Below are 56508 nucleotides of genomic sequence, written 5' to 3'. Positions count from 1 at the left end.
GGCTTGACGCACGCTTCCTTCACTGTTCGTTTGCATTCCGTATAGATCGAGATTCAACGCGAGACGCGCGCGGGCGGCCGATATCCCGGAATCTGACGCAACGCGCGGTCGCACGCCGCCGAAAGCGCGGCAAGCCGCTCGACGTTCGCGCGCATGTCGAGCTGCGTGCGCGCGATAGTCTCGCGAATCTCTTCAAGCCGGGGCAAGATGCGCTCCGCGATCACGCCGCCCTCGTCCTTTTGTTCGAGACACGCTTGTGCATCCTCGCGTGCTTCGTGCAGTTCCATCACCGAAACCTTGTTCTGCGCGAGAAGACGCGCATAGGTTTGCGCCAGTTCGCCGAGACCCATCGATTGCATTCGCGCGACGAAATCCCGCGTCGATCGATAAGCGAGCTCGCCCGCGTCATAGGCCATGAATTGAGCGTCGAGGATGGAAAGCGAGAGGCGCCCTTCGGGTGTTGCGAATTCGAGCTTGGTCGGCATGATGCGGCGGCAGGTTTTGATGTACCCGAATTCTATAAAGCCGACCGGCATGCGCTTTTCGGACGACGCCGAAAGTCACTGCGAAAGCGCGCAATGCATCGTTGCGGACCAAACGCCGAATATTCAACATCCCGAAACGATGACTTTCCATTGAGCCATATTTCGATATGCACCGCCCGATCGGATTTAATCTAACCGTTACACGAGCCGCATCTCGACCACCACCATTTCCGGCTTGAAAAGATGTATTTCCTGTATCAATAATGGATGCGTCTTTCGCGCTGGCCTTTCCACGATGCCAACCGAGATCCGTCGTGCCCATGGATGAGAACAACGAAATACGCAAGTCCGAAGAGTTGCGCAGCTTTCTGTTTCTGACCGTCGTCATGGTTCCCGTGCTCACGGTCATGATCATTGCCGCCTATGGCTTCATGGTCTGGTTCTACCAGATGCTGATCGGCGGCCCTCCGCATCATTAACGAGCGTCGCGACTATTTCAATCAAATGGATCTCGAGCCCGTCGATAGCAATGATCGTTTCGCCGATAAGACGGATGAGTCTTGCGAATATCACATCGCCGGCGTCGTTGTATACGCACGAATAGAAGCATTGCCGAGCGTCACGCAGGCGCTCACCGCATTACCCGGTGCACAGGTTCACGGATCGAGCACCGACGGCAGGATCGTGCTCACGCTCGAAGCGGACCGTTCGTCCTGTGTCGCCGACCAGTTGCACGCGGCGCAATCGATACCCGATGTGGTAAGCATCGCGCTCGTCTACCAGCATCACGAACACGCCGATTCGCTGAACGAGGATATCGCCGATGAAACTGACTCGTCGCGCGTTCATTAAGCAGACGGCCGCCGCCACGGCCGCCGCGTCCGCGGGCATCACGCTGCCCGGCATGGAGGCCGTCGCCGAGAGCGACGACATCGCGTGGTCCAAGGCGCCGTGCCGGTTCTGCGGCACGGGATGCGGCGTGCTCGTCGGCGTGAAGGGCAATCAGGTGGTCGCGACACAGGCGGACCCGCAAGCCGAGGTCAATCGCGGGCTCAACTGCGTGAAGGGCTACTTCCTCTCGAAGATCATGTACGGCCAGGATCGCCTGACGACACCGCTCATGCGCATGAAGGACGGCAAGTTCGACAAGAACGGCGAGTTCCTGCCCGTCTCCTGGGACGTCGCGTTCAATGTGATGGCCGAGCAGTTCAAGCGCGTGCTGAAGGAAAAAGGGCCGACTGCCATCGGCATGTTCGGCTCGGGGCAATGGACCGTGTGGGAAGGCTATGCGGCCGTCAAGCTCATGAAAGCGGGCTTTCGAAGCAACAACATCGACCCCAACGCGCGGCACTGCATGGCCTCGGCCGTGACGGGCTTCATGCGCACCTTCGGCATGGACGAGCCGATGGGCTGCTACGACGATATCGAGGCAACCGATGCCTTCGTGCTCTGGGGCTCCAACATGGCCGAGATGCATCCGGTGCTATGGACGCGCGTGACGGCGCGGCGGCTGTCGAACCAGAACGTGCGCGTCGTCGCCCTCTCGACATTCGAGCATCGTTCGTTCGATCTCGCCGACGAGACCATCGTCTTCACGCCGCAATCCGATCTCGCGATCATGAATTACATCGCGAACTACATCATCAGGAATGGCAAGGTGAACCGGGCGTTCGTCGACAAGCACACGAATTTCAGGAAGGGCAATACGGATATCGGCTATGGCTTGCGGCCGGACGATCCGCTGCAAAAGGCGGCGAAGAACGCCGGCGACCCGAACGGCTCGCAGCCCATCGGCTTCGAAGAATTCGCGCGGTTCGTCTCGCGCTATGACGCAGCCTATGTGACGAAGCTCTCGGGCGTGCCGAAGAACAAGCTCGACCAGTTGGCGCAGCTATACGCCGATCCGAAGACCAAAGTCGTGTCTTTCTGGACGATGGGCTTCAACCAGCACACGCGCGGCACATGGGCCAACAACATGGTCTACAACCTGCACCTGCTGACGGGCAAGATTTCGACGCCGGGCAACAGCCCGTTCTCGCTCACGGGACAGCCTTCGGCGTGCGGCACGGCGCGTGAAGTCGGCACGTTCTCGCATCGGCTGCCCGCCGACATGGTCGTGACCAACCCGAAGCATCGCGAGGAAGCCGAGCACATCTGGAAGCTGCCGAGCGGAACCATTCCCGACAAGCCGGGCTTTCACGCCGTCCAGCAGAACCGCATGCTGCACGACGGCAAGATCAACGCCTATTGGGTGATGGTCAACAACAACATGCAGGCCGCCGCGAACATCAACAACGAGGCGCTGCCGGGGTATCGCAAGGATTCGAATTTTGTCGTCGTGTCGGAGGTTTATCCGACGGTCACGGCCGTCGCCGCCGATCTGATCCTGCCGTCGGCGATGTGGGTCGAGAAAGAAGGCGCATATGGCAACGCGGAGCGGCGCACGCAGTTCTGGCATCAGCTGGTGCAGGCGCCCGGGGGCGCGCATTCGGATCTCTGGCAACTCGTCGAATTCTCCAAGCGCTTCAAGGTCGAGGAAGTCTGGCCCGCCGAACTGATCGCGAAGAAGCCGGAGTACAAGGGCAAGACGCTCTACGACATCCTTTATCGAAACGGCCAGGTCGACAAGTTTCCCGCATCGCAAGTGGACGCGAAGTATCGCAACAACGAAGCCGCGGCGTTCGGCTTCTACATCCAGAAGGGGCTCTTCGAGGAGTACGCGAGTTTCGGGCGCGGACATGGTCATGATCTCGCGCCGTTCGACATGTATCACCAGGCGCGCGGCATCCGCTGGCCGGTCGTCGACGGCAAGGAAACGCGCTGGCGCTACAAGGAAGGATCCGATCCCTATGTGAAGGCCGGCGCCGACTGGCAGTTCTACGGCAATCCGGACGGCCGCGCGGTGATCTACGCGCTGCCCTACGAGCCGCCCGCCGAATCGCCGGACAAGGAATATCCGTTCTGGCTCGCGACCGGCCGTGTGCTCGAACACTGGCATTCCGGTTCGATGACGCGCCGCGTGCCCGAGCTCTATCGCGCGTTTCCGAACGCCGTGTGCTTCATGCATCCCGATGACGCGAAGGCACTCGGCATCCGGCGCGGCGTGGAAGTGCGCGTGATATCCCGGCGCGGCGAGATGCGCACGCGCGTGGAGACGCGCGGCCGCGACAAGCCGCCGCGCGGGCTCGTGTTCGTGCCGTGGTTCGATGCGAGCCAGCTCATCAACAAGGTGACGCTCGACGCGACCGATCCGATCTCCTTCCAGACCGACTACAAGAAGTGCGCGGTCAGGATCGTGCGGGTCTAGGAGCACGACATGCGCACGCTGATCGCTCTCGTCATCGCATCGCTGCTCGCTCTTGCCGTCATCGCGATCGCGCAGCCCACGGTCCCGAATCTGCCGTTCCACGACTCGCTGCGCGGCCTGACGCCGATCGGCGAAGAGACCCGGGCCCCGCTCATGGCGCCCACCGAAAACAAGGACGTGATACGCGGCCTCAACTACGCGCAGCAGCCGCCGACGATCCCGCACAAGATCGACAACTATCAGCTCGACAAGAACGCGAACCGCTGTCTCGCGTGTCATGCGCGCAGCCGTGTCGAAGAGAGCGGCGCCGTGCCCGTCGCGGTTTCGCATTACATGGACCGCGAGGGCGTGGTGTCCGGGCATCTGTCGCCGCGCCGCTATTTCTGCACGCAGTGCCACGTTCCGCAGGCGGACGCGAAGCCGCTCGTCGGGAATACGTTCGTCGCGATCGAAGACATCAGGCGGCAGCCGGCATCCAAGAACCAGAAACGATGAGCGATCGACATGTGGGCACTGATCAAGCGCTACTGGGTCACCATTCGACGGCCGAGCCTGTACTACAGCCTCGGCTTTCTGACATTGGGCGGCTTCGTCGCGGGCGTGATCTTCTGGGGCGCCTTCAATACGGCGATGGAACTGACCAACACCGAAGTGTTCTGCACCGGCTGTCACGAAATGCGCGACAACACCTTTGCCGAACTCAAGAACACGATCCACTTCAGCAACCGCTCGGGCGTGCATGCCAAGTGCTCCGACTGCCACGTGCCGCACAACTGGACGGACAAGATCGCGCGCAAAATGCAGGCGTCGAAGGAAGTGTGGGCCAAGGTATTCGGCACCGTGAACACGCGCGAGAAATTCCTCGACAAGCGGCTCGAACTCGCCGAGCACGAATGGGCGCGCTTCAAGGCCAACGATTCGCTCGAATGCCGCAACTGCCACTCGTTCCAGTACATGGACTTCACGCGCCAGAGCCCGCGCGCGCAGGAGGCGCATCAGCGTTTCCTCGAGACGGGCGAGAAGACGTGCATCGATTGCCACAAGGGCATCGCGCATGAATTGCCGAACATGACGAAGGCGCAGGAGATCGAGAACCGAAAGAAGCAGTGAGCGCGGCTCAAGGGTCTGGTCACAACGAGAGAGGAAACATCGATGCTCAGCGCCCGGCAACTCGACGTGATGCGCGGCGGCCGCACCATCGTGGCCGGCGCGGATTTTCACGTCGATGCCGGCGCGGCGCTGCTCATCCACGGCGCGAACGGCAGCGGCAAGAGCTCGCTGATCGCCACCCTCGCGGGCTTGCTGCCGCCCGCGGCGGGAAGCGTGTCGTGGCGCGGCGTGGACGTGCGCGAGCATCCTGCGCGCTTTCGCCATGACCTTGCCTGGCTCGGCCATGCCGACGGTTTCAACGGAGAACTGACCGTCGACGAGAATCTTCGTTTCGCCGCGCTGCTCGGCGCGAGCATGGCATACCGGAGCGAGTGCGATGTGCTCGAGCGCGCGGGCGTGCGGCCGCTCCTGCACACGCGCCTCAACCGTCTGTCGCAGGGGCAAAGACGGCGCGTCGCGCTCGCGCGCCTCGTGCTTTCGGCCAGGCGGCTCTGGCTGCTCGACGAACCCACCGACGCCATCGACGAAAGCGGCGCGCGCTGGTTTGCCGAATGCGTCGACGCGCATCTGCATGAAGGCGGCACGCTCGTCGCGACGACGCATCGCCCGTTGCCCGTCGATGCCGCGCGCACGCGGCACCTGCATCTGGAGCGAGGCGCGGCATGATCGGGCTGACGCTTCAGGTCATTCGCCGCGAACTGCGCCTGAACTGGCGCTCCCGCACCGTGACGCTTTCCGTGCTGCTGTTCTTCATCCTGGCGTCGAGCCTGTTTCCGCTCGGCATCGGTTCCGATCCGAAGCTATTGCAGGCGATTGCGCCGGGCGTGCTGTGGGTCACGGCATTGTTCGCGGCCTTGCTGTCGGCGGGCCAGCTCTTCAGCAACGATTTCGCGAGCGGTGCACTCGAGCAGATGCTGCTTTCGCCGCAGCCGCTCGCGGGCATCGTGCTCGGCAAAATCGCCGCGCACTGGCTCACGACGGGTCTCGCGCTCGTCGTGCTCGCGCCGGTCGTCGCGCTCGAATACGGGCTGGACGCACGCACGATTCTCATGCTGATGGTTTCGCTTCTGATCGGCACGCCGCTGCTCTCGCTGATCGGCTCGATGGGCGCGGCGCTCACGCTCGGCGTGCGCGGCGGCAGCGTCGTGCTCGCACTTCTGATCCTGCCGCTTTACGTGCCGGTGCTCGTGTTCGGCGTCGGCGTGGCCGATCCGGCCGCGAGCAGCGCGTGGTCGAACGCGAACGTCTCGCTGCTCGCGGCGGCCCTCTGTCTTGCGCTCTGGCTATGTCCGTGGGCGAGCGCCGCGGCCCTGCGCATCTCGATGGAATAGCGCCCATGAACTGCTTTCGCTATGCGTCCCCGCGCAACTTCGAACGCTTCGCCGCACGCGCGACGCCGTGGTTCGGCATCGCGTGCATCGCGTTGATCGCGGCGGGGCTCGTGATCGGCCTCGTTATCGCGCCCGCCGATGCGCTGCAGCGCGACATCTACCGCATCATGTTCGTGCATGTTCCCGCCGCGTGGATGTCGATGTTCATCTATCTCGTGATGGCCGCATACAGCGCGCTGCATCTCGCGATGAACGCGCGCCTCTCAGCGATGATGGCGCGCGCGCTCGCCCCGACCGGCGCCCTCTTCACCGCGATCGCGCTGATTACCGGCGCGCTGTGGGGCAAGCCGACCTGGGGCACGTGGTGGGTCTGGGACGCGCGGCTCACGTCAGAACTGATCCTCTTCTTCCTGTACGTCGGCTTTCTTGCGCTGCATGCCGCGATCGACGGCACGCGCCGCGCGGACCGCGCGTGCTCGGTGCTCGCGCTGATCGGCGTCGTCAACATTCCGATCATCTATTTTTCCGTGCAGTGGTGGTACACGCTGCACCAGGGGCCATCGCTCGGCTTCGGCAGCGGCGTGTCGATGACCGCATCGATGGCATGGGGCATCGTCGTGATGAGCGCCGGATTCTGGTCGTATGCGATCGCGGTATCGCTCGCGCGCGTGCGCGTCATCATGCGCGCGGCAGATCGCATGCCGGCGGGCGACGAAGCTCCCGCGCGAATCCGGGAGCATGCAGCATGAACATGGTCGAGTCCGTCATCGCGATGCTCGCCGCGAACCCGATCCTCTCGGCCGCGTTCGCGATCACCTTTTCGCTGATGGGCGCGCAAGCGTGGCTCGTGCTCCGCGCGCTGCGCGAACCGGAGTCGCGCCGATGAGGGCGCGGCATCGCCGGTTCGCGTTCATCGCGTTCGGCGTTGCGAGCGCCGGGCTCGCGTGCGCGCTCGTGCTCAATGCGTTTCGCGCCAACGTCATGTTCTTCGTGAGCCCGAGCCAGATCGCCTCGCACGACGCGTCGCGCACGCAGCGCTTCCGGCTCGGCGGGCTCGTCGAGCGCGGCTCGCTCGTGCGCGATGACGGTGGCCGCGCCGTCCGCTTCGTCGTCACGGACGAACGCGCATCGGTGACGGTCACGTACGCGGGCGCGCTGCCCGATCTCTTGCGCGAAGGCAGCGGCGTCGTTGCACAAGGCACGCTCGGCGCCGATGGCCGCTTTCACGCCGACGAAGTCCTCGCGAAGCACGACGAGAAGTACATGCCGCCGCAAGTCGAACGCGCGCTGCGCGAAGTGCGCGCTGCGGCGGACGCGAACCCGGCCACGCGCCGATGATTCCCGAGCTCGGCCACTTCGCGCTGATTCTGGCGATGCTGCTCGCGCTCATCGCGGGCATCGTGCCGATGCTCGGCGCGCGCTTCGGGATCCCGCAATGGATGCGCGTCGCCGCGCCCGCCGCGTGCGGGCAATTCGGCTTCATCGCGATCGCGTTCGGCTGTCTCGCGGCGTCCTTTCTCGGCGATGATTTCTCGGTGATCTACGTCGTCGAGAATTCCAATTCGGCGCTTCCGGCGATCTATCGATTCACCGCCGTCTGGGGCGGCCACGAAGGCTCGCTGCTGCTCTGGACGCTTCTGTTGACGCTCTGGATGACGGCCGTCGCCGCGTTCGGCCGCCGGCTTGCCCAGCCGTTCGCCGCGCGCGTGCTCGGCGTGATGAGCTGGCTCGATGCGGGCTTTCTGCTGTTCATGCTGCTGACGTCGAATCCGTTCACGCGCATCATGCCGCCCGCGATGAACGGCCGCGATCTGAATCCGCTCCTGCAAGACCCGGGCATGGTGATCCATCCGCCCTTGCTGTACATGGGCTACGTCGGATTCTCGGTCGCGTTTGCGTTTGCAATCGCGGCCCTGCTCGACGGCAAGCTCGATGCCGCGTGGGCGCGCGCATCGCGTGCCTGGACCCTCGCCGCATGGATGTTCCTGACGCTCGGCATCATGCTTGGCAGCGGCTGGGCGTATTACGAGCTCGGCTGGGGCGGATGGTGGTTCTGGGACCCGGTCGAGAACGCGTCGTTCATGCCGTGGCTCGTCGGCACCGCGCTGGTTCATTCACTCGCCGCCACCGCGAAGCGCGGCGCATTTCGCGCGTGGAGCGCGCTGCTCGCGATCTGCGCGTTCTCGCTTTCGCTGCTCGGCACTTTCCTCGTGCGCTCCGGCGTCGTGACGTCGGTGCACGGATTCGCGTCCGATCCGGCGCGCGGCGTCTTCATCCTCGCGCTGCTCGCCCTCTTTTCGGGCTGCGGCCTCGCGCTCTTCGCCTGGCGGGCGCCGCGCGCGGCATCGTCGGCGGTGGGCTTCGAGCCGGTGTCCCGCGAAGCGCTGTTGCTGTCGAACAATCTGCTGATGCTGGTCGCCGCCGCTTCGGTGATGCTCGGCACGCTCTATCCGATGATCCTCGACGCACTCGGCCTCGACAAGATTTCCGTCGGCGCGCCGTATTTCGACAGCGTATTCGTCCCGCTGATGGCGCCGGCCGTCTTTCTGATGGGCGTCGCGCCGCTCGCACGCTGGAAGGCCGCCCGCCTGCCAGAGATCGCCGTACGCCTGCGCTGGGCGGCGCTCGTGAGCGTCGCGTCGGCGTTCGTGCCCGGCGTGTCGCGCCCGCTCGTGAGCCTGGGCTTTCTCCTCGCGGCGTGGACGTTCGCCACGATCGCGACGAGCGTGTACCAGCGCATCGTCAGCGCGAGACAGCGGGTGCGGCTCGCGACAGTCGGCATGTGGCTCGCGCATGCGGGCGTCGGCGTGTTCGTCGTCGGCGTGACAATGGTGAAGGGCTTTCCCGTCGAACACGATGCGCGGCTCGCGCCCGGCGAACATATCGATGTCGGCGGCTATCGCTTCCGTCTCGACGATGTACGCGAAAACAACGGCCCGAACTATCGTGCGATGCGCGCGACGATCAGCGTGACGCGCGACGGCCGCGCTATCGCCACGCTCGATCCGGAGAAGCGCGAGTTCCTCGTCTCGAACACGCAGACGACCGAAGCGGCCATCGATCATGGGGTGCTGCGCGACCTCTACGTCGCGCTCGATCAGCCGGCCGGCGGCAACGCGTGGACCGTGCGCATCCAGATCAAGCCGTTCGTGCGCTGGATCTGGGGCGGCTGCATTCTGATGGCGCTCGGCGGCCTGCTCGCCGCGGCGGACCGGCGTTACATGAGACAGCGTGCGCCGCAGTCCCGGCGCGCGCCGGCGCCGGCTGCTGAAACACCGCCGCCCCTCGGCGAAACCGGACGATGAAGCGCTTCCTGATCCCGCTCGCGGTGCTGGCGCTGTTGACCGCGGTGCTGGCGGCCGGCCTGAGACACGATCCGCGCCGCCTGCCTTCGGCCCTGATCGGCAAGCCCGCGCCCGCGTTCGATCTGCCGCGCCTCGATGCGTCCGGCGAGCGGGTGTCGTCGGACGCGCTGCGCGGTCAGGTGTGGATACTGAACGTGTGGGCGTCGTGGTGCGAGGCGTGCCGCGACGAGCATCCGGTCCTGATGAACGTCGCGGCCAGCGGGGCCGTGCCGGTGTACGGCCTGAACTACAAGGACGAGCGCGAGCCCGCGCTGCAGTGGCTCGACACGGCCGGCAATCCGTATGTGGCTTCGCTGGTGGATCGCGACGGGCGCACGGGCATCGACTATGGCGTGTATGGCGTGCCCGAAACGTTCGTGATCGATCGGGCGGGCGTCGTGCGATACCGGCAGGCCGGACCGATTACCCGCGCGTCGCTGGAGCGCGTGATTCTGCCGCTCGTCGGCGTCCTGCGGCAGGAGAACGGCCGTGATTAGACGCATCGCGTCGATTCTCCTCATGCTCGTGTCGTGCGCTCACGCGCAGGAATCGCCCGACGACGAGCGCGCGCGCCGACTCGCCGAGCATTTTCGCTGCGTCGTGTGCCAGAACCAGAGCCTTGCCGATTCGAACGCGAGTCTCGCCGCCGATCTTCGCGCGCGTATTCGCGAACAGGTGGAACACGGCGCGAGCGATGACGAGATCCGGTCCTACATGGTGCGCCGCTATGGCGACTTCATCCTGTACCGGCCGCCTGTGAAGCCCGTCACATGGGCGCTGTGGTTCGGACCGTTCGCGGTGCTCGCGGCCGGCGCGGTCGCGATGGCACGGCATATCCGGCGCGCGCGAAACGCCCGGCGCCAGAGGAGCCCGTCTCCATGATGGCGTTCTGGCTGATCGTTGCCGCGATGATGACGGGCGCGCTCGCGTGCGTCGTGCTGCCACTGCTTTACGCGCACACAGCCGGACGCGGCACGGCGCACGCGGCGCTCGCAGGCTTGCTGATCGCGCTCGTGCCGGCGTCGGCGCTCACGCTGTACATGCGCATCGGCGATCCGACGGCGCTCGCGATAGAGACTGCGCCCCGCGCAACGACGCAGGGACATGCGGACACGCCTGCGTCGATGGAAGCGGCGGTCAGTCTGTTGGCCGCGCGTCTGCAGCGCGATCCGAACGACGCGCAGGGCTGGTCGATGCTCGCGCGTTCCTACATGGTGCTCGACCGCCCGGACGACGCGACCGCGGCGTACCTTCGCGCGGTCGCGCTGAACCCGCGCGACGCGGAACTGCGCGCGGATTACGCCGACGCCTTGGCGAGCGCAAACGACGGCAATCTGAACGACGCGGCGTTGAAGGTCGTCGAGTCCGCCCTCGCCATGGACGCGAATCAGCCGAAAGCGCTGGCGCTGGCCGCGTCGGCCGCGTTCGACCGGCGCGATTACGCGAACGCGATTCAGTTCTGGCAGCGATTGAAGAACGTGCCGGACGTGGCGCCGGAGATTGCGCAGCAGGCGCAAAGGAATATCGACGAAACGCGCGCGCTCGCCACGGTGAAAGGGGCGGCCGTGCAAGTGCGCGTGAGTTTGAGCCCGGGGTTCGAGAAGCGCGTTCGTCCGACCGACACGGTGTTCGTCTACGCGCTCGCCGACGATGGCTCGCGCATGCCGCTCGCGGTACAGCGCCTGAAGGCGGGTCAGTTGCCCGCTACCGTGCGTCTCGACGATTCGATGTCGATGACGCCGGGCCGCCGTCTCTCGGATTTCTCGCGCGTCAGCGTCGATGCGCGCGTGTCGGCATCGGGACAGGCGCGGCCGGCGCCGGGCGACATGACGGGGTCGAGCGGAGTTGTGTCTTCGAACGGGGCAGGTGTTATCGAGTTGAGGATCGGTGATGTCGTGCGTTGAGTGCGTTTGTGCTTAGCGGGACAAGCCACCTTTGTTTATTCGCGCCAGGCACTTTTTCGCAAGCTCCATTCCGCCGTCAAAAAGGCGCGTCCTCGAATTCCATGAGCGGATAAACGGTCTGGCTCCCGTCGATGCTCAGCACCAGCCGCACCGCGTGGTGGAAGCTCGCATAGCGCCCCACGAACCGGCCAAGCACATCGCCGAAGAGCATCGCGTCGCCATGCCCGTCGAAGGCGGTCGTGTCGAGCCCCACATGAACACGAATCTCGAACCGCATATGCCCTTTCCCTACCGTCTGATGCTCGGTCAAGCGGACATCGTCGATGGCATCAATGCGTCGCTCGATGCCATCGCCGGGTAACCAATCGTAGAGTTCCAGGGCAGCGCGAAACGCCGACGCGCCAGCCATCCCGATCATGTTCAATTCGTTCGCGGCGCCCGCCGCAAAATGCCCCAGCACGCGCCAGTCGTATTCAGGGTGATGGCGTGGCGGATACAGCGGCAGGGTCGGCGCGGTCAGATTGCGCACCGACGCGATCCCGGTGAAGCCCGACACTGTCTGGGTGATCGTCGCCTCGGCGAGCGCCATGCGCGGCAGGCGGCCGTTGTTCGCGAGCGCGCGCACGGTCAGGTGCCGGTCCGGTGGCGGACGATTCTTATCGTGCCGCGCCTCGCGTCGAAAGCCTTCCCATAGCTGGCCCGCGAGCGTCAGCCAGAGCTCGCGCCCCGTCACGCCGAAGCGCTTCGAGCTATGGAAATACCGTTCCGGCTTCTCATAGCGCAGCGTCCAGCCGCGATGCCGGAAACTCGTGAACGCCTGATAGGCATGGCGCGCGCTGTCTTCCGGGTCGGCTGCAGTCACCGCAAGCACGTCATACGGCTCGATGTGATCGTCCACGCCCGGCTGCACGAGAACGCGATGTTCGCGATCATGCCAGTCTGTGGGACGCAGCGGCAGCGCATCCACTTCGAACAGGTTGATCACAGGCGTGCAGAAAAGACGGAAGCTCTCGCGGCTTACCGAATAATCACCCGGCACACGCCCGTCCAGTTCGATCTCGAAGGTCATGTGCGACTCGCCCGCCGGCAGCACCGAGGCGTCGAAGCCGCACAGATCGACGAAGTGGAATTTTTGAGGGAACACGAAATATTCCAGCAGCGTCTGTTCGCGGTCGAGCATGCGGTCGCGTTCCGGCTCCGTGACCGGCCAAAGCCGCGTGGACGGACCGAAGCCCGCCGCTTCGAAGCGCACGCCATCGAGCGGCTGCAACTCGCCGTTGCGCACCGAAGGCAGGCGCAGACCGATCGAGGCGACCTGGCGCGTCAGCGCCGCATAAAGCGCGGCTGCAGCGGGCCGCGCGCCGTGCAGATACAGACGAATGCGCGACAGATCCGTCGCCTCGCGCTGCTCGCCCAGCCACAGCCGGAACGTGAGGCGAATGGCGGTACGTCCGCCATCGCGCACCGCAACGTCGGCATCCTCGACCGAGAGCGGCAGCAGTTGCACTGCCTGCGTCGTCCGATAAAGACACTGCACCCGATCGGGACCGACAGGCGCCGAGCGCACCACGGCACCTGCCGGAATTTGCGCTGCGCTCGCGGCCCCGCGTCCGAGCGGCGTGCATTCGATGATCGACAGCGACGGGATCGCCCGCGCAGCATGCTCGTACAAGTTGTCGATGAGCGCCTCGGTGAACTCCGGGTTGCCATCATCGAGCTTCATGCGCAGGCGCGCCATGAGCAGCGCAAAGCCTTCAAAGGTCGCGCGCACGCTGTCGCCCTGCTCGCCGTACCGCATTCCCATGCGGCGCGCAGCGTCCGGCTGGGCTTTGGCAAACTCGGCCGACGCCGCACGCAGATAGCGCATTTCGGAGTCGAAATATTTGAGGAACGGGTTCTCGTGTTCCAGCGCGACGTGCTTCCATGGGGCGGTCATGGTTGCATCTCCGGTGGCAACGGCGGCAGGGACGCGACTCCAGCAAGCGCGCCGCCCTTGCCAACCATGAAGATGCGCTGCGGCAACTTGAAGCCGCGCAGCTTCAGCAAATCGAGCGGTCCCGCGCCGACCTGCGTCTTGAGGTCGTAGTGCAGAGGAACGCCGTTGCCCTGATTGAAGGTCAGCGCATAGGTCGTGCTGTCGAGCGGTTTGACCTGAGCCGTGCCGAGCAAACGCAATAGCGCCCAATCGCCATTCGCGGCGAACGCCATGCGCATGCCCGCATCGAGCGATTCCCACGTCAGTTGGACACGGCCGTTCTGGCCGTTGCCAGGCCATACGATCGATGTGTACGCCTCCAGTTGATTGAAGTACTCGATCTTCGTGCCGTCGATGCTCAGAATGCTGCGCGTCACCTCGGGCGTCGGATGCGGCATGATCTGGAATCGGTAGCTGGCATCGCCCTGCGCATACATCTGCGCGCCGAGCGTCGACAACTGGCGCAGCGCCGCGAGAAACGCAGGATCGAATTGCAACGCTTGTGGCGCGAGTTCGTTCGGCGCCCAGGCGTTGCCTTGAGGCTGGAGCATGCCCGCGAGTTGCGTCGTCACGAAACGCGCGATCAGCCCGGAATCGGGTTTGATGTAGCGGCCCAACTCGACGAAAGACGCGTCAGCGGTTGTGTCCGAGAAGGGATAATGGCCATCGAAAGTACTGGTGAAGGGGGCGGCGACCGATAAGCGCCACGCCTCGTTCAAGCTCGCTGCCGCGGGTTGCAGGATGGTCTGCCACGCCACATCGAGCGGGTGGGCGAACAGCGCATTGCCGAAGCCCGACCATTGCGAGCCGAGGCTCGCGGCGGTGAGGGCCGCGTCGTCGCGCGCCTGTGTGAGTTCGGAGAGCTTGCCCTATTTCGGGTTGCAGTAATTCATGACCGACGCGAGATCCCACGGGCCGACCATCGTGTCGCCATTGGTGCCCTGTGCAGGCTCGTTACACGACGATGGCGTATCCGGCCGATTTTGCTCATGCGCGAAGCCCAGCGCATGGCCGAATTCGTGCGCGGCGACCCGACGAATGCAATATTCCTCGCGCCCCTGACAACTCGGGGTCCAGTTCTTGAAAGTGAAATTCAGCGCCATTCCGCCTTGAGCATTGTTCAGCATCGCACCCAACCCCCGCGTGTGCGGGCCGCTGTCCTCGACCGTAATCCGAATACCGTAGTAGTTCGGATTACTGACGCACTGCTGCCAGCCCATAAACTGTACGCCGGAATATTTCTCCCACGTTTCTTCGATCGCGGAGCGAGTCCAGCTACGCTCTGCGGAATATAGCGCGAAATCGGCATTGTTCATGTCCCAGCACACGCCGATAGGAACATGATCCCAAATAACAGTCGACAACGCGTATCCCTTCACCGTCGCCTTCTCCTGCGCCGTCCACTGCGCGGCAGAACTCCTGCTCGCGGAAGTCAGAGCTTCGCTGCCTCCATCGCTTCCGCCGCACCCACTGATTAGCATTCCTGATAATATCGCCAGCGCCAAATCCCTTAGCCCCTTCATCTTTTTATCCGTTATGACAATCCACGCGTCCTCACGCATGGCATAAGAAGTATATTTTTAGCGCGCGATCAAACTGTCTCGTTCATTACAGAATATTTCCAAACGCTTCGCGTTTATGAATAAAATTGAAATCTACTGCTTTCAAGCAATCGAATGGCGGCAAGTCCCGCGCGATGAAAGCCACCTTCCGGCGGGCCAAAAAAACGGCACGCCATGACATATTCGTCGCACTCAACTGCCCATTGTCGTTCCGATCCGGATTGCAAGAATCCGTGATCGATTAGCTGTTCGCGGTGGCCGCAAAGGTGGAGCGCGGCACATCGCCTGAATTTCCACAAGCAGGTCCGGCCCCGCCTGGCTTGTGAAGATGACCATCGTCATGAAGGCGGCAGACGCGGCAAACCGCTGTTCCCTTGTGATAAGCGCGGTGCTCGCGCGTACTCCCGTCGGCCGCAATTATTTTTGGATTATCGGCGTGCTGCCCACAAGGCGTGGGCGAACCGCAAGGGATGCGGAGTAGAAGCGCGCATACGCGGGCGGGGCAAGGCAAGAGTCCGAAGGCCCGAGTGGTGACGTGACCCACCCGCGGCCCTGAACTGTCCCCGGAGTGTCCCTGAAAGCCCTCGTCAGGATGTGCCGTTAGCCGAAAGGCGTCCGCAGAATAAAGCATAAGCTGGCCGTTCATTGGGCTGCGGGCCCACCCGCGGACCATGCGAAAAAGCATAAAGTGGCCGATCGAACAAAAATAAAGCATAAGCTGTCTAAACGAAAATCTGTCTGTGCCGCAGGCAGATTTTCACCCGCACGACGATTGCACAGTGACGCCAACTCCACCGCAGTACGGTCGGCAGGATTCGTCACCAAGCGCGGGCCGATGGCATACAAATCATTCTCTCTCTGACGTCCGACTATCGGCAGCTATCGCATCGATAGTGGCGTTGAGCGTTGTGAGCAAATCTGCGTGGTGTCGCTTTAGGTGCTCGTGAATTGCCTCATTTCGTAGCAGACGAGTCGTGAAACCCTTGGCAACGACCAAAGACAGCATCGTGTCGCCGACGCTCTCCTCAGCCGCCTGGCTGTCTTGATTGAGCCGTTCCATCTCTTTCTCCATCCTCGCGAGGTCCTCTTGCGAGATGGAATCCATAGCTTTGGGACGAGCCGACTCTGCGAGCGCCTCAGGGCGGGTCGTCGCTAGCAACATCCCCGCGTAGCTCGCCGTAAATCGATTGGCGGCGATCATCATCTCAGCCGCTTCGATCTGACGCATCGGCTTCATTCTTTTTAGGATTGTGAAAACTCGTGGAATCACCATTCGGTCCTTCAACAAAGACGCCGCCTCAGGAGCAATTCCGTCGAGCAGATGAATCTTCTCGCGTACGCGTTTGATATCGATTTGAAGCACGGCCGCGATGCGCTCTTCGGAGGCTCCTTTCGCTAGAGCGGCCCGGATCATTCGATGGTCATGCACGGCGGTACTACGGTTAATGTGCCGATTGAACGTATAGGCTTCGTCATCGAGTGAGATCATGCATGGTGCCGTCTCTCGTTTGAGAGCCTTGAGCGCTTCAAGCCTCAGCCTCCCGTCCAAGAGATGATATTCACCCTCCCGCTCCGAACGAAATACCGCTAGTGGCTCTATGACGCCGAGCTCCCGGATTGAGCTCAAAATCGTTCTGAATTTGGGCGTCGACAACACTCGCTGGAGCATCGCGGTACTCGGACGGATTGAGTCAAGTGGCACCTCGACTATTTGATCTTCGAAGCCATGTTTGATACCAGTCATGGCAGCAACTCCTGGGGAATCCGGCTCGCAATCACTTCCGGAATATCTTTGATACCTTCTGCTCTCAGTAAGGTCCTGAAATGATCATCCGAAAGCAACCTCTTGAATGTGGAGATAAGTAAGAGAAGACGCTGCTCTTGAAGCGTTGCATTTTGAACGACCCGTTTTTGACGCCGGACCTCTGTTTGGTAGGTACGAAGGAGCTTTTGGGGAGTCGGTGCATCCTTCGGCATTGGTTTCTTTGAATGGTAGGCCTTCCCAATCGCCTCGCGCTTGCTGATAAGTTTGCGAACCTTGATCAACTGATCCCCTTTCAGCGTCCCTGACTCGTACGCGGCAACCATCGCGGCTTGCACCTCATCGCTCGACGATCGCGATATATCCAGTGCGACCCACATAGGAATTTGCTTCTTCTCGACCGCTCGCAGTAAGCGCTGCTCGCCTTTCTCCAAGAGGTGCAGGATATTATTTATGTAACTTGAATCGAGATTCGTCTTCTTAGAAATCTGGTCACACGAGTATCCCCGTGCTCTGAGAAGCTGGAGTCCGCTGAGCAACTCCTCCGTAGTGTGTCTCCGCCTTGCAATATTTTCCGTCAAGCTAATGAGAAATCGTTCGACACGGTCGGCCTCGACGACACTGCATGGAATCATCGTTTCCCCGAGGGCTCTCAATGCTTCGAGTCGACCCTGTCCACACAGGACCTCGTACCACGCTCCGTCCTCGTCGTTGCCTCCGAACGCGACCGTGATTGGGCGCTTTAGCCCTATTGTCGCTATATTCTCGACGAGCTGAGAGAAAAAAAGACTGTTACGCGTCCGCGGATTCAAAACCCGGAGCCGCTCTGCTGAAACAAGGGTAATCCTGTCGTCACGAGGAAGAACTGCGCCCATGTGTTTGGCATGATCATCCATACATTGGTCCTCGCAAGGGGGCTCTACGACTCATAAACACCAACATCGCTAAGTCATCGAACCGAAAAACATCTAGGCCGCGCCCGTTGTACTCCGCAAGTCGCAGCGAGGGATCGGTCGTCCCAAGGGTCGGAAACAGATAGTAGTCTCGGATTGCTTGGGCGTCGGGTTCCATCCGTACCGCTATCGTGAGGTCGGGATTCAAAGCGTTATCGAAACGCACTATCCATCGAAGTCCGCCAGCATCCGTCGCGCGACATCGGCAGAGAACAAGAGACGCCATGAATTCATCGTTCACCCGAAGCAGCCCTGCTTGACTATCAGCTTCGACGTAGGCGCCAGCGGCCGTCATTGCCTCCAAGGCTTGTTGGACGATCGTCGGGTGCATGGCGCGCAGCCGCGTGTTTATCTCGATGTAGTGGTAATCGCGGTCAGGCCGATACCCTATAAGTGCGTACGTCCGGAGCAGGCTTCCGAACCGGCCTCGAAAAGCGCTGCTAGACGGGCAATCGGCCGTTTCGTCAATAACGATGCCCGATAAGTACCCGTGCGTTGCCAGTGCACGGCGTAGAGCGGCAAGCATATCGGCGTCACTCATACGATAGGAGCGTGCGAGGATAATCTGTCTGGCTGCCTCGAACATCAGCTTGTCAACAATCGGTTCGAAAGCGTCGTCTTTGCGCACCCAAGCAGCGGGCGGATTACGAACCCGTTCTTGCTTGAGTTTGAAGGAAACGCGATTCCAAACGTTGTGCCCGATGTATTTTTCGTTGATGAGAATTTGGTGAACCACCCCACGTGTCCACAATCTTCCGCGGTCAGTTCTCGAGCCGGCTGCATTCAAGGCTTTTGCGATCTCACTCTCGACCCGTCCCTCCTCCACGAAAGCACGGTATATCCCGCGGACGGTTGCTACCTCGTCCGTGGGACCGGGGCGAAGGACGACCCTATCTGTGTGAATGGATTTGTGCTCGCCTGCCGAAAGTTCGTCTTTTGCGACGCCAGACTGGTCGATGAGCACTCTTCGCAAGCCGAAGCCCGCAGGCCCCCCTTGCCGGCAGCCCAACCTTATCAAACGCGTCTGACCTGCATGAACCTTCACGCTCAGCTCGCGACTGTACTCCCCCGCCATCGACCGCTTTAGGCTCTTAATGATGCTTGACACAGGAGAACCGTCGTTTTCAAACTGCTCAGCGCAGTAGAGAACGCGAACACCTGCCTGCTTGCAACGGATTTCGTAGCTTGCGCTTTCGTCGGGGTCTTGGAATCGTCCCCAACGGCTGACGTCGTAAACCAATACGAACGCGTAGTCCGCCTGGTTCGACTCTACGTCTCTGAGCAGGGACTGCAATCCACCCCGCCCATCAAGTCGAAGTCCGCTCTTGCCCTCGTCAGTGTATATGCGGACGATGTCCAGGTTCCGCAGTTCCGCGAAAGCTTGAATGACATCCGTCTGATTCTCGGTCGAGTATTGTTGGTGCTCGGTCGACATGCGTACATAAGCGGCGGCGCGTGATCGCCCGGTAGCCTCGTCGTTTGTCTTTCGATTGCGCGCTGACCAACCCACGCCGCGTCCCCTCCGACTCCGGCGGTCACATGCATAACGCGCCGAATATCCGTTGGCATCTCGATTCGCAAACTATACGTTTGGAGGACAGAAAAATGTTGCCGAGAAACCGCAACAATTTGCGAGACAGTCTACCGTCGGTCGGCGCGGAGTATCCAATCGCCATCGCCATGGCCTTGAAGGCCGAGCTGAAGAACTCCCGAAACGCCATTAAAGTCGCGGCCCGGTGGACCGGGGCGAGTGAACGAACCGTCCAGAATTGGCTGAATGCAACTCGCGGACCCAAGGGCGAACATCTTCTTGCCCTTGCCCGGCACTCTGATGCGGTTCACGCAGCTTGCCAGATAATGGCGGGGCGGCCCCGGACGGATGAGATCGATGTAGACGCGTGCTTATCGCTGCTTAATCAGGCCATTGACATGCTTTCTCGTCTGCGATGAAGGCAGCGGAGTTCGCGCCGTAAAACAAAAGGCTGGCGGCGATGCTGGCGCGCGGGTGTCGCAGCGCCAGAGGATCGCGTGAGCCGTTTGTCAAAAAAACGCCAACCTAGTGAGTTGGCGTTCCGCTTGAGGCACGACCGGTATTAGAACCGGTTCATCGTGTTGTCTTTACCGGTCGCTTTCAGCGCAGCGTCACCGCTGAAATATTCTTGTGGTCATCGCCGATGTCTGAGCCGGACATGTTCTGGTGCTTGACGCAGGCGATGCCCTGACGAATCTGCTTGCGCTACATTTTTCAACGACATACACGCCTAACTTCGCGATGCAAAACAGGCTCTCAAGACTCGAAAAGCTATGATGCGAGAAGCTCAGGTGTGTTCCGCATTGTGAGAGCCGCTTTTGGGATGGCGCAGCGCTAGACGGACTGCCAACGCGGGACAGCCCATGCGGCTATACATCATCCAAGCGATCTGTAGGCACACGCTCGAGGTCGCATCCCCGTCGGGCGCAGGCAGCTAAAATGAGCGACCCGAAAAATTCGCCGAGAAGAGAGACCGCGCATGGAACGACAAAGCCCGAAGCGCTATTTGATTGTGGAGGCGACGCCCGACGGGGGCGTGCAAGTGCACGAAATGAAGAAATGGTGCCGGCTGCACCCCGAGCAAACGCCGCCCGGGATGTCTGCGGCGACCAACGGCGGCGATAATTCGCAGCGACTGCGCCGGGGCTTCGAGAAAATGGGATGGAGTGTGATCGAAACAGCGGCGGAGGTGCGCATCCAGCGCCCGGGCGCAGCCGGTCAGGCCGAAGAACTCCTGGGCGATATGACCGACGACACCCAAGTTCCGGCCGAAGCCAGTGACGACGCGGAGTCCCTCGCGGACACCGTCTTTTACCTAGAACGGCAGTTGCAAGAGTTCATCGCCGACAACCTCGAATCGATCCCGGTAAACGGCAAACGCCTACACCTCTATTCCGACGGCGTGGCGTCCGGCCGCGAGTATCTCACGAGCAGTGGCCGCCGGATCGACATTCTCGCCGTCGACGACGACGGCAATTTCGTGGTCTTCGAGTTAAAGCGCGGCGAGGCGCCGGACAAAGCCATTGGCCAAATCGCGAGCTACATGGGTTGGGTGTCGCTCAACCTCGCGCACGGCAAGGCGGTGAGCGGTGTCATTGTCGCGCGCTCCATCAATGAGAGCTTGCGCGAAGCGATCGCAGTCGTGCCGAACGTCTCGCTTTTCGAGTATCGGCTCCGATTCGAGCTCAACGCCATTGGGACGGCCGAGGCTGCCCTGCCCAAGGAATCCTCCGCCTCGGCCGCTGGCTGAGCACCATTTCACTCGGCTGCTGGCGCTGATTACACGCTTTGAACGGCGGGCGTGCACGGGCAGCCAGGGAGTAGCCGCTGGCCTTAAGCAGTTGTATGGCCGATGACGCCGAACGCTAAACTGGGATGATTGCGAGGACACGATTGAAACCAGCGATGAAATTGCGCGCGCCGCTCAATGGCTGGAGGACGCCGACGGCTTGCCTATCATCGCGGGTGCTGGCATGGGTGTTGACTCAGGCTTGCCCGATTTCTGCGGCGCCGAAGGCTTCTGGCGCGCGTATCCGGCGCTGCGAGCATCGGGCTTTCGCTTCGAAGAAATTGCATCTCCCGAAACGTTTCGCCCCGTACCCACCTTGGCGTGGGCCGTCTATGGCATCGACTCAATTTGTATCGCCAAACTGACCCACACCGTGGCTTCAACGTCCTGCGTAAATGGGCTGCGACGAAGAGCCAAGGCGCGTTCGTTTTCACGAGCAACGTTGACGGGCAATTTCAAAAAACCGGTTTCGCGGATGAGCGGATCACGGAATGCCACGGGTCCATCCACTGGCTGCAATGTATCGACGAGTGTTCGCAACAGACCTGGGCCGCGGACGACGTATCGCCCGTCATCGATGATCACAGCTTTCGCCTCAATTCGCCGGTCCCAACGTGCCCGTCTTGCGGCGCCGTTGCGCAACCCAATATCCTCATGTTCAACGATTCGCACTGGATCGAAGCCCAATCGCAACGGCAGATCCGCAAACTTGAAGGCTGGATTCCTCAAGGTCGGGGCGTAGGTATCGCCGACACGGCACTTCATTTCTTGGAACGCTTTGAGCGATTTCCACGCGGACCACCTGACCGGCGATGCACCTGATGCTGGAAACGGCGCCCTAGCCCGCTACCGCAGAAAAGCATAATGCGTCCCATCGAACGGAAGACGCCTTCTGCGTGTACGGTCGTTACCTCTTGCGCGTACCGTTCGACATTGATAACGTGGACGCATCATTTGCGCCGAGGTGTCCACATGAGCCCAAAGCCTCTTCCCGTCGACTTCCCGAGGATTTTCTCGCAGGGCGCGATTTCCGGGGTGCAGCCCAAGCTTCTGCTGCGAAAGGTCGGCGACACGTACCAAGCGGGACCGACCGATGATGAGGTGTATGAGAGATATATCGTGTGCGATGACCTCGCGGAGCAATTGGCAGCGTATGCGTCCCGGAAGATGACGGCGAACGCGTGGTCTCTGCAGACGGCCGTGTCTAAGGTCGAGGCAGGAGTGCTCAAAAAGGTTCACAGTGGAGTGTGGGACTTTTCAACCGCGGAGGTAACCTGGACGATCGAGCGTACGCGCCAGATTTTGACGGATGCTGCCGCAGCGCAAACAAGTCTCGGATCAGACTCGAGCATCCCGAGCCGCCCTCGAGACGACAGCCAAGAAGGATGAGGGCCTCGCGCTTTGACAAAGGTGCAATTTTGGTCAATGCGATGTAATTCGCTCCCCTCGATGAAGCCGGCCCGCCGCTGCTGGAATTGGCAGAAGAAGTGAGGAAAGACGCAGAAATGATGCTGACGAAAGATGGCGCGCCGTATTTTGCGATCATCGACGCCCGGAAGCTAGACTATCTTGTTGAGCTGGAAACCAGCCCGCCGAGAATCGTGACAGAAGAAGCACATAAGGTGATGGGCGCACCACCTCTGCATCGACTCCCGCCTTTCAACGTACTCAATTCAAAGCGCCTCTCACACCCAAGCCGTCAGCCGATGTAGCAACTCGGCGATGCCATCTTGGTGTGCGAACCTGGAAAGTGTGTCCCGCAGATGCCGTTCTTCAACGCACCAGACGGCGCCATCCTTTCCTACGAATTCGAACAACTCCGGCATGACGGTGAACCATGTGTAGAAGCCGCTATCTCCGAGCGACCGAGCACGTTCGTCGAACCAAGCGAAGTCATCAGCCAGTTTCGCCGACACCATCGGGCCGATAATTCCAGAGTCGCACGAATAGCCAATCAGTTCGCGGAATGGTCCCGGACTTTCCACGTCGTGAATCAACCAATTGTAGCCGCCCAATTTCGCCAGCTGGTCTTGGAACGCATTGAGCTCGTCCACTCCTTCCGCAACATCGAACAGCCGCTCCTCTCCGTATCGGTAGCGGCAACCAAGGCACGTTGTTCTTCGACAAATATCCTGACGCTGAAAGAGCACTGGCTCGTGCAGAAGCATTTCGGGCTGCAACGCTGAACGATTGGATGGACGCGCTCGCGAAAACTGTGGAGATAGGTGTGACTCGCGTTGGGCGCAATGCAGGCCAGTTCGCACAGCCTAAGAACATCTTGGTCGACATAATAAGTGGTTCTGACGCGCCCGAATGGTTTGATTGTCGTCAATTGATGCCACAGCACTGCCTCTATGGTTTTCCGTGCAGTTCGCTCAACAACATGGCCGTGGCTATGTTGGAAGTCGTTCCCAGCGACGCGCTGTGCGAGCAGGAAGTCACAATGTTCGTCGAGTTCAAGGGCGATATGACATTCGACGACATGCGGCTCTTGAAAAAGCCTCAAGCTCAGTACGACGACATCTGATTTGTCGCTGCCTCAATGAGATTTGTCGATCAAGCGACGTATTGAATAGAGCAAGGACGCTATGCATTTCCTCGCGATCGGGAACGCAGCGCTTGCTCACGAACAAGACCTAGGAACAAAAATGGACTGCTTTGCACACGCCACTATCGGCGGCTATCAAGTCGCGACCACCCTCAACTGCTACAGCCCGTGGCGCTTCTTGCCGGAAGACAGAATCGTACGTTGCCGACCGAAGAAGCACTTAAATCCGCTGACCTACGGCATGACCACCGACAAAACTGACGCGGAAAAGGTAGACATTGAATTTGTTTATTCGACGACCGCGGGCACGCTTCGGCAGCGACTTGGCAGGGCCGGATTCAATCGCGCTACGCTCGAGAAGGAAGTGTTGGCCCACCTTGAGAAATTGCGCAATCAGTCGGAGTCCAACTGCTTGCAACTCACAGGCGGCCTAGCCGAAGCGTACGGCGAAACGTTCAGCCTCTTGTCTTTCGAAAATTGGCTTCACGTTTTGGGTGAAGCGGTCGAAGCTGGCCAGACGTCCGCTCGACGGCGCTCGCGAAATGGGGACTCGATAGCGAATCCGCTCGTGAACCTCATCGTGGGTTCGGAGAAACGAGCATCTGACGGGGTTCAGCCCGAACATGCGGTACTTGGATTCCCATGCACTTCACTCGATAACATGGCCGTAGCGTTGCTCGAGGTAACCCCCGGAAGCGCAAGATGCGAGCTGGATGTAACGTCCTTTGTACTCCATCGCGGCGATAAGGCGTTCGACGACATGCTCCGAGAAGACTATTGAACCGCGCCCGCGCGATCCTAGGTCGCGCACCTGCTAAATCGGACGCCCGCTAGCGTGACCAACAATGAGGGCATTCAGCAACGAAGTTGCGCGGCGTCTCTCCCACGATAAACACCATGAACAGCCAAGAATCCAAGCAACAAGCCGAAACGACCACCAGCAACGAAGTGGCCAGAACTATCGTCGACTTCATGTCCGACTGCGGACTAGGAGACGCCGACGTGAACGCGGGCCACCTGTTTTTCGCAGACTCCCAAACAGCAATTGGAGCTCGTCCCCGTCTACAGGCGGCACGCGAAAAGCGCTGGTGGTATCTTCAACCTCACGAATCAACGCGCTCATCTGCTGATCCGCTTCAGCACGCTTGTTGCTTTCCGTCTCATATGCGCTGCCAGCCTGGGACGCTATTTTCCGCTGGGCCTTAATCTGCTCGTCGAGCTCCTGTATTTCCGGATGAGAGTGTTGAGCCTCTGCTATCTGATTCTGCAGGCGCTGTACCTCACCCGCTACCGAGACTTCGTCAATGTCGTCCCAGACGACCTGGCTCAGTTCCCCCGCTGCTGCCAGCCTCTCCCGCTCCTTTTTCTGCCTGGCCAGCAGCTTGTCGAGCGCCTGCTTAGACTCGTCCGCCACCTTCTGTTGAACATGGATTTCGTCTAGGGAAACGCTGATCAATGCGTCTGCGGTCCGCATTAAGAACGACGCATGCTGCAATTGTTAATTGACGAACAAATTCGAAGGTAAGAAGAGAACTGCGCCCTATTTGGGCCTTATTTCCTCCATTTTTCACACACTTGACGGATTGCTCCCGTGCGTCGACAGCAGCTGTTTTTTTGCGATCACCAAATTCGCGAGCGCACGGTCGTCGCGCCAACGCAATGCAAAATGTTTCCGTCGAGTCCACGTCACGCCTGTCGCATGCTTCGGAAATGAAGCGTGCAGACGATCGTTAACTCAATGCTCATTCCCATCTCTTTGTAAGAAGGCGCTTGTCTCAAGCTTGTCTCATTGAAAAGGAAACTTTCGAAAGCCAAAGGACAGACTCCCACGTCTAAGTGCTTTCGAATCACCAACGAGAAACTATTTATTCCTTAATCCGTTCAGGCGATCATCCCCTCACCGTTAACACCAGTAACGATCAACCTTCGTCACTATTATGGCCAAGACTTTAACAATCCGCTCTATCATTGCCATCGTCCTGCTTGTCCTCGCGGTTTTAATCGTTATCGTTGGCGCGGCGGGGATATACGGTATTCATTCAACGAACGATGCATTATCGAACGCATCCGGCAACGTTCCGACGCTGGAAGCGATTCTGCAGCAGCAAGAACTGCTGGCTCGCGCTTCTTTGAATGCGCAAACAGCCGCCGCTCTCGGCGAACCATCAAGCGGGTCTTCGTTAATGTCAATGCAGTCTTTTATCAGTCAAAGCAATCGAGCATGGGAAACATACAGTGGCTTTCCTGCCGAAGAGGATGAACGACGGATCGCAGCGCGCGTCGCGAACGCTCGAGACACATTGATAAAAAGCGGCTTCGACCCATTCGCGGCCGCTTTGCATTCTTCCGATAAGAACCGCGCGCAGAACATAGCGTTCGCCGTAATTCCTAAGTTATATTCGGAGCTAAGCAGCGCGACTGCAGAATTGTCCCGGTTTCAAGCCCAAGATTCGCTCAGGCTTGTCAGTGAAGGCGAGTCGCATGAGCGTACGACTATGGCGTTCGCCATAGCTTTGACAGTCATCAGTATGGTATGTGCTATTTCAGCTTGGTCAATCCTTAAAAGGGCCATTTCAAATCCTCTCTCGGCGATCGTAGCTCATTTCACGGCGATTGAAGCGGGAGATCTCACCGTCAAAATCGTTGCTTCGCGTGACGACGAACTCGGCCATTTGATGCTTAGCCTTGGCAAGATGCAAAAAAATTTGCGCCAAACCGTCACGAAAATCCGAGAGAGCGCCGAACGCGTGGTGCATGCTGCGGCGGAGATTGCAGCGGGCAACAACGATCTTTCAAAGCGCACCGAACAACAGGCGGGTGCGCTCGAGGAAACGGCTTCTAGCCTCGAGGAACTTACGATGACGGTAAAGCAGAATGCGGAAAGCACGCGCGAAGCGACGGAGTTAGCCGATCTCGTCGCCGGCAGCGCGGACTTGGGAGCAGAAGCTGTGAAGCAACTCACGGGCACCATGAGCGAGCTAAAAGACGGTTCTGGAAAGATCGCGGAGATAATTGCCATAATCGAGGGAATCGCATTTCAGACAAACATCCTCGCACTTAATGCGGCCGTCGAGGCGGCTCGTGCCGGCGAGCAGGGACGAGGATTCGCGGTAGTAGCCACAGAAGTTCGCTCGCTTGCGCAGCGCTCGGGGGCGGCGGCCAAGGAGATCAAGGCGCTGATTAGCGCATCCCTGTTGCTTGTGGACGAAGGCGCTGCACAAGGCGTTAGTGCCATGGAGCGCGTGGATCGCATGCTGGCTGGCATCGCTCGCGTTGCGGCCCTTCTTGATCAGGTCAGCGCCGCTTCCCGAGATCAGGCGCGCGGCATTGAGCAAGTAACGACCGCTGTCTTCCATATGGACGAAATGACGCAGATGAACGCAGGTCTGGTTGAGGAGGCGAGCTCCGCGTCAGACTCGATGAAAGATGAGGCGGTGAGAATGCGTCAGGGCTAGCAGAACCTGCCGGTTCATGGTCGGTGAATTCTTTGGAACGCGCGCTCCTCACCGAGGCACAGCGCAAGCGAATTCTCGAGGAAATTATCGACGGCGAGAGCGCCATCGGGCCAAGTTTCACCCGAATCATGCCAAAAATCAAACGTTCGGCGGTGTGACTATGGGTCCTCAAAACATTATCGAAGAGCTCTCGTTAACGCGCTCGGTGCTGAATCCCGTCGCTCCGATCGGCGTCGGAACGCCGGAAGTCGAAAGCCTGGTGAGCTATTTTTGCCGACTCGCTATGTCTCACTGCATCTCTACGTCCAACCTGGGGCGGAGAGTTGTTGACGCCTCGCATTGGGAGTTCTTTGAAAGATACAATTGGATTAGCGCCAATCTGAACGGCATGTCGGACGCGACGGAGAGATGGGCGCGCGCATTGTCGGAATTAACAAGCGTCCGAAATTTGGAAAGGCTGACGATGCTTCCGTGGCGAGACGTCGTTGCCCAATCCAGTCCGCGTCCCACGTCGTCCCGGTGGTGCCCGCACTGTCTAGCTGAGGACCGCGCTGCGGGCGGGACGCCGTACTTCCGGCTAACGTGGGACATCGGAACCGTAACCGCCTGCTCGAAACACAAAAGCAGGCTGATACACGTGTGCCAGGAATGCGGTGGGTCCGAAGTCCGCCATAAATCGGCATTCGTCATTCCGGGCTGGTGTACCGCCTGCGGCTGCTTCCTCGGCGAACACATCAGTGCGGAGACGGCGACACCAGCCGAAGTTTGGATTGCATCGCAAGTCGGTGCAACGCTGAGCCTTCAGAACAGTGTGCCTTCTATCGCTACACGAAGAGCTCTGATGGAAGGAATTCGCGCATTGGTGCAGCATTTGGACGATGGAAACAGCGCAATGTTCGCACGCCGCATTGGGCTCGGCAAAGCAACCGTCCACCACTGGCTTAAGGAAGATGGCATACCGACACTCCCCGCGCTTTTGCGTATCGCTTCGCAAACTGGATTGAGACTGTCCGACTTAGTGATTGGCAACTTGACCGACTGGCCTCCGGCGCCGCCGGAAATCTATGAATTGAACGCACTTTTCCCTGAAACTAAACAGCGAGCTCAGGGTCGACGCCACGACTGGCGCCAAATACGCGCGACATTAGCTGCTTCAGCCGAATCGCCTGTCGTTGCGAGTATAAAGGATGCTGCACGAAGCCTGAATATTCACGAGCGCGAGCTCTACCGGCACGCAAAGAAGGAAACTGACGCCATTACTGAGCGACGAAAGCAGCAGGTGCAACGCCGCAACGAGCAAAATTTGATAGAGACACGTGAACTTATCGACAGCGTTTATCCAAAAATCGTCGCAGAGGGAAAGGCAGTGAATCTTCGAGAGATACTCGCACGTGCGCCCGAAGACAGCTCGATTAAAGTGCGCAATCTCTTCGAGTTGCTGCGTGATATCAAGAAATGCAACTCAGGTGAGGACGCCGCGTGAAGTGAGCAGCCAGGGAGCGAGCGGCTCGAAGCGTTGTGTTGCCACCGCGGATGGCAAGGTCTGGTCCCGCGACTTAAGCCTGGCTGCTATTGACATCGCGCACGAATAGCTCGGTACAACTCGTTGCGGCGAGCGGCCCTACTCCTGCCCGATTCATCGATCGTCGTGTCCACATTTCTCGCAACCCGTAGAATAAGCGTCGTCCCTTCTACAAAAACTCTACGACCATGCCGCGCCAGGAGAACGCCGATAGTCGCGCCGCTATGCAACGTGCTACGCACTGGGCGGCGTCCGTCACCGAACTTGCTGTATTCGCCATGACGCCCGACGGTGTCATCTCGACCTGGAATCCAGGCGCAGTGGCCATCTACGGTTACACCGCCGACGAAATCATTGGGCGGCACTCTTCAATCTTGCTTCCGGATGATCCACACGAGCGCGAGGCGTATGAAGCGGAATTCCGCCACGCGCGGGAAAACGGCAGCTCTGTCATGGAAGGTTGGCGTAAACGAAAGGACGGCTCAGTGTTGTGGGCGAGTATCGTGACGATCGCGCTGGTAGATTCAGACGGAGCTTTTGTCGGATTCGCAAAGCTGGCACGCGACGAGAGCGAGAAGCGAAAAGCGCACGATGCGGTAATCGAAAGCGAGCGGCGATTCCGCTTGCTTGTCGACGGCGTCTCCGACTATGCGATTTATATGTTGTCGCCAGACGGTTTTGTCACCAACTGGAACAACGGCGCACGGCGCATCAAGGGTTACAGCGCACAGGAAGTTATCGGCTCCCACTTCTCCCGGTTCTACACGCCGGAAGACGCCGCTGCCGGCTTACCGAAGCGCACGCTTGAGACTGCGGCCCGTGAAGGACGCTTCGAGTCGGAAGGATGGCGTGTGCGCCGTGACGGAACTCGATTCGTCGCGCACGTTATCGTTGATGCCATCCGCGACGACTCTGGCGCCCTCCTCGGGTTTGCGAAAATCACTCGAGACGTGACGGAAAAGCGGGAAGCCGACAAGCTCCTCGAGGAGACAAAAGCCGCGCTTTTCCGCGCGCAAAAGATGGAGGCGATTGGCAGGCTCACGGGCGGGGTGGCCCATGACTTCAACAACGTACTGCAAGTCCTGCGCGGTAACCTCGAACTGCTACAAAATCGCTGCGCCCGGGACCAGTGGTCAATGGAGCGCTTCGGAAACGCAATTCAGGCAGTCGAACGCGGCGCAACGCTGGCGTCACAGCTGTTGGCGTTTGGGCGACGCCAGGCGCTTCGGCCGGAGCCCGTCAATCTAGCGGCCATGGTCCGCGGCACGGATGATCTGCTGCGCCGTGCACTTGGGGAAACCATCGAGGTCGAGACCGTGGTGTCCGGCGGCCTTTGGAATGCGTTCGTCGACGTTCACCAGCTCGAGAACGTTCTATTAAATCTGGCAATCAACGCGCGTGACGCAATGCCCGATGGCGGCAAGCTGACGCTCGAATTGTCGAACGCGATGCTTGACGACGACTATGTGCGCTCGCTCTCGGACGTGCCGGCTGGTCAATATGTAATGCTTGGCGTGACGGATACAGGATCTGGGATGTCAGCCGATGTGCTCGAGAAGGCGTTCGACCCGTTCTTTACCACGAAGCCGGAAGGGCAAGGAACCGGGTTGGGTCTCAGCATGGCCTACGGCTTTGTGAAGCAGAGTGGCGGGCACATCCGGATTTACAGTGAACCGGGGCACGGCACTACGGTACGGATCTATCTGCCGCGAACGTCTGCCGAAGCGCGCGAGACGACAACTCGACTTAACGCCCCCGCCATGGGAGGCAGTGACACGGTGCTCGTGGTCGAGGACGACACGAAGGTGCAAGCCACGGTGATCTCGATGTTTACCGACCTTGGCTACACCGTGCTGAAGGCAGACAACGCTGACCAGGCTATCGCTGTGCTCAGCAGCGGCGTGCATATTGACCTTCTCTTTACGGACGTCGTGATGCCGGGAACCTTGAAGAGTCCCGAGATGGCGCGAAATGCCGTTCAGCTGCAGCCACATTTGCGCGTCCTGTTCACCTCGGGGTACACACAGAACGCAATTGTTCATGGCGGTCGGCTGGATCCCAACGTTGAGCTCATCAGCAAGCCGTACAGCCTCAAGGAATTGGCGCGTAAGGTCCGACAGGTGTTGGGCTCCGAAGGACAGCCTCTGGAAGGCGACACGAACGCCCTTTCTGCAAACACGTCCGGCGCCGCCGAGTTCATCCCGCTTCGCGTGCTCGTCGTAGACGATGACGAGCCGACATGCGATGCGGTCAGTGAACTGCTGCGAATGCTGGGGCATCGACCCACCACCGCGTCTGGCGCGCATGCCGCACTAGACGCAGTCGACAATGATGCGTTCGACGTGCTCCTCACCGATGTCCACCTGCCCGACATCTCCGGAATCGAGTTGGCTCACCGGGTTGCGACTGTACACAAGGACATCTCGGTCATCTTCGCGTCCGGGGACTCTATTGAAGACAACCTTGCCGGCGACTTCCATTGGCAAAGCCTTCGCAAGCCTTACACGGTAGATCAGCTGGACGCGGCGCTTCGAAAAGCGCGGAGGGAGGACGCTTGACGGGCTGCCGGCGCAAGCTGCATCGCACACCTTCGGACCTGCAAGGTTTCTCGTGCGCGTCGCTCCGCCCGGCAGCGCCAAACGAGCCGATGAGCGAAGTCGGCTCAATAGCAGAACAATTGAATTCCAATCTAGTACCGGTTGGTTTTCCGCGGCGCGGACGTGTCAACATGGTGAATTGGCCGCATCCATTCGGGGTCATCTGCAACAGAAAGGTTTTCGCGTCGCTTTCGACGTGCATAGTGGACGAGCGCGCCTTTGGCTGTGACCGTGAACACATCGCGACTGAATTTACCCGACTCGCTGTCATCTTCACTTGAATCGCCTGTCCCTTCATTCGATTCTTTACTAATCAGGCCCAGCTTCTCCAGTTGGGATAGCCACTTCTTAAAGGTCGTTTCAACGAAAGAAACCGTGCTGTTTTGATTGAAGGAAGAATATTCTGCGGCACCGAATGTGCCTTGGAATAGACTACTCATCGCGACATCCAGCACTGCCCACGCGTTCTGAGAAACTCTACTTGACAGGTCGTCGTAACGATCGCCCGTCGCCTTTTCAAGCCATCTTTCAAATTTTTCCTTTCGGGTGCTACTAGTTCGAACAGGTCTCCCGGATTGGACGCAGTATTCGCAGAACTCATCCGCAAGAGCGAGCAAGTCTCTAAGGTTCGAGTTGACGATCCTGTAGAGAAGCTCTAAATCTTCCAATGCAACTGGCAGTTCACGTTCTACTTCCTTAGCGTCCGTCGAGTACTCTTGGAGACGCGCTCTAACCAGTGGAATGATTGCAGAAGGCTTAACGTTAGCGACCTTTATCACTGGATTCAAAAATGCTGTCAAACGCGGGGACCCGGCCAAACTGTGAATAACTCCGTTCGCTCCGCAAAAAACCCAACGCAAGCCATTTACATTGAAAAGCTTGTCACGGAGTGCTTCAAGCATTTTGCGAGCAGCCATGCCGTTCTCAAGCAGTTCGATGTTGTCGATCACGCAGACCACGCCACCATTACCGCGAACCGTAAATATCTCATTAAGTAGTTGCCTCACAAGACTCTCAAATCCACTTTGAGAAAACCCGGCAGACTGATTAACTTGATTCGAAGTATTCACGCCTCCTTCCACCGAAACCGAGGCCACGCTAGGCACCCCAAAACGGAAGCCCGATTTAGCTGTCGCATTAAGATGCTGTACAATTGGCGAATTTAGCCACGTGTGAATCTGCGGGAGGGGAAATTTCTGAATGTCGTATTTTTGGAGGTGCTCCTGATATTGGATAAGCGTCTGGGCGACACCCTGAAACACCTCGGCGCAAAACTGATCAACGCTACCGTTAGGCTTCAGTTGGAAAGAAACGACGGACGGAATTAATAATTGCTCTGTTTCGCCTGCCAAGTAGGCTTGGAAGCAGTCGAAGGCAGCAACGTTCACAAGACTGGTTTTCCCGACTCCGACATGCCCGTCAAGGCAAGTGATCTTACCGTTCTTGTGAAGTCGTCGGCCGACCAGGGTTACTTCTTCGTCCCGACCGACCAGTAATCGTTTGCCTAGGACATCCGCGCCGAGGGCTCGTGGAACGAATGGATTTTCCGTCAGCCCGATAGTTGCATATGGGTCCAAGCCGTACTTCGACATTTCAAGTGCACCTTTATCGTTTGAGGGCATTCATAGGAAAATAATTGTGTCACGTTGCAGCGCGCGATCGCAATCATAATACGAGTCGGCGAGAACGTGTCCTGACGGCAGGCGCGCGCCGGCCCTCCAAAGCAATCGCGTACCGGCTTAGGGAAAGCCGGTACGCCGCGATATTTGGCGCAGCGCCAAGTGCTCGCGTAAGGATGAGTAGCACAAAGCAACTCCGACTTACCGTGTCGAGTTCGCCGAGCTTGAGGCGTATTGCGGATTCTGTAGGGGCCGGTCTTTCCGAATTGACCAGATTCGCTGCTGTTGCGGAGCCGGTTTTGCATGACGAATCCGACGCAAGTGGTTTTGACTGGCGGCGTTCGAGAAGAGCAGGTATGCGCCGGAGGCTTATTTCTTGGGTGTCTCTTGCGGCAGAGGGAAAGGACGCGTTCCCACACGGAGCGCACGAGTTGCGGGGCGGCGATTGCTGCGTCAATAGCTCCGTGTCGGGCGACATGCGTTGATCGAGCGCGTTCTTGCGCTGTTGCAGGCGCGGCGTCGCGTCGCCGTCCTGTATGGTCGCGAACAGTGGCAAATGCTCTATTAGCGCGACACCCTGGATGCCCGGCTTATGACGAGTCGCACAGGCTACGACCGGGTCGGCGCCGCTTTGCGCGGAGGTTCGCAACCAGGTGGTGGATGTTCTGGATTCGAGCGTGTTCATTCGAGCGACCTGGTCCATCGTTCGATCGCTCTAGTTTTTTTCGCTGAATCTGCCTGTTCTCGCTACGCCGGAGTCGACGACTGCAATTCGTAGCCCAATCGAGGATGCCGCTTTCCGTAATGCTTTGCACCGAGATGCTATCGCTCACCGGCCTGAAGGCCGGTTCACCTCGCGCCACATGGCGACTAGCGCCGACTATGCCAACACCTTTTGGAACGACCGCTTCCAGTCGCTTGGTGAGCAGTGCGTGGGCTAGTACTTGGCGCCGTGGAATGCCGGGAAGGTCGCTCGTAGCCTGCATCAGTCCGAAGCTGGCCGACCCCAGCGGACAGTTGCAGTTAGCCGTGGTTGGCGCGCGCAGCGGGCTTGATTGAGCCTCCGAGAAGGTCTACGCCTTGTTACGGGAGATGGGGAATTGCACGCTGCGTGAATAGCTGTGGTAAATTCGTCCGCTCGGTCAAGGTAGCCGATTTGTTCACTTTCACATACTGGAGGGAACCTTGAAAGCCATTTTGATCGATCGGGGAAGCGTACCTTCGGCGTAGCCAGAAGTGCACCCGCCTGCTTCAACGCTTCCGAGCCAGTCCGACTTTGAATCCCGAAAACGCGTTTGCAGCAATCGAATGCGCATTGCCAAGAAGCGTAGGGTAAGAAGCCCGGAGCCTCAACCGTATGGATCTGCTGTCGGATGCGAGCAGGGCAAGGTTTATCCGAGATCCATTCTTCCAAATCTTGCCGGTTGAGGGGCGGTGACAACGCGGTTGAGAGCCGCCCACTGAGTTATCCTCGTGCCTCACGGCCCGGCTCATCCTCTTTGACGCGCCAACGCCAGTATCGATCCGGCTTGACCCAGACGACCGTCGTTTCGGTCAGTTTCAGGAAAGCGTCGAGAACCGGCTTGCCGACGACTAGGTTGCCGTCGGCGTTCTCGCGGAGCAAATTCTCGGCCTTCGCTTTGGCTAGATGATCGACGACGTCATCCTGATAGATACAGCCGTCGCACTCGATCTGCTCGAGCATCCATTGCGCCGCTGCGGAGGCATCCATCATTCGCCTCGCTTCTTGATGAGCTTCAGGGAGGCACCAGGGAACCAGCCATCCTCGAGCTTCTTGCCTGCAAACCACTGACAGTTGTACTCGCCGCCGCTGTGCTGCGTCTTCACAGACATTTCGGGACCGCGGGAAACAAGCTGCACGACGTCGCCTGTGTTGAATTCTTCTGCTTTCGCCATTCGTCAGACTCCCGTAGTTGGAGCACGAAGTATAGCTGGACTTGATTTTCACCACGGAGCGGTGAGAATAGCGATCTATTCACCGCCACAGGTACGCCTGAAGGCCTCCGAGACTTCAGTTGGAGGGGTATCAGGCACTTCATGTGGGCATCTGCCCATCACGGCAACCAACCCGTCCAACAGCAACACGTTCCGAAGTATTCGGTCCAGCACGTTCAGAGCACCGACACGAAGGCGTTTAATGCCGACATCACGCTGAACATTGATCTGGGAGCTGATATGCCGAAAGTACGCAAGCTAAAGACTTCGCCGTGGATGGCACTTATCAAACTGAGTGCCGTTGCCTGATACCCTTCGGAAGCCCGACGCGCGCGGGCTTTTTGCATCTATCACTATTGAATTATTGAATTACCGTAATGAACCTCAAAATTGCTGGCTTAACCCTCGCGCCGCGCGCGAATAGATAGTCACGAAGGAGGCGATATGTTCGCGATAGGCGGGACGGTGCGTCACAAGACCTCACAACTTCTCTGGACGATTGCCGCCCAGTCGCGATTGGCCCTGATTGGGTCGACTGCGTGCGGAAGCAAAAGAAGGCGCGCCTGAAGAAACGCTTTCAACAAGCGGAAGTGCAGTTGTATTTCGCCACCGCCGCTGTAGGAATGACCCGCACTGTTCCGCGATAGATTCATCCTCAATCTGATCCACACCCAGACTGCTCACGCCTCTAGGCGCGTTTTCATTGCCGGAGCCACCGCAATGAACATCACCCACGTGGCTAATCCCGTGCACGTCAACGCAACGCGTACTCTCGATGTGACCGACGTGACGGATCGGAGCGTCGGTAGCCGTCGCAACCTGCCGTTCAGCGAGCAGCCAAAGCTGCCATAGAATGATTGGACTTCTGCGCTAACGGACTCTGCTCGCGCGCAGCAACGACCGGCTGCATAATGGGTCAACTTCTGCCCGACGCTGCCACTTTGCACTTTGACGCGATGTCCCCTTCGCCAACTGAGCATGGGGTCGAGCCGGTTTTGTCGCTGCATTGCAATGCGTCGACGCATATCTTTTTAGTCTGGCGGCGTTTGCTCGAGCAGGCATGCGCAGCCGGTTCATTTCTTGGGTGTCTCTTCCAACCGAGGAAAGAACGCGTTCCACGCCGCGCGCACGCCTTGCGCGGCTGCGCTCTCCGCGTCTATGTGCTCGGTGTCCGGCGCAATGCCTGGATCCTTGCTCAGGCCGCGCCAATGCGTGAACACGAGTACGGACTGCTCCGTCCAGTTTCCTTCGGCAAACCGGGCGAATGCAATCACATCTCGCATGGGCAAGCCCCTGTCGAGAGCACAAGAAAAGCGCGGCTGTGCCGCGCTTTTGAAGAGCATTGTTTTCTGACCTTAGGTGGTTACAAGCGGCGCCGTCTCGCCTATGACTGCCTCGAGACGGTCGGTAACGAGAACGCCCGCCAGCACATGTCGAAGCGACACGCCTTCAATATCGCTTGTGGCTGCCAGTTGGAGAATTCCAAGGCGTACAAGCGATGCCATCTGCTGCCACGCGCGCACCGTCGGGGCCTCTTCGGGATACCGGAACTTCTCGTTGGCTAGCCTATGATTCTCAATGTCGACGCTACAGATGAGACCACGCCGGCTACCATCGGCTTCGTGGATGGCAAAGAGAATAACAACCTTTCCGATGCGCTTCCAAGACTCAATCGCCGACCAAACCTCCGGGTCCGTCGTCTGGGCAACCCAATTGACCTGCAAACCATCCATCTGATAGCGCATGGTCATGAAGTTTCCGTGGACAAGCGGGACATGTCCACAACCAAAGCAAGCACTTTCGACCGCCTCGGAAAACAGATGAGCTTCATAAGGCGCCACTGGAAACACCAGAACGGGCGTGTCTTCAGGCATTCCGCGAGTATGCTTCTGCCTGTCGCCCAACGACCGCAGCGGCAAAAGTTGGCCCGTCGCGACGAGGTCCGTCTGGGATTCGCTCAGCTTAATCCTTTGAGTCATTTTTCCTTCTCCTGCAAAACCATCAACGATGTTTCTCTCTGGCGCGTCGATCGCACCACCGATGCGGGTCCCATCTCTCGTGTCCTCACGAACTGGTGAAGCACGAAGGGGCCACACTGTCGTATAGAGCGTCCATGCCCGCATGACGGATACGGGAGACGGTGCGAGCGCATAACATTTCGCGCATTCGTGACATTCGGCTGCCTGGCGCTGACTATTCAGCGAACCGACAACATCGTCGATCGGCGATAGAGGTCGCGGCTTCCCGACAACCCGCTACACACATGAAAGCCACCCTTTCGGCTCGCGGTCCCTGCCCTTCCGAAGTCGCTCGAAACTTCGCGCCAAAGCTCTGTTATCGGCGCAAATCACGACGAACTTGAGTAATGAAACTGCTCAGATGTCGCTAAAATCAGAATCTCTGAACAATTTAAGCGTTGCTGTCCCGAGTTTCGGTTCCGTGTCGTCGCTCCAATACCATCCATACATGACCATTCCGGCTTCGTCAGCCATCGCGAACGTCGACCGGATATGGGAATACCAGCCGGAAAAATTCGAATCATCCAATGCATGGGCTGCCGACTGCCACTTTCCAAAATCCGCCTTGAGCTTCTGGCAGACGACCGGACCAAACGTCATCCCGCGAAGCCCGTAGCGGAGCAGCTCCCAGAACGGTCCCCGCCCCTCGGTTTCCGGATATTTCTCCTTGTCTTCGACGAGCTCTGAAAGCCGATTCGACCATTCGACCTCGTCATTTGGTCGTTCTTGCAACGTTCGTCACAAGACTAACCAACTTCTCGCACCAGTCGTAATATTCCTCGAGAGAATCGATGCCGTGCAGAAATCCGCTGCTTCCATCGGGCCTCAGTACCTCACGATAAAGGGCGCCGATTTCGAGCCCTTCAGCCAACTGTGGATAATCGGGCGGTGCCACGACCAACACATCCTCGTTAACCCACAGTGGCTTCCCCGTTTCGGGGTTCACCATGTCCTTTGAATATGGACCCTCAATTTTCTTTATTGCCGGCGAAATGAGAAAATATCCTTCCATGTACATTGTTGCACTCCGAATAGTTTGAGTTATCGACGCTAGCGTCGAAATCGCGCCAGGAATCGCGGAAATCCCGTCCGGCGCAGCGAGATCAATATATTCAGAGCACAACAACTACCAACTACCTCTCTTTTTGGCTAGATGAAGTTAAAAATGGTTATTGATCGCGGACGGACGAGTAGCTTCCACTAATTGCGGAAGCTGCGCTGCGTTTACATGGGCCGGATCAACAGATAAGCGTATTCTAAAGTGCGAATGAATCGCGGGAAAGAGCTTAAAATTCAAACGCTCACGCCGCCGATGAGGGGAGAACAAAACGGACAGTGAATAGGCGCGCATTTAGGAATTAGAGTGATCACTCTAAACATTAGGATCGGCGGCGTTTTCAGTGCCGCTGAAGCGCTAAAGGCTGCCTGAATGAACCGGCCGACATGTTCGCCGCGGTGCGAGCAGGTCCCGTTGCTCACCGCGAGTTTGGTTCGAACTTCGAAAAGGAGTGGTTGACGACGGGCCGCGACACCCCTGGTTCCCCAAATCGAATTCGTAAAGCTGCGGCCTTTGCGCGAAAACGCAACGGCAGGCAAGCGCTTTCCGGCATGTTCATGCTCCCATCTAGAGGCGCCTGAATGTCGTTGAGTGATAGCGCCGCAGTATCATCGCGGGCAGTCGACCCTCCCAACTGCTCGGTACCATGGAAAAAGCATTCAGTCCAGCCGACCGCGAAGCGGTCTACCGCGCCATCCATGAGCGCCGCGACATGCGTCATTTCCTCGGGGCAGCAATAGCGCCCGAGGTGATGCGCAGGCTCATCGACGCCGCCTTGCATGCGCCGAGCGTCGGGTTCATGCAGCCATGGCGAATCGTGCGTATCACCTGTCCGCGGATTCGTGGCAGATTGCACGACTCGGTCGAGCGCGGACGCTTGCTGACCGCCGACGCTCTCGGCGAGCGCCGCGAGTCATTTATGAGGCTGAAGGTCGAGAGGGCCTACGCGAATGCGCCGAGGTGCTCGTCATGGCGCTAATTGAAGGGCGGAGCAATGCGTGTTCGGGCGACGCATGCTTCCCGAGATGGACCTTGCGTCGGTGGCATGCGCGATCCAGAACATGTGGCTAGCCGCACGGGCTGAAGGACTCGGAATGGGATGGGTTTCGCTATTCGATCCGCATGAGGTCGCGACGCTGCTGGGAATGCCCGCTGGCGCGAAGCCCGTTGCAATCCTCTGCTTGGGACACGTCGAACGCTTCTACGGCGCGCCAATGCTCGAAAAAGAGCGCTGGGCCAAGCGCCGATCCGTCGACGAGTGTGTGTTCGAAAACAGGTGGCCAACTGCTGTGCTGGATGAAAACGTACCAGTCTTGACGTCCTCCCGGCCCTAAAGGACCGGAATTCCTTCAGCAAGACGGCCACGTCCGGCCGCGAGACTGGTTGATGAGAGGCCGTCCCGCAATCCCGCGCCGGCGGCGCGCGATGGCATCCCTGTAGCAAGGATGTTTCGGGCGGCGTTGACGTCTCGCTCGTGATTCGAGCCGCAGACTTCGCATCGCCATTCTCTTATTCCAAGACCTGCGATACCTTTCGGCCCCGTGCGACTGCTGCAGCACGAACAGGTCTGGGTAGAAAACGCTTCATTGACTTCCTCGAACCACACGCCGGCGTCAGCGCACTTGTACTGCAGCATGGTTCGGAACGCGCTCCAGCCAGCATCGAGCACGGACTTCGCCATGCCTGTTTGCGTAAGCTTTTGCGCGTCTACGTTGCCGATGAAAATGGCACCGTACTCTTCCACAAGTGCGGTGCTGAGTTTGTGTAGCGCGTCCTTGCGGCGTGCCTTCACCTTGGCGTGAAGTGCCGCAACACGCTGCTTTTTCCTGGCACGCTGCGCCGCGGCGATCGCCGGCTCCAGGTCGCGATGAAAGCGGTGAGCCTGGACCTTAGAGCCGTCACTCGCGGTCAGAAAATCCTTCAGGCCCAAATCAATGCCGAGTGCCTTCGTTCCTCGCGAGGCCGATGGTCGCTTTCGTTGTACGGTGATATTCAAATACCACCGTCCGCGACTGTCTTCGCTGAAGCAGCCGGTGCCCAGCTCATATTGATGCAGACCGAAGCTGTCCCACAACGAGAGCGGTTTGCCGCAGTACCAGAGCTGCCCGCTGCGGTATCGCAAAGCCGAGGCTTTCAACGGAATCCAACCCAGCGAGCGTCTCGTGCCATCAGACTTGCGCCACGCAAGGCGACGCTTTTTGAACTGTCGGCGGCGGGTCACGAGTTCCTTACTGATAGCCTGGACCGTTTGTGAGTGCAACGACAAGCCTTCCTTCGTCGCGCCCGCCGTGTAACGGTCCAGGTCCGCATTGGAGCAAAACCTGCCTTCGCGCATGAGAATTTTTAGCGAAAGCTCATTGACGTAGTTCCACACGAAATTCACCTCGCGTGCTTGAGCGCGAAGCAAAGCTGCATGCCTGTCTTTCAGGCGCAGGCGCAACGTGCGTGTGGTGAATTCCGTATTGGTCATGCACAGTATAGCTGTATGCATGACCCATGTTTTCGAGTCGTACTTTAACGCTGGAGCTTGATGCGCTCTGCATCCCCGGCCTGAAAGGCCGGAGCTTTCCGCGCGCCCTGGTAAAACTCTAGGTCACCTAGTGCCCAAGCGTCCATATACCACTTCTCGAAATCGTTCGCGAGCTTCTTGCAAACGACAGGTCCGAAGGTCATACCTCGCAGACCGTAGCGGAGCAATTCCCAGAACGGGCCACGACCCTCACTTTCTGGATATTTGTCTTCGTCGACCACTAACTCTGAAAGTTGAATCGACCAATCGACCATCCGAGGCGGGCGTTCCGCAAGCCGTTTTCCACCCGTCACAAGACTAACCAACTTTTCGCATCCTTCGAAATAACGGCTGTCAAGATAGAAGTGACCACAAGGCCCACCCTCAGGACTTGGCACCGAATCATAGAGCGCACCTATTTCAAGTCCTTCAGCGAGCTGGGGATAATCGAGAGGCGCGACTACAACCATATGCGTTGAAACATCCCATGGCCTCCCTGGGCACATTATCTCGGCAGGATAATACGGTGGCTCTACTTTCCGCAACACAGGATTGACCTCGAAATACGCGGGAACGCTCATATATTTTTTGCTCCGAATGGTTTGAGATATCGGCACTTGCGCCGAAAGCACGCCAAAAAGCGGCACAGCGGCGGACGCACGAGATCAAAAAATTCAGAGCACAAACAATCCCCTTTCCGTTCCACTTACGGTGGACGCAAAAAAGTCTGCGATTGCACTCGAAATCGGCGAACGTTGCATTGCGTTCGCCTGAGCGCTTTTCTACGTCATCAAGTTTCAAATGTCGCCGTACTCGTCACCGCGAAGTAGCCTAATGGTTTCTACTCCGAGCTTCGGCTCCGTGTCTTCATCCCAGTAACATGGGTGGATAACCATCCCTGCGTCACCGTCCAGGCCGAAGGTGGACCACATAAAATCGTACATCTGAACGAAATCCGAATTGCCCAAGACCGAGGCCTTCGACTTCCATTTGTGAAAATCCGCATCGAGCTTCTTGCAGACGACGGGCCCGAAGGTCATCCCGCGGATAGCATAACGGAGCATCTCCCAGAAGGGTCCGCGCCCGTCGGTATCCGGATATTTCTCCTTATCGTGGACGAGTTCTGAAAGCTTATTCGACCATTCGACCTCGTCTTTTGGTCTTTCTCGCAGCTTTTTGCCGTTCGTGACCAAGCTGACCAACTTCTCACACCAGTCGCGATATTGCTCACGCGAGGAGATGCCGTGCAATACTCCGCTATTGCTCCCGTCGGGTCGCAACACCTCCTTGTAGATGGCGCCGATTTCCAGCCCGTCAACCAACTTAGGATAATCGGGCGGTGCAACCACTACCATCTCCTCGAAATCGCAAGAACCTTCTGAATACGGCCCCTCAATCTTTTCGACTTTCGGGTAAACCATAAAACAACCCTCCATGTACATTGTCTTACTCCGAATTAATTGATTCATCGACAGTCGCGTCGAATCGCGCGAGAAAGCACGGACATGTGCCCGGCGCAGAGATCAAATAAATTCAAAGCACAACAATTACCTCTCACTCGAAATTCTTCTAAAGATCGATTATTCATCGCCGATCACAGGACTCTCTCATCATGCAGACGGCTTTTTCGGTGCCGATCAGCAAGATGGCCCATTCTAGTTTGCGAATGAGTCGCGGAAAAGTGCCTTCAATGCAAGTGGTCGCGCCGCGGCGGGCAGTAAACTGAAAAAGAAAAGTAAATAGCCGCTGTTTTTGACTTAGAGGATCCCCTCTAAACACGACGCTCGTCCACCTTTTCGCTGGACCTGGGCAGCCAAAAGCGGTCGGAACGAGTGTCCTCCACCCCGTCCGGCGTACTGGCGAGCAGATCGCAGCCGTCACAGGACGGGTACGGAGCTAATGGAACGTCCACAAGATGACGGAATTTCGCCCGCCGACCCGGCAAGGCTGCTTTTCCATTCGAGTCCGCAGTCGTGCAACCCGTCGAACTTGTTCCCGTCGCCAACACCTCAACTGGAAGGGAGCCCCTATCGCGTTCGACGGTAATGCTAACTGCCAGCGACAAAACGAATTCATCGTCTGGCCCGACTATGACACAACATATTTGTAGTGTACAATTCGGGCATGTCTCCAGTTACCTTCATCTCAAACGACCGCCAAGCCCGCGAGGTCTCCACGCTAATCGAAGAGATTGGCCAGGCACTGTCTTCTGACCAGACGCTCAAGTCGATTGTGGACGGATTGCCGGCACATGTAATCGATGGAGTACGCCGTTCACTCTCTACCGAACGACAGGAACTATCGGAAATTCTCGAGGCGTATCAGAAAGCAAAATCGGGGGACTACGAGCTTCTCAAACGCAAGGCTAACAGTGACCTCGGAGAGGTTTTGATTGTTGCGCGGATCGCGAAGGGTTGGTCTCAGAAAGACCTCGCGCGCCAGCTCGGTCTGCGAGAGCAGGCTATCCAGCGGTACGAGTCAGAGCGCTATCGCTCCATCAGTCTTTCCGGCTACCTGCGGATCGCACGTGCACTATCAGTAGATGTCGCAGCGGATATCCGGCCACTTGAAGATGACCGTTGGAAACCTTCTTTCGAAGTCTCGCCTGCGGAAGCTCACAAAGTCCTGAAACACGCGCGCGCAAGCGGATGGCTGCAAGGTGATAACGGCTCGGACGAGAATGGGATCAGCCAACTCGTCAAGCACGTCGCCGAGCATGTGGAAATGCATGGTACACCTTCCCTGCTTAGGACAGGTCTTAATGTAGAGCACCATTCTGAAGATTGGTCGTTACTGTCTTGGAAGGCCCAAGTGACACGTCGGGCGAAGACGATAATTGACCAAGAGAAGCTCCGATACCGGCCGGTCGACGTATCGTGGCTGAAGGACCTCGTTCGGCTTAGCAGACTGGACGATGGTCCCTCGCAGGCGTGCGATCTGCTCAAACAGCACGGTATCGTTCTACTTGCGGAACGCAACATTCCCGGGATGAACGTGGATGGAGCCGCATTTTTGGTCGATCACATTCCGGTCATCGGGTTGACGCTGTTACGTGACGCCTTAGATAACTTCTGGTTCACTTTGATGCATGAAGTTGGCCATGTGATTTTGCATTACCGGACGGGTTTGGCAGCCGGCTTCTTTGACGATATCGAAAGCACGGAAATCGATGAGTTTGAAGACGAGGCAAATCGTTTCGCGTCAAACATGCTGATTCCCGAGGAGTTGTGGTCGCGGTCCCCGGCTCGAATCGCCAAGACGGCCGACCCTATCGAGCGTTTTGCTGAACAGCTTGGGATTTCGCCCGCGATAGTTTTTGGGCGTGTTCGCATGGAGCGGAAAAATTACGCGCTCTTTTCGGACAAGATTGGTCGCAACAAGGTACGCAAGCAGTTACTTTCGCAGCCTCAGGAGGCGGTTCATGAAGGGAAGTAAGGTTTTGTATTGCCCGGCGTTGCGCATGAAGGCCGGCGAACTGAACGGCGTCCGGGAACTGGCGCCCGATGTTGCTTCATATGTGCTTCCCCGCTTTATCGTGCCGCCGCCTAGCGAAAGGGACGACGATCAGCCGAAGCTTTTTGCGCTCGACAACACCCCAGACGTCGGCGGATTATTGTCCCGGCATTGGCTCAATCGCCCTGCGATTATCGATTCGACGCACCTGATCGCGGAACGCGGGAGAGACAACCTCGCGTCGTGGCTGCCGCAGATGTTTCGTCGCGCACGGAGCCTAGGCGTGAAGGCCATTCCGATGGCAATGCTCCACGATCTCGGCACGCTTGAAAGGGACGCGTTCAAAGAGTCGATTGACGACAAAGATGCTTTGAAGTTTTGCATCTGCGTCGGTTCCGGCGACATGGTCGGTTTAGAGTTTGGTGCGACGCTCTCGCTCGCTGTGAAGCAGCTTGGCTTGCAAGCGACCGACTGCGCAATCATTGCGGACTTCTCGGATTCCGATTTCTCGTCTCCGGATCTCGTAGCGCCTATTATCGGCGGCGCGCTGGAACAGCTCCAAGATCTGGGGCAATGGCGGCACGTTATCTTTCAGGGAACACACTACCCCGAGAAGAATCCGGCTGAGGATGGAGCGAGCTTCCTTTGGCCTCGCAACGAGTGGGCTGCATGGCGGCAGGCCGTCAGCTTCGACCCGGCAACGGCGGAGCACATGATTTTCGGCGACTACGCGGCCGACTGCGCGAAGATGGTGTTTGGCGGCAGCGGCGGCAAGCCGATTCCACACTATCGGTACACGACGCAAACCGACTGGTTCGTAGCGCGCGGAGCAAAGGCCGGCTCGCACCAAGCGATCATGAAAGAAGTCTGCGCTCGAATTGTTGAAAGCGGGCATTTCGCGAGCGCGCGGTTCTCGCCGGCCGATGCCTACATCGCGCGCACGGCTCAAGGGTTGGATGGGCCGGGCAGCTCCACTACGTGGCGGCAAGTCAATACGACACACCATCTGACGCGCGTTGTCGTCGACGTTGCGAATGTACGAGGACTTGCAATCGCGGAGCTCCCGACACAGGATGCCGGATCGCAGTTGAGCCTGCTCGACGAGTAATCCTATAGGGGGCTGCGCGGGTTGAGTGCAGGCGCAACCACCTGCGGAGCGTCGGCTTGAAACGGCAGTCGCCAGAGCGCACTTCATCCGTACTCCAGCTGTGTCGTTTTCGCGACAGCCCTGGGTGGCGGACGTTCCCCTGGCGCGCCGTACCTCAGTTGGCGGCTCCTGCAACCGAGTTCGCCGTTCAAGCATAACTTGGCCTATCGGACATTAAAGCATAACGTGTCCAGGTGGCCATTTTATGCTTAACGGCACATAACCGTTTGATATAACGAAGAAATGAATGGTGGGCCGGGTGGGACTCGAACCCACTATCGGTCGATTATGAGTCGACAGCTTATACCAGTTAAGCTTCCGGCCCTTTAACGCGGAGGGCAAAAAGAAAGCGCCGATGTCGGCGCTTTCTGTTACTTCCGAACATTGCGCGAGGCGACTGCGAAGGGTTGCGAGTTTGCCTCACAACGCCTCTCAAAACAAGTCCCGTCAGTTGCCTTCCAAAAACGACTTCAGCTTGTCCGACCGGCTCGGATGCCGCAGCTTCCGCAGCGCCTTCGCCTCGATCTGGCGTATCCGCTCGCGCGTCACGTCGAATTGCTTGCCGACCTCTTCGAGCGTGTGATCCGTGCTCATCTCGATGCCAAACCGCATCCGCAGCACCTTCGCCTCGCGCGGCGTCAACGAATCGAGCACGTCCTTCACGACATCGCGCATCGACGCATGCAGCGCGGCATCGGAGGGCGCCACCGTGTTCGTATCCTCGATGAAGTCTCCGAGATGCGAATCGTCGTCATCGCCGATAGGCGTCTCCATGGAGATCGGCTCCTTCGCGATCTTCATGATCTTGCGGATCTTGTCCTCCGGCATCTCCATCTTCTCGGCAAGCGTCGCCGGATCCGGTTCGAGGCCGGTTTCCTGCAGAATCTGTCGCGAGATCCGGTTCATCTTGTTGATCGTCTCGATCATGTGAACCGGAATGCGGATCGTGCGCGCCTGGTCCGCGATCGAGCGCGTGATGGCCTGGCGGATCCACCACGTCGCGTAGGTCGAGAACTTGTAGCCACGACGATATTCGAACTTGTCCACCGCCTTCATCAGACCGATGTTGCCTTCCTGGATCAGATCGAGGAACTGCAGCCCGCGGTTCGTGTACTTCTTCGCAATGGAAATTACGAGACGCAAGTTCGCCTCGGTCATTTCGCGCTTCGCCTGACGGGCCTTCAATTCGCCCGCCGCCATCTGACGGTTGGTTTCCTTCAGGTCCTTCAGCGGCAACACGACCCGCGCCTGAAGATCCAGCAGACGCTGCTGCTGCTCGCGGATAGCCGGAATATTGCGCTCCAGCACCGCGCTGTACTCATGCCCTTCCGCGACGACCTTGTCGGACCATTCGAGATCCGTCTCGTTGCCGGGGAAGCGCGTGATGAACTCCGCGCGCGGCATGCCGCACTTGTCGACGACTGTGTGCAGTATCTGTCGCTCGACCTGGCGCACCTCATCGACCTGCGCGCGCAACGTATCGCACAGACGCTCGACGGTGCGCGCCGTGAAGCGGATGTTCATGAGCTCCGTCTGGATGGCTTCCTGCGCCTTCAGATAGGCCTTCGACTTGTAGCCTTCCTTCTCGTAGGCGCGGCGCATCTTGTCGAACCATTCGCTGATGAGCCCGAACTTCTCGAGCGACTGGGTCTTGAGGGCTTCGAGTTGCGCGGCGTTCGCGCTCGCCTGCGCGCTGCCGTCGTCCTCTTCTTCCTCTTCCTCGTCGCCCTCTTCCTCGGATTCCTCGTCTTCGGACTCGATCGCCTCGGCTTCCTGTTCGGAGAAACCATCGGTGTCCTGGGCGTTCGGGTCGATCAGGCCGTCCACGAGTTCATCGACGCGCACTTCTTCGTTCTGCACACGCTCGGCCATCGCGAGGATATCGGCGATGGTCGTCGGGCACGCTGAGATCGCCATGACCATGTGCTTCAGGCCATCCTCGATACGCTTCGCGATCTCGATTTCGCCTTCGCGCGTCAGCAACTCGACCGTGCCCATCTCGCGCATGTACATGCGCACCGGATCAGTGGTGCGGCCGAATTCGGAATCGACAGTGGATAGCGCGACTTCCGCTTCTTCCTCGACCTCATCGTCGGACGAGGCATTCGGCGCGTTGTCGTTCAGAAGCAGGGTCTCGGCATCCGGCGCTTGTTCGTACACCGCCACGCCCATGTCATTGAACGTGCTGATGATGCCTTCGATCGCCTCGGTTTCCGTGAAGTTGTCCGGGAGGTGATCGTTGATTTCACCGTAAGTGAGGAAACCGCGCTCCTTGCCGAGCTTGATGAGCGCGCGCAGTTTCGAGCGCCGCTCTTCGAGTTCCTCCACGGTACCGGGCGCGCTCGACGAGAACGCGTCCTTCAGGAGCGCTTTTTCCTTCGCGCGGCGATCGCGAGCCTTGGCCTTTTCGACCTTCGCCGCAGGCGCGGCGCCGGACTCTGCGTTTTGCACTGCGTCGTCTTCGACGGATACATCGTTCAGCTTTTTCGTCATGGAGTTCGCCATACCGGCTCTAGTCTCGACTCGCGGCTGCTGGACAACAGCCGATGGAACCGTGAATACCCAATACGCGCACGCTGCTTCGTCCTGCGTGCCCTGCCCGGGGCGCCATCGAGGTTCGAACGAGTGTGAATCGTCTCCTCGCCCTACCCTCAATAGCAGCCGCTTCCCTTATGCCCGTCTGTTCGTCGGCGTGCTTAACGGCCTCTTTTGTAAGATTTATGCGGCGTGCACCACGTACCACCACGCCGCATTCCCGAGATCCGATACCGCCAACAGCTTCCTGCTTCTTTCCTCTTCCCGTACCGGACGACCACGCCGGCACTACCGCTAAAACTATCCAAATGCTTTCGTCGATTGCTCGCGTTTCGCCGCCCCAGCCGCCTCGTCAGAGCAACCAAAACGTTCGAACCGTTGACAAAAAACAATTCATTTTGAACTTTTTATTATAGCATTTCACTTTCCGCCATCCGGGCTCGCACCCCGCCCAGCCTTGATCTGTGCGACCCTCGCCGACAGATCCGAGAACTCCGCGACCTCTTCCGCCGACAAGCTGGACTGCCGCGCCAGTTGATCGAGCCGCGCCCGATAACTGTCGTGCCGCAACTTCAAGACCGTCGCCTGCAGCTCTTCGGCGAGCAGGCGCTTCTGTTCCTCGACTCGCTGCGCCGCGTCCTCGTCGGCCGGGTCGCGCATCAGCAAATCGCGAACGTTTTCATCATAGGCGAGAATTTCCTGGAAGATATCGTCGTACGTTGGCGCGTTTGCTGCATTTCTCAAGATCTCCGATAGCAACTGGAACTCCGCCGCATCGCCGAGTTCGCGCGCGTGCGACACCACCTCGCTGAACAACTCGCCGTGCTCGGTCATCGTCACGAGGGTGCGCTCGCTGTCCTGATCGAGCGATGCCGCGATGCCCGGGTACATCACCAGATTGCGCAGCGCGCGCTGTTCCTGCCCCGTCACACGCCGGCGCTCGCTCTTCGGCACGTTCGCGCGGGCGACGGCCGCCGCGCGTGAATCGATGTCGCACAGCGCCGCGATCTCGGTAAACGGCGTGTCGAGCCGGTCTGCGAGCATATGCAGGATCTGCACCCGCAACGCATTCGCCGGCAACGCCTGAAGCAGCGGCTTGGCGTCGAAGAGCGCCTTCGCGCGGCCCTCGGGCTGCTCCAGTTCCTTGTCGTTCAGCACCTCATTCAGGAGAAACTGCGACAGCGGCATCGCCCGGTCGACCTGCTCGCCAAATCCGTCCGTGCCGAACTCGCGCACGTAGCTGTCCGGGTCGTGCTCCTTCGGCAGAAAAAGGAACTTGATCGTCCGGTTGTCCGCCGCATGCGGCAGCGCCGCTTCAAGCGCCCGGCGCGCGGCGCGGCGGCCCGCCGAATCGCCATCGAAGCTGAATACCACGGTGTCGGTCTGACGAAAAAGCTTCTGCACGTGGATCGGCGTGCAGGCCGTGCCGAGCGTCGCCACGGCGTTCGCAAAGCCGAGTTGCGCGAGGGCGACTACATCCATATACCCTTCGACGACGAGCACGTAGCCCAGTTCACGAATCGCCAGACGCGCTTCGAACAGTCCGTAAAGCTCGCTTCCCTTGCTGAACAGCGGCGTCTCCGGCGAGTTCAGATACTTCGGCTCGCCGCTATCGAGTACGCGCCCGCCGAAGCCGATCACGTTGCCCTTCACATTGCGGATCGGGAACATCACGCGCTCGCGGAAGCGATCGTAGCGCCGCGCCTGTCCCTGCGAATCCGTTTTCTCGCTGACGATCACGAGCCCCGATTCGACGAGGTTGTCATCCCGATAATCGGGAAATGCCGACTCGAGGTTCTGCCAGCCATCCGGTGCGTATCCGAGTCCGAAGCGCGCGGCGACTTCGCCGGTGAGGCCGCGATTCTTCAGATACGCGATGGCGTTGGGCGCGCCGCGCAGTTGCTTCCGATAAAAATCGCACGCGGTCTGCATGACTTCCGTCAGTGCGACGCTGACCGCCTTGCTCGGCGCGCTTTCGCCACCGCTGCCGCCCCGGAAGGCGTTCGATGGCTCCTGCGGAACCGTGAGGCCCGCGCCTTGCGCAAGCTCCTTCACGGCCTCGGGAAACGTAAGGCCGGTGTGTTCCATCAGAAAGCCGATCGCGGTGCCGTGCGCGCCGCAGCCGAAGCAGTGATAGAACTGCTTGGTCGGACTCACCGTGAACGACGGGCTCTTTTCATTGTGAAAAGGGCACAGACCCATGAAGTTCGCCCCGCCCTTTTTCAACTGGACGTAGCGGCCCACCACGTCGACGATATCGACGCGGTTGAGCAAATCCTGCAGGAAAGCGTGCGGAATCACCGAATCAGGAGCGGCGGAAATTACTTGGCGAGTGCGGCTTTCACCTGCGCGGAGACCGCGGTCATGTCGGCTTTGCCCGCGAGCTTCGGCTTCAGCACGCCCATGACCTTGCCCATGTCCTGCGGGCCGGCGGCGCCCGTCGCGGCGACGGCGGCCTGCACTTCGGCGGCGATCGCATCGGCGGAAAGCTGTTCGGGCATGTATGCCGCCAACACCGCCAGCTCCGCTTTTTCCTTGTCGGCGAGATCCGTGCGGCCTGCGGCTTCGAACTGGCTGATCGAATCCTTGCGCTGCTTGATCATCTTGTCGATGACGGCGGTGATGCCCGCGTCGTCGAGCGTGACGCGATCGTCGACTTCACGCTGCTTGATTGCCGCGAGCAGCAGTCGAATCGTGCCGAGGCGCTCGGTTTCCTTTGCGCGCATCGCAGTCTTCATGTCGTCGCTGATCTGGTCTTTGAGGCTCATCGTTCACCCGGTGCAATTGCGAAATATGGATTCAGGCCGGCGCGCGGTTACCCCGCGAAAGCAAAAACCCGCTTGGGAACGCCTCCTCAAGCGGGACTTTTAGCGGGCCGTTTTGAGACGCGGCAAAGGGATGCAGCGCCCCGTGCCACGCTAACCGTTCTAGCGCCTGCCAGAGCGGAGAGAATCCTCCGATGACCGTCCGAGTATAGCAAACGGGTCCGCGTTTCGAGACTCGCCAAAACCCCCGGCCGGGCGCGCTCAGGCGGCCGTCGCCGCGTGTCGTGCGAACTCGCCGGCGGCCTTGCCCGCCGCGACGCCCGACGCCCACGCCCACTGAAAGTTATAACCGCCGAGCCAGCCAGTGACATCGACGGCCTCGCCGATGAAATAGAGCCCGGCGACGCGTTCGCTCATCATCGTCGTGGACGAAAGCTCGCGGGTGTCGACGCCGCCGCGCGTGACCTCCGCCTTCCGGTAGCCTTCGGTGCCACTCGGCGTGAGGGTCCAGCTGGACAGCGACGCGCCGATCGCCTTCAGCGTGCGGTCGGGCAAATCGGCGAGGCGCGCATCGACGCAAACGTGCTGCGCTTCGAGCCACGCGTGCGCGAGACGCGCCGGCACGTGCTCGGCCAGAAAGTTGCCGATCTGCTTCTTCGAGCCCGCTTTGGCTTCGAGCAGCATGTCAGTGGCATCGGCATCGGGAAGCAGGTCGACGTGAATCGGCTCCGACGTATTCCAGTAGCTCGAAATCTGCAGCACGCCCGGCCCCGACACGCCGCGATGCGTCAGCAGCAGGTCTTCGTCGAACTCGCCGCGCGTCTTGCCGCGGCCCGTGCTGATGCGCACAGGCAACGAAAGCCCCGAGAGCGCGGCGAACGGCGCCCAGTCCGCCGACGTGAACGTGAGCGGCACCAGCGCCGGACGCGTATCGACGAGCTTGTGGCCGAACTGTTTCGCGACGCGATAGCCGAACTCCGTCGCGCCGATCTTGGGAATCGACAGGCCGCCCGTCGCGATCACGAGCGCCGTCGCGCCGATCGCGCCCGCGGTCGTATCGAGCGTGAAGCGCGCGCCGCCGTGCCGGATCTCATGCACGACGACCGGACGCCGCCACGCGACGCCGCCCGCGTCGCACTCGCTTTTCAGCACGTCGATGATGGTTTCGCTGGAGTCGTCGCAAAAGAGCTGGCCCTTGTGCTTTTCATGCCACTTGACGCGGTATTGCTTGAGGAGCGCGAGAAAATCGCGCGGCGTATAGCGTGCGAGCGCGGAGCGGCAGAAATGCGGATTCGCCGACAGAAAATTGGCCGGCTGCGCATTGATGTTGGTGAAGTTGCAACGTCCGCCGCCGGAGATGCGGATTTTCTCGGCCAGGCGCTCGGCGTGGTCGATGAGCACGACGCGGCGCCCGGATTGAGCGGCCACGGCCGCGCACATCATGCCGGCCGCGCCCGCGCCGATGACGGCAATATCGAAGGATTCCATGGCGCGCATTCTACCTTCGGCACGCTCGTTGACGGGCGCTGCTATACTTTTCTGTTCCCTCTAACGCATTGAATCCATGCTCGTTCTCGGCATCGAAAGCTCCTGCGACGAAACCGGCCTCGCCCTCTACGACACCGAGCGCGGGCTGCTTTCACACGCCCTTCACTCGCAAATCGCGATGCATCGCGATTACGGCGGGGTCGTGCCGGAACTGGCTTCGCGCGATCACATCCGTCGCGCGCTGCCGTTGCTGGAGGAAGTGCTCGAGCGATCCGGCGCGAATCGCGGCGACATCGACGCCATCGCGTTCACGCAGGGGCCGGGCCTCGCGGGCGCACTGCTCGTCGGCGCGAGCATCGCGAATTCACTGGCGATGGCGTGGGACAAGCCGACCGTCGGCATTCATCACCTGGAAGGGCATCTGCTGTCGCCGCTGCTCGTCGATGCGCCGCCGCCGTTTCCGTTCGTCGCCCTGCTCGTGTCGGGCGGACATACGCAGCTCATGCGCGTGACCGATGTCGGCGTCTACGAGACGCTCGGCGAAACCCTCGACGACGCCGCCGGCGAAGCCTTCGACAAGACCGCGAAGCTGCTCGGCCTCGGCTATCCGGGCGGGCCGGAAGTGTCGCGGCTCGCGGAATTCGGCACGCCCGGCGCGGTTACGCTGCCGCGTCCGATGCTGCATTCCGGCGATCTCGATTTCAGCTTCAGCGGCCTGAAAACCGCCGTGCTCACGCATAGTCGCAAGCTCGGCAACAACGTCTGCGAGCAGGCGAAAGCCGATCTCGCGCGCGGTTTTGTCGATGCGGCCGTGGATGTGCTCGTCGCCAAGTCGCTCGCCGCGCTGAAGAAAACGGGCCTGAAGCGTCTCGTCGTGGCGGGCGGCGTCGGCGCGAACAGGCAGTTGCGCGAGGCGTTGTCGGCGGCCGCGAAAAAACGCCGCTTCGACGTGCACTACCCCGATCTCTCGCTGTGCACCGACAACGGCGCGATGATCGCGCTCGCCGGCGCGTTGCGCCTGTCGCGCTGGCCCGAGCAGGCCGTGCGCGACTACGCGTTCACCGTGAAGCCGCGCTGGGATCTCACGTCGCTTTCGCGCGCCTGAGCGTTCATCGCGGCGGATTGAAAGGCTGCACGATCGACTGGAACACGGGCAGCGTCTCGCAGCGATCACTATGACCGATGAGCGTCGGCCAGCGCGTCGAGCTGACGATCTCCGGATGCGCCTCCCGCGCGAAGCGCAGCGCGCAGGCCACGGCGATGTCCGCGTGACCGATCGACTCGCCGAACCAGTATTGCGTCGCGCGCGCGGCGCGGTCCGCTTCCAGCGCGTTCAGCACGCGTTCGACTTGCCCCGTGCAGCGATCGAGCCAGGCCTGCGATTTCTCCTTGTGCAGCACGCGCTCGTAGACGAGCGCGACGGCTTTATCGGCGAGGCCCGTCCCTAGCGCGCAGACCTTCAGCGCTTCACGGCGCTGCGGGCCGCTCGATGCAATCAGCGCGCGCTCGCCCGCCTGCTCGTCGAGATAGTCGAGGATCAGCGCGCTCTCGAGGAGCACATCGCCGGAATCGAGCACGAGCGTCGGCACGCGGATCAGCGGATTGAAGGGCGCGACCTTGTCGGCATCGCCGAATACGGACCATGGGCGGTGCTCGTAAGCCATGCCGTATAGATTCAGCGCGATGGCGACGCGCCGGACGAACGGGGAATCGTATTGGCCGATGAGGATCAAGATGCGCTCCGTGGTCGATTTCTCGGACGGCCAGTTTAAGGTCGCGCGGGCCTCGGAAACAACAGCAACGCCAGCGACGCGCAGACGCCCGCCGCCAGCCATACGATCGGCCACGAACTCGCCGCGAGCACATGCGGAATGACGAGCGGCGTGACGAAGAACCCGGCGTACACGGCCGTATTCGCCATGCCGAGCGCGGTGCCGGCGCGTTCGGTGCCGGCGAGCGTCGCCAGTTCGGTGTACGCGACGCCGTGCCAGGCCGACACGCAAATCCCCGCGATGATGAGCATCGCCGAGAGCAACACGGGTGCGTGCGCCGCGCCGCCCGCGATCGCCGCCGCCAGCACGACGAAGGACGCCGACGCTACGATCACCGATCCCCGCAAGTACGCACGCCGGTTGCCGTGACGATCCGTGTGACGGCCGCTCCAGACGCGCATGACCATCGCGCCGAGCTGGATCGCGCCCATCGTCGCGCTGATCGCGGTCACGCCGAAATGGCCGGCATCGTGCAGGAACACGGTCGCGAAAGTCAGCACCGCGAATTGCGGCACGCACAGAATGCCGATGCCGAGCACGACGCGCCAGACCAGCGTGTTCTTCAGCGGCGGGGCGCCTTTGGCCGTCACGGCACGATGCGCCGCGTTCGGCGATTCGTGCAGCCAGCGCCAGGCGAACGCGCCGGAGACCGCACACATCGCCGCGAGCGCGCCGTAGACCGCCGCAAAGCCATGCGACGACGCGAGCCACGGCAACAATCCCGCGCCGATGCCGCCGCCGAGCGGCACGGCGGTTTGCCGGATGCTCATCGCGAGGCCGCGCTCGCCGTCCGCGAACCACGCCATCACCGCGCGGCCGCTCGATCCGTTGACGCTGCCGCCCAGGAGACCGAGCACGCACATCGAGAAAACGAGCCAGCCGAGCGTGGCCGACGACGGCGCCGCGAAAACACTCATCGCGACGAGCATGGCAGCCGTGGAGAGCAAACCCGTCAGCAAGACCGGACGGTCGCCCCAGCGATCGGTCAGCACGCCCCACGGCAGTTCGGACGCCGCGACGCCCAAACCCAGCGCGCCGAGCACGAGTCCCAGTTCGCTGTTGCTGAGGTGATAGCCGCTGCGCATCCATACGGCCGTGGTCGGAATGCCCGCCGCGGCAGCCGAGAAGCTCGCGTTTGCCGCCACGCCGACGCCCAGCACTTTCCAGCGATGTGCGTCACCGAATGCGTAAGCGCCTTCAACAAGAGAAGTGGCCATCATGCAGTCCATATCGAATTTGACTGCGGCCAGTTTGAAGGCTTAGGATCGTCCTGAAAATCACAAAGTTTTTCATCGACCATTCAGAAAATCAGGACGATTGCCATGAGCCAGACGACATTCGATCTCGCGGTGCTGCGCAGCTTTGTCGCGGGAATGGATCTGGGCAGCTTCGCGAAGGCGGCGGACCGTGTCGGGCGCTCGACGTCGGCGGTAAGCGCGCAGCTACGCAAACTGGAGGAACAGGCGGGCGCGCCGCTCTTTCGCAAGTCGGGGCGCGGACTCGCGCTCACCGACGCGGGCGAAGTGATGCTTGGCTATGCGCGGCGCCTCGTCGAACTGAACGACGAAGCCGCCGTCGCGATTCGCGGCGTCGATCTGGAAGGCTGGATCCGGCTCGGGCTGCAGGAGGATTTCGGCGAAGTCGTGCTTCCGGACGTGCTCGGCCGGTTCGCGCGGGCGCATCCGAAGGTGCGGATCGAAGCGCGTGTGGCGCGTAACACCGAGTTGCTGGAGCGCATCGATACCGGACAGCTCGATCTTGCGCTCGTGTGGGGCGCGGCAGGCGTGACCGACGACCGCAACGCCGCGATGATCGCCGAGCCGATCGCCGCGCCGCCGATGCGCTGGATCGCGTCGTCGACGGTTCCGTGGCAGTTCAGCGCCGACGAGGCTCTACCGCTCATCGCGTTCGATCGTCCGTGTCTCTTTCACAGCGCGGCGGCCGCGGCGCTGGATCGCGCGGGCATCAAATGGCGCGTGGCGTTCACGAGCCCGAGCTTGTCGGGATTGTGGGCAGCGGCGGCCGCAGGTCTGGGCGTCACCGTGCGAACGAGCTATGGATTGCCATCGACGGTTCGGGCGCTCGATGCCGGCGAAGGTGAATTGCCGGCGCTGCCTTCGATCCCGCTCGCGCTGCATCGCGCATCGGGGAGCGCGTCGCCGCCGGTCGAGCGGCTGGCGGCGCTGGTGATGGCTTCAGTGCGGGCAGCGCACGTTCCTGAGGAAACGGCGCTCGCCTGAAGGCGGGCTCAGGCGTCGCGGCGCTTGTCCCGCTCGATCACCGCATACGCGCTGTGATTGTGGATCGACTCGAAGTTCTCCGCTTCGAGCACATACGCGACGATGCGCTCGTCGGCGTTCAGACGCGTGGCGACATCGCGCACGAGATCCTCGACGAACTTCGGGTTTTCATACGCGCGCTCGGTCACGAACTTCTCGTCGGGGCGCTTCAACAGTCCCCAAAGTTCGCACGACGCCTCTTCCTCCGCGATACGAATGAGCTCCTCGACCGCGACTTCCCCCGCGAGCTGCGCGAGGATCGTCACGTGCGAGCGCTGATTGTGCGCGCCGTATTGCGAGATCTTCTTCGAGCACGGGCACAGGCTCGTCACGGGCACGAGCACTTTCATCGACATATGCGTTTGGCCATCGCGCTTCTCGGCGATGAACGTCGCTTCGTAGTCCAGCAGGCTTTGCACGCCGGAGACCGGCGCAGTCTTCATCACGAAGTACGGCAAGGTCACTTCGATACGCCCCGAATGCGCTTCGAGCTTCGCCAGCATCGAGGCGAGGAGCGTGCGCAGGGCGGCCTGATCGAGCGGCTCGCGATGCTCTTCGAGCAGCGCGACGAAGCGCGACATATGCGTGCCCTTCTGGTCGGCGGGCAAATGCACGTCGAGATTCCAGACACCGACGCTCGGCTGCACGCCGTTCGCCGTGCGCACCGACAACGGATGCCGCACGCCCTTTACACCGACGCGCTGAATCGCGATCTGACGCGTGTCGGGCGTGCTC

General features: G+C 60.0%; 56 protein-coding genes, 1 tRNA gene and 2 pseudogenes (2 of these 59 running past the window's edge). 32 read left to right on the top strand and 27 right to left on the bottom strand.

The annotated features are described in order from the left end of the window. Window positions 1–7 carry the 3' portion of a zinc ribbon domain-containing protein YjdM gene (locus NCR38_RS14900; protein ID WP_061118272.1) on the top strand. 335 nt of this gene lie to the left of the window's left edge, so only the last 7 of its 342 coding nucleotides appear in the window; its start codon lies beyond the left edge, outside the window; the stop codon is at window positions 5–7. Between the two features lie 46 nt (window positions 8–53). Here NCR38_RS14900 and NCR38_RS14895 read toward each other — a convergent pair whose 3' ends face one another. Then, on the bottom strand, window positions 54–485 hold the full coding sequence (locus NCR38_RS14895) for a hypothetical protein (protein WP_061118375.1): 432 nt from the start codon (window positions 483–485) through the stop codon (window positions 54–56). A 320-nt stretch (window positions 486–805) separates the two neighbouring features. Here NCR38_RS14895 and napE point away from each other — a divergent pair, with 320 nt between their 5' ends. From napE to NCR38_RS14825, 14 genes are read left to right on the top strand one after another with little or no spacing between them, the layout of a single operon-like run. Beyond that, on the top strand, window positions 806–964 hold the full coding sequence (napE, locus tag NCR38_RS14890; RefSeq protein ID WP_061118273.1) for a periplasmic nitrate reductase, NapE protein: 159 nt from the start codon (window positions 806–808) through the stop codon (window positions 962–964). Window positions 965–989: 25 nt separating this feature from the next. Beyond that, the gene (locus tag NCR38_RS14885) at window positions 990–1337 is read left to right on the top strand and encodes a chaperone NapD (RefSeq protein WP_061118274.1); all 348 of its coding nucleotides are present in this window, start codon (window positions 990–992) and stop codon (window positions 1335–1337) included. Next, complete coding sequence (napA, locus tag NCR38_RS14880) at window positions 1309–3792, top strand: periplasmic nitrate reductase subunit alpha (protein WP_061118275.1); 2484 nt, start codon at window positions 1309–1311, stop codon at window positions 3790–3792. Before NCR38_RS14885 ends, napA begins: the two co-directional genes overlap by 29 nt. Before the next feature lie 9 nt (window positions 3793–3801). Then, entirely contained in the window at window positions 3802–4287 is a 486-nt protein-coding gene (locus NCR38_RS14875; protein ID WP_061118276.1) for a nitrate reductase cytochrome c-type subunit, read from the top strand. Window positions 4288–4296: 9 nt separating this feature from the next. Next, window positions 4297–4902 carry a NapC/NirT family cytochrome c gene (locus NCR38_RS14870; protein ID WP_061118277.1) on the top strand — a complete coding sequence of 202 codons (606 nt, stop codon included), beginning with the start codon at window positions 4297–4299 and terminating at the stop codon, window positions 4900–4902. A 42-nt stretch (window positions 4903–4944) separates the two neighbouring features. Further along, complete coding sequence (gene ccmA / locus NCR38_RS14865; protein ID WP_061118278.1) at window positions 4945–5568, top strand: cytochrome c biogenesis heme-transporting ATPase CcmA; 624 nt, start codon at window positions 4945–4947, stop codon at window positions 5566–5568. Next, window positions 5565–6233: a heme exporter protein CcmB gene (gene ccmB, locus NCR38_RS14860; RefSeq protein WP_061118279.1), complete on the top strand. Its 669-nt coding sequence runs from the start codon at window positions 5565–5567 to the stop codon at window positions 6231–6233. The genes ccmA and ccmB overlap by 4 nt, the downstream gene beginning before the upstream one ends. A 5-nt stretch (window positions 6234–6238) precedes the next feature. Further along, on the top strand, window positions 6239–6982 hold the full coding sequence (ccmC, locus tag NCR38_RS14855) for a heme ABC transporter permease CcmC (RefSeq protein WP_061118280.1): 744 nt from the start codon (window positions 6239–6241) through the stop codon (window positions 6980–6982). Continuing rightward, complete coding sequence (locus NCR38_RS14850; protein ID WP_250477308.1) at window positions 6979–7119, top strand: hypothetical protein; 141 nt, start codon at window positions 6979–6981, stop codon at window positions 7117–7119. The genes ccmC and NCR38_RS14850 overlap by 4 nt, the downstream gene beginning before the upstream one ends. Further along, a complete protein-coding gene (gene ccmE / locus NCR38_RS14845; protein ID WP_061118281.1) occupies window positions 7116–7571 on the top strand; it encodes a cytochrome c maturation protein CcmE in 456 nt (151 codons plus the stop codon). Before NCR38_RS14850 ends, ccmE begins: the two co-directional genes overlap by 4 nt. Further along, on the top strand, window positions 7568–9538 hold the full coding sequence (locus NCR38_RS14840; protein WP_061118282.1) for a heme lyase CcmF/NrfE family subunit: 1971 nt from the start codon (window positions 7568–7570) through the stop codon (window positions 9536–9538). The genes ccmE and NCR38_RS14840 overlap by 4 nt, the downstream gene beginning before the upstream one ends. Then, window positions 9535–10074 (top strand): DsbE family thiol:disulfide interchange protein, encoded by a 540-nt coding sequence (locus tag NCR38_RS14835; RefSeq protein WP_061118283.1) that lies wholly within the window; start codon window positions 9535–9537, stop codon window positions 10072–10074. The genes NCR38_RS14840 and NCR38_RS14835 overlap by 4 nt, the downstream gene beginning before the upstream one ends. After that, window positions 10067–10459 (top strand): cytochrome c-type biogenesis protein, encoded by a 393-nt coding sequence (locus NCR38_RS14830; protein WP_061118284.1) that lies wholly within the window; start codon window positions 10067–10069, stop codon window positions 10457–10459. Before NCR38_RS14835 ends, NCR38_RS14830 begins: the two co-directional genes overlap by 8 nt. Continuing rightward, window positions 10456–11481 carry a tetratricopeptide repeat protein gene (locus tag NCR38_RS14825; protein ID WP_061118285.1) on the top strand — a complete coding sequence of 342 codons (1026 nt, stop codon included), beginning with the start codon at window positions 10456–10458 and terminating at the stop codon, window positions 11479–11481. The genes NCR38_RS14830 and NCR38_RS14825 overlap by 4 nt, the downstream gene beginning before the upstream one ends. A 76-nt stretch (window positions 11482–11557) precedes the next feature. Here the strand turns inward: NCR38_RS14825 and tssF are convergent, their stop codons facing one another. The 6 genes from tssF to NCR38_RS14795 form a co-directional block, all read right to left on the bottom strand. Next, on the bottom strand, window positions 11558–13417 hold the full coding sequence (gene tssF / locus NCR38_RS14820) for a type VI secretion system baseplate subunit TssF (protein ID WP_086961047.1): 1860 nt from the start codon (window positions 13415–13417) through the stop codon (window positions 11558–11560). Beyond that, window positions 13414–14214: a type VI secretion IcmF C-terminal domain-containing protein gene (locus NCR38_RS14815; protein WP_061118286.1), complete on the bottom strand. Its 801-nt coding sequence runs from the start codon at window positions 14212–14214 to the stop codon at window positions 13414–13416. Before NCR38_RS14815 ends, tssF begins: the two co-directional genes overlap by 4 nt. 111 nt (window positions 14215–14325) lie before the next feature. Beyond that, entirely contained in the window at window positions 14326–14979 is a 654-nt protein-coding gene (locus NCR38_RS14810) for a M12 family metallopeptidase (RefSeq protein WP_250477306.1), read from the bottom strand. Window positions 14980–15865: 886 nt separating this feature from the next. Next, on the bottom strand, window positions 15866–16762 hold the full coding sequence (locus NCR38_RS14805) for a plasmid partitioning protein RepB C-terminal domain-containing protein (protein WP_250477305.1): 897 nt from the start codon (window positions 16760–16762) through the stop codon (window positions 15866–15868). Continuing rightward, window positions 16759–17676, bottom strand: a complete 918-nt coding sequence (locus NCR38_RS14800) for a ParB/RepB/Spo0J family partition protein (protein WP_250477304.1) — start codon at window positions 17674–17676, stop codon at window positions 16759–16761. The genes NCR38_RS14805 and NCR38_RS14800 overlap by 4 nt, the downstream gene beginning before the upstream one ends. Further along, window positions 17669–19243 (bottom strand): recombinase family protein, encoded by a 1575-nt coding sequence (locus tag NCR38_RS14795; RefSeq protein WP_311765929.1) that lies wholly within the window; start codon window positions 19241–19243, stop codon window positions 17669–17671. The genes NCR38_RS14800 and NCR38_RS14795 overlap by 8 nt, the downstream gene beginning before the upstream one ends. Window positions 19244–19272: 29 nt before the next feature. On the opposite strand from NCR38_RS14795, the gene NCR38_RS14790 reads away from it, so the two are divergent. From NCR38_RS14790 to NCR38_RS34460, 3 genes are all read left to right on the top strand, one after another. Further along, on the top strand, window positions 19273–19683 hold the full coding sequence (locus NCR38_RS14790; RefSeq protein WP_250477302.1) for a hypothetical protein: 411 nt from the start codon (window positions 19273–19275) through the stop codon (window positions 19681–19683). A 560-nt stretch (window positions 19684–20243) separates the two neighbouring features. After that, window positions 20244–21014, top strand: coding sequence for an endonuclease NucS domain-containing protein (locus NCR38_RS14785; RefSeq protein WP_250477301.1), 771 nt, complete (start codon window positions 20244–20246; stop codon window positions 21012–21014). Between the two features lie 360 nt (window positions 21015–21374). Continuing rightward, window positions 21375–21875 carry a Sir2 family NAD-dependent protein deacetylase gene (locus tag NCR38_RS34460; protein WP_409241431.1) on the top strand — a complete coding sequence of 167 codons (501 nt, stop codon included), beginning with the start codon at window positions 21375–21377 and terminating at the stop codon, window positions 21873–21875. 863 nt (window positions 21876–22738) lie between these two features. Here the strand turns inward: NCR38_RS34460 and NCR38_RS14775 are convergent. Next, window positions 22739–23107 (bottom strand): hypothetical protein, encoded by a 369-nt coding sequence (locus NCR38_RS14775; protein ID WP_250477299.1) that lies wholly within the window; start codon window positions 23105–23107, stop codon window positions 22739–22741. Window positions 23108–23166: 59 nt separating this feature from the next. Between NCR38_RS14775 and NCR38_RS14770 the strand changes: the two genes are divergently transcribed. After that, window positions 23167–23580: a hypothetical protein gene (locus NCR38_RS14770; RefSeq protein WP_250477298.1), complete on the top strand. Its 414-nt coding sequence runs from the start codon at window positions 23167–23169 to the stop codon at window positions 23578–23580. A gap of 121 nt (window positions 23581–23701) precedes the next feature. Further along, window positions 23702–24382, top strand: coding sequence for a HEPN/Toprim-associated domain-containing protein (locus NCR38_RS14765; protein WP_250477297.1), 681 nt, complete (start codon window positions 23702–23704; stop codon window positions 24380–24382). Window positions 24383–24571: 189 nt separating this feature from the next. On the opposite strand, the gene NCR38_RS14760 is transcribed toward NCR38_RS14765, so the two are convergent. Further along, complete coding sequence (locus NCR38_RS14760; RefSeq protein ID WP_250477296.1) at window positions 24572–25057, bottom strand: hypothetical protein; 486 nt, start codon at window positions 25055–25057, stop codon at window positions 24572–24574. A 481-nt stretch (window positions 25058–25538) separates the two neighbouring features. Between NCR38_RS14760 and NCR38_RS14755 the strand changes: the two genes are divergently transcribed. From NCR38_RS14755 to NCR38_RS14735, 5 genes and pseudogenes are all read left to right on the top strand, one after another. After that, window positions 25539–27056, top strand: coding sequence for a methyl-accepting chemotaxis protein (locus NCR38_RS14755; protein ID WP_250477295.1), 1518 nt, complete (start codon window positions 25539–25541; stop codon window positions 27054–27056). A gap of 32 nt (window positions 27057–27088) precedes the next feature. After that, the gene (locus tag NCR38_RS14750) at window positions 27089–27214 is read left to right on the top strand and encodes a hypothetical protein (protein ID WP_409241430.1); all 126 of its coding nucleotides are present in this window, start codon (window positions 27089–27091) and stop codon (window positions 27212–27214) included. Window positions 27215–27216: 2 nt separating this feature from the next. Next, window positions 27217–27675: pseudogene (locus tag NCR38_RS34155) on the top strand (TniQ family protein); the annotation flags it as partial. A gap of 222 nt (window positions 27676–27897) precedes the next feature. Then, entirely contained in the window at window positions 27898–28539 is a 642-nt protein-coding gene (locus NCR38_RS14740; protein WP_250477328.1) for a hypothetical protein, read from the top strand. A 227-nt stretch (window positions 28540–28766) separates the two neighbouring features. Further along, window positions 28767–31136 (top strand): PAS domain S-box protein, encoded by a 2370-nt coding sequence (locus NCR38_RS14735; protein WP_250477294.1) that lies wholly within the window; start codon window positions 28767–28769, stop codon window positions 31134–31136. Between the two features lie 131 nt (window positions 31137–31267). Here NCR38_RS14735 and NCR38_RS14730 read toward each other — a convergent pair whose 3' ends face one another. The 3 genes from NCR38_RS14730 to NCR38_RS14720 form a co-directional block, all read right to left on the bottom strand. Further along, a complete protein-coding gene (locus NCR38_RS14730) occupies window positions 31268–32767 on the bottom strand; it encodes an ATP-binding protein (protein WP_250477293.1) in 1500 nt (499 codons plus the stop codon). Between the two features lie 1492 nt (window positions 32768–34259). Beyond that, window positions 34260–34529, bottom strand: a complete 270-nt coding sequence (locus NCR38_RS14725; RefSeq protein WP_250477292.1) for a DUF6953 family protein — start codon at window positions 34527–34529, stop codon at window positions 34260–34262. Continuing rightward, entirely contained in the window at window positions 34526–34711 is a 186-nt protein-coding gene (locus NCR38_RS14720; protein ID WP_250477291.1) for a YodC family protein, read from the bottom strand. The genes NCR38_RS14725 and NCR38_RS14720 overlap by 4 nt, the downstream gene beginning before the upstream one ends. 141 nt (window positions 34712–34852) lie before the next feature. Here NCR38_RS14720 and NCR38_RS14715 point away from each other — a divergent pair, with 141 nt between their 5' ends. Further along, complete coding sequence (locus NCR38_RS14715; RefSeq protein WP_250477290.1) at window positions 34853–35059, top strand: hypothetical protein; 207 nt, start codon at window positions 34853–34855, stop codon at window positions 35057–35059. A gap of 411 nt (window positions 35060–35470) precedes the next feature. Then, on the top strand, window positions 35471–35602 hold the full coding sequence (locus tag NCR38_RS34150; protein WP_284502275.1) for a hypothetical protein: 132 nt from the start codon (window positions 35471–35473) through the stop codon (window positions 35600–35602). 221 nt (window positions 35603–35823) lie between these two features. Here the strand turns inward: NCR38_RS34150 and NCR38_RS14710 are convergent, their stop codons facing one another. The 4 genes from NCR38_RS14710 to NCR38_RS14695 all read right to left on the bottom strand — a co-directional run bounded on the left by NCR38_RS14710 (window position 35824) and on the right by NCR38_RS14695 (window position 37786). Then, a complete protein-coding gene (locus NCR38_RS14710; RefSeq protein ID WP_250477323.1) occupies window positions 35824–36033 on the bottom strand; it encodes a hypothetical protein in 210 nt (69 codons plus the stop codon). A gap of 72 nt (window positions 36034–36105) precedes the next feature. Beyond that, on the bottom strand, window positions 36106–36729 hold the full coding sequence (locus NCR38_RS14705) for a hypothetical protein (RefSeq protein ID WP_250477289.1): 624 nt from the start codon (window positions 36727–36729) through the stop codon (window positions 36106–36108). A gap of 396 nt (window positions 36730–37125) precedes the next feature. Then, the gene (locus NCR38_RS14700) at window positions 37126–37500 is read right to left on the bottom strand and encodes a hypothetical protein (protein ID WP_250477288.1); all 375 of its coding nucleotides are present in this window, start codon (window positions 37498–37500) and stop codon (window positions 37126–37128) included. Further along, window positions 37481–37786, bottom strand: a complete 306-nt coding sequence (locus tag NCR38_RS14695; RefSeq protein WP_250477287.1) for a hypothetical protein — start codon at window positions 37784–37786, stop codon at window positions 37481–37483. The genes NCR38_RS14700 and NCR38_RS14695 overlap by 20 nt, the downstream gene beginning before the upstream one ends. 685 nt (window positions 37787–38471) lie before the next feature. Here NCR38_RS14695 and bluB point away from each other — a divergent pair. Beyond that, a pseudogene (gene bluB, locus NCR38_RS14690) lies at window positions 38472–39159 on the top strand (5,6-dimethylbenzimidazole synthase). On the opposite strand, the gene NCR38_RS14685 reads toward bluB, so the two are convergent. From NCR38_RS14685 to NCR38_RS14675, 3 genes are all read right to left on the bottom strand, one after another. Continuing rightward, entirely contained in the window at window positions 39156–40295 is a 1140-nt protein-coding gene (locus NCR38_RS14685; protein ID WP_250477286.1) for a transposase, read from the bottom strand. The pseudogene bluB and the gene NCR38_RS14685 sit on opposite strands and share 4 nt — an antisense overlap. A 44-nt stretch (window positions 40296–40339) precedes the next feature. Then, window positions 40340–40915, bottom strand: coding sequence for a hypothetical protein (locus tag NCR38_RS14680; RefSeq protein ID WP_250477285.1), 576 nt, complete (start codon window positions 40913–40915; stop codon window positions 40340–40342). Between the two features lie 216 nt (window positions 40916–41131). After that, complete coding sequence (locus NCR38_RS14675) at window positions 41132–41776, bottom strand: hypothetical protein (RefSeq protein ID WP_250477284.1); 645 nt, start codon at window positions 41774–41776, stop codon at window positions 41132–41134. Between the two features lie 682 nt (window positions 41777–42458). On the opposite strand from NCR38_RS14675, the gene NCR38_RS14670 reads away from it, so the two are divergent. Both NCR38_RS14670 and NCR38_RS14665 read left to right on the top strand, forming a co-directional pair. Next, entirely contained in the window at window positions 42459–43769 is a 1311-nt protein-coding gene (locus NCR38_RS14670) for an XRE family transcriptional regulator (RefSeq protein ID WP_250477283.1), read from the top strand. Continuing rightward, a complete protein-coding gene (locus NCR38_RS14665; RefSeq protein ID WP_250477282.1) occupies window positions 43756–44895 on the top strand; it encodes a beta family protein in 1140 nt (379 codons plus the stop codon). Before NCR38_RS14670 ends, NCR38_RS14665 begins: the two co-directional genes overlap by 14 nt. Before the next feature lie 287 nt (window positions 44896–45182). Here NCR38_RS14665 and NCR38_RS14660 read toward each other — a convergent pair. The 5 genes from NCR38_RS14660 to NCR38_RS14640 all read right to left on the bottom strand — a co-directional run bounded on the left by NCR38_RS14660 (window position 45183) and on the right by NCR38_RS14640 (window position 51722). Continuing rightward, window positions 45183–45259 (bottom strand) — tRNA-Ile (locus tag NCR38_RS14660). Window positions 45260–45381: 122 nt separating this feature from the next. Further along, the gene (rpoD, locus tag NCR38_RS14655) at window positions 45382–47439 is read right to left on the bottom strand and encodes an RNA polymerase sigma factor RpoD (protein WP_086961053.1); all 2058 of its coding nucleotides are present in this window, start codon (window positions 47437–47439) and stop codon (window positions 45382–45384) included. 450 nt (window positions 47440–47889) lie between these two features. After that, complete coding sequence (dnaG, locus tag NCR38_RS14650; protein WP_061118298.1) at window positions 47890–49770, bottom strand: DNA primase; 1881 nt, start codon at window positions 49768–49770, stop codon at window positions 47890–47892. A gap of 20 nt (window positions 49771–49790) precedes the next feature. Next, window positions 49791–50237, bottom strand: coding sequence for a GatB/YqeY domain-containing protein (locus tag NCR38_RS14645; RefSeq protein WP_061118299.1), 447 nt, complete (start codon window positions 50235–50237; stop codon window positions 49791–49793). A 258-nt stretch (window positions 50238–50495) separates the two neighbouring features. Next, on the bottom strand, window positions 50496–51722 hold the full coding sequence (locus NCR38_RS14640; RefSeq protein ID WP_061118379.1) for an NAD(P)/FAD-dependent oxidoreductase: 1227 nt from the start codon (window positions 51720–51722) through the stop codon (window positions 50496–50498). A 76-nt stretch (window positions 51723–51798) separates the two neighbouring features. Between NCR38_RS14640 and tsaD the strand changes: the two genes are divergently transcribed. Then, entirely contained in the window at window positions 51799–52827 is a 1029-nt protein-coding gene (gene tsaD / locus NCR38_RS14635; protein ID WP_061118300.1) for a tRNA (adenosine(37)-N6)-threonylcarbamoyltransferase complex transferase subunit TsaD, read from the top strand. 4 nt (window positions 52828–52831) lie between these two features. Here the strand turns inward: tsaD and NCR38_RS14630 are convergent, their stop codons facing one another. Further along, window positions 52832–53455, bottom strand: coding sequence for a glutathione S-transferase family protein (locus NCR38_RS14630; protein WP_061118301.1), 624 nt, complete (start codon window positions 53453–53455; stop codon window positions 52832–52834). Between the two features lie 35 nt (window positions 53456–53490). Then, the gene (locus tag NCR38_RS14625; protein WP_086961064.1) at window positions 53491–54714 is read right to left on the bottom strand and encodes an MFS transporter; all 1224 of its coding nucleotides are present in this window, start codon (window positions 54712–54714) and stop codon (window positions 53491–53493) included. Between the two features lie 102 nt (window positions 54715–54816). Here NCR38_RS14625 and NCR38_RS14620 point away from each other — a divergent pair, with 102 nt between their 5' ends. After that, a complete protein-coding gene (locus NCR38_RS14620; RefSeq protein ID WP_061118303.1) occupies window positions 54817–55734 on the top strand; it encodes a LysR substrate-binding domain-containing protein in 918 nt (305 codons plus the stop codon). Window positions 55735–55742: 8 nt separating this feature from the next. Here the strand turns inward: NCR38_RS14620 and folE2 are convergent, their stop codons facing one another. Continuing rightward, window positions 55743–56508, bottom strand: partial view of a GTP cyclohydrolase FolE2 gene (gene folE2 / locus NCR38_RS14615; RefSeq protein ID WP_061118304.1) — the 3' portion only. It continues 41 nt past the right edge of the window; 766 of the gene's 807 nt are visible here — the last part of the coding sequence; the start codon falls outside the window, past its right edge — the gene reads right to left on this strand; it ends in the stop codon at window positions 55743–55745.

This window comes from Caballeronia sp. INML1 (assembly GCF_023631085.1).
GTDB lineage: Bacteria > Pseudomonadota > Gammaproteobacteria > Burkholderiales > Burkholderiaceae > Caballeronia > Caballeronia turbans.
Note: the sequence above shows the minus strand (reverse complement) of the source record. Positions and strands in the feature narration are given on the sequence as shown.

Coding starts and splice junctions, on each gene's coding strand:
- NCR38_RS14720 (WP_250477291.1), bottom strand. CDS start 34,711: ATGGCGAAAGCAGAAGAATTCAACACAGGCGACGTCGTGCAGCTTGTT.
- NCR38_RS14850 (WP_250477308.1), top strand. CDS start 6,979: ATGAACATGGTCGAGTCCGTCATCGCGATGCTCGCCGCGAACCCGATC.
- NCR38_RS14695 (WP_250477287.1), bottom strand. CDS start 37,786: ATGTACATGGAAGGATATTTTCTCATTTCGCCGGCAATAAAGAAAATT.
- NCR38_RS14730 (WP_250477293.1), bottom strand. CDS start 32,767: ATGTCGAAGTACGGCTTGGACCCATATGCAACTATCGGGCTGACGGAA.
- NCR38_RS14840 (WP_061118282.1), top strand. CDS start 7,568: ATGATTCCCGAGCTCGGCCACTTCGCGCTGATTCTGGCGATGCTGCTC.
- NCR38_RS14620 (WP_061118303.1), top strand. CDS start 54,817: ATGAGCCAGACGACATTCGATCTCGCGGTGCTGCGCAGCTTTGTCGCG.
- NCR38_RS14740 (WP_250477328.1), top strand. CDS start 27,898: ATGGAAGGAATTCGCGCATTGGTGCAGCATTTGGACGATGGAAACAGC.
- NCR38_RS14625 (WP_086961064.1), bottom strand. CDS start 54,714: ATGATGGCCACTTCTCTTGTTGAAGGCGCTTACGCATTCGGTGACGCA.
- ccmE (WP_061118281.1), top strand. CDS start 7,116: ATGAGGGCGCGGCATCGCCGGTTCGCGTTCATCGCGTTCGGCGTTGCG.
- ccmC (WP_061118280.1), top strand. CDS start 6,239: ATGAACTGCTTTCGCTATGCGTCCCCGCGCAACTTCGAACGCTTCGCC.
- NCR38_RS14810 (WP_250477306.1), bottom strand. CDS start 14,979: ATGAAGGGGCTAAGGGATTTGGCGCTGGCGATATTATCAGGAATGCTA.
- NCR38_RS14735 (WP_250477294.1), top strand. CDS start 28,767: ATGCCGCGCCAGGAGAACGCCGATAGTCGCGCCGCTATGCAACGTGCT.
- NCR38_RS14680 (WP_250477285.1), bottom strand. CDS start 40,915: ATGAGCGTTCCCGCGTATTTCGAGGTCAATCCTGTGTTGCGGAAAGTA.
- NCR38_RS14755 (WP_250477295.1), top strand. CDS start 25,539: ATGGCCAAGACTTTAACAATCCGCTCTATCATTGCCATCGTCCTGCTT.
- tssF (WP_086961047.1), bottom strand. CDS start 13,417: ATGACCGCCCCATGGAAGCACGTCGCGCTGGAACACGAGAACCCGTTC.
- NCR38_RS14685 (WP_250477286.1), bottom strand. CDS start 40,295: ATGACCAATACGGAATTCACCACACGCACGTTGCGCCTGCGCCTGAAA.
- NCR38_RS14715 (WP_250477290.1), top strand. CDS start 34,853: ATGTGGGCATCTGCCCATCACGGCAACCAACCCGTCCAACAGCAACAC.
- ccmA (WP_061118278.1), top strand. CDS start 4,945: ATGCTCAGCGCCCGGCAACTCGACGTGATGCGCGGCGGCCGCACCATC.
- NCR38_RS14885 (WP_061118274.1), top strand. CDS start 990: ATGGATCTCGAGCCCGTCGATAGCAATGATCGTTTCGCCGATAAGACG.
- NCR38_RS14835 (WP_061118283.1), top strand. CDS start 9,535: ATGAAGCGCTTCCTGATCCCGCTCGCGGTGCTGGCGCTGTTGACCGCG.
- NCR38_RS14670 (WP_250477283.1), top strand. CDS start 42,459: ATGTCTCCAGTTACCTTCATCTCAAACGACCGCCAAGCCCGCGAGGTC.
- NCR38_RS14765 (WP_250477297.1), top strand. CDS start 23,702: ATGGACTGCTTTGCACACGCCACTATCGGCGGCTATCAAGTCGCGACC.
- NCR38_RS34150 (WP_284502275.1), top strand. CDS start 35,471: ATGAACATCACCCACGTGGCTAATCCCGTGCACGTCAACGCAACGCGT.
- NCR38_RS14825 (WP_061118285.1), top strand. CDS start 10,456: ATGATGGCGTTCTGGCTGATCGTTGCCGCGATGATGACGGGCGCGCTC.
- NCR38_RS14665 (WP_250477282.1), top strand. CDS start 43,756: ATGAAGGGAAGTAAGGTTTTGTATTGCCCGGCGTTGCGCATGAAGGCC.
- NCR38_RS14645 (WP_061118299.1), bottom strand. CDS start 50,237: ATGAGCCTCAAAGACCAGATCAGCGACGACATGAAGACTGCGATGCGC.
- NCR38_RS14790 (WP_250477302.1), top strand. CDS start 19,273: ATGCATAACGCGCCGAATATCCGTTGGCATCTCGATTCGCAAACTATA.
- napE (WP_061118273.1), top strand. CDS start 806: ATGGATGAGAACAACGAAATACGCAAGTCCGAAGAGTTGCGCAGCTTT.
- NCR38_RS14800 (WP_250477304.1), bottom strand. CDS start 17,676: ATGGATGATCATGCCAAACACATGGGCGCAGTTCTTCCTCGTGACGAC.
- NCR38_RS14725 (WP_250477292.1), bottom strand. CDS start 34,529: ATGATGGATGCCTCCGCAGCGGCGCAATGGATGCTCGAGCAGATCGAG.
- rpoD (WP_086961053.1), bottom strand. CDS start 47,439: ATGGCGAACTCCATGACGAAAAAGCTGAACGATGTATCCGTCGAAGAC.
- NCR38_RS14705 (WP_250477289.1), bottom strand. CDS start 36,729: ATGACTCAAAGGATTAAGCTGAGCGAATCCCAGACGGACCTCGTCGCG.
- NCR38_RS14675 (WP_250477284.1), bottom strand. CDS start 41,776: ATGTACATGGAGGGTTGTTTTATGGTTTACCCGAAAGTCGAAAAGATT.
- tsaD (WP_061118300.1), top strand. CDS start 51,799: ATGCTCGTTCTCGGCATCGAAAGCTCCTGCGACGAAACCGGCCTCGCC.
- NCR38_RS14640 (WP_061118379.1), bottom strand. CDS start 51,722: ATGGAATCCTTCGATATTGCCGTCATCGGCGCGGGCGCGGCCGGCATG.
- ccmB (WP_061118279.1), top strand. CDS start 5,565: ATGATCGGGCTGACGCTTCAGGTCATTCGCCGCGAACTGCGCCTGAAC.
- NCR38_RS14870 (WP_061118277.1), top strand. CDS start 4,297: ATGTGGGCACTGATCAAGCGCTACTGGGTCACCATTCGACGGCCGAGC.
- NCR38_RS14875 (WP_061118276.1), top strand. CDS start 3,802: ATGCGCACGCTGATCGCTCTCGTCATCGCATCGCTGCTCGCTCTTGCC.
- NCR38_RS14785 (WP_250477301.1), top strand. CDS start 20,244: ATGGAACGACAAAGCCCGAAGCGCTATTTGATTGTGGAGGCGACGCCC.
- NCR38_RS14805 (WP_250477305.1), bottom strand. CDS start 16,762: ATGACTGGTATCAAACATGGCTTCGAAGATCAAATAGTCGAGGTGCCA.
- napA (WP_061118275.1), top strand. CDS start 1,309: ATGAAACTGACTCGTCGCGCGTTCATTAAGCAGACGGCCGCCGCCACG.
- NCR38_RS14710 (WP_250477323.1), bottom strand. CDS start 36,033: ATGCGAGATGTGATTGCATTCGCCCGGTTTGCCGAAGGAAACTGGACG.
- NCR38_RS14895 (WP_061118375.1), bottom strand. CDS start 485: ATGCCGACCAAGCTCGAATTCGCAACACCCGAAGGGCGCCTCTCGCTT.